The following is a 56,805-nucleotide window of genomic DNA, read 5'->3' as shown; positions in this document are numbered from 1 at the left end:
GGCTGCTGGGTTAAGATAGACCGGGCACTGGTGGACAAGGCAGTGGCGAAGAAACTGTTTTCCCGCGCTTTGAAGGCGGAAGTGACGGCACCGGCAGATCTCGGTGCCGTCGTCGACCGGCTTCTCTTGGCGCAACTGGCCGGGATGATGCACATGGCTCGCAAGGCGGGCCGGTTCGTCAGCGGTTCATCGAAGGTTGATGGCGCCGTTCGCAACGGCTCGGCAATTGCCGTGTTTCATGCGATCGCCGCCGCCGCCGATGGCGTCCGCAAGATCGACCAGGCACGAAAAGCCTGGCATCTCGGTATGGAAACCGAAAAGGAAATACCTTCCTTCCGTGTCTTTACGGAAGCGGAGATGGAAGAACTGATGGGCCAGAATGCTTTTATCCATGCCGCAGCGCTTGCAGGGCAGGCGGGTGAGGGTGTAGTGAAGCGCGCAAACCTGCTCGAACGGTACCGCAACGGCGGTCAGTCCCGGGCAACGGGCGGCGCTGGCCGGCGAAAACAATGACGCGGTCACCGGCCTTTGCCGGACGCCTCATTAAGGTACATGCATTGAACGACAGGGTCTGACGGACGTTTCCGTGCCCTGTCCGAAGGAACAGGAACGGAATGACCGACAATCAAGACGACAAGACGCTGAATGTTTCAGGTAAGAAGACTCTCACCCTGAAGCCATCAGGCGTAAACCAGGGCACCGTGCGCCAGGACATGGGCCGCGGTCGCACCAAGGCGGTCGTGGTTGAGACCCGTAAGCGCCGCCCGCTACGTCCTGAAGACGAAAAGCCAATCACGCCGGTAACGACCGCCGCGCCCTCGGTGACGCGCGTCGCCGAACCGACGCCGCAGCCGCCGCGCCCGCCGCAGCCGGCTCCGCGCATTCATCAGCCTGGTGGCCAGCAACAGCGGCCGGGACAGCCCAACCAGGGTAGTCAGCAGCGCCCGCAGCAGGAGCGTTCGTCGCGACCGGTGGTCTTGAACCATCTGTCGGCCGGCGAGATGGATGCTCGCCGCCGTGCGCTCGCCGAAGCCCAGGTTCGCGACGCTGCCGATGCCGTGCGCCGTGCCGAAGAAGAAGCACGCCGCGCTCAGGAAGAAGAGGCACGCCGCATCGCCGAACAGGCTGAAGCTGCACGCCGCGCCGCAGAAGAGGCCGCACGCGCCGCAGAAGCCAAGGTCGAGACACCCGCACCGGTGGAAGCGCCGAAGCCGGCAGTCCAGACGCCTGCAGCTCCCGTCGTTGCACGTCGTCCGGATGCGGCTCCTCAGCCGGCACGCCCTGGCGCTCCTGCTGGCGAGGCGCCGGCCAACCGCCGTCGCGTCAATGAAGAAGAGAGCGATCGCGGCCCGCCCCGAGGCGCTCCGGCACGCGGCAAAATCGTACGCCCGGAACCGGCAAAGCCTGTTACCACGCGTCCGAAGACCGAGGACGAGCGCCGCCGCGGCAAGCTGACGGTTACCACGGCCAATGTCGATGAAGACGGCAATGCCCGCGGCCGTTCACTTTCGGCCATGCGCCGCCGCCAGGAAAAATTCCGGCGCAGCCAGATGCAGGAAACGCGCGAGAAGATCTCGCGTGAAGTCGTGCTGCCCGAGACCATCACCATTCAGGAACTGTCGCAGCGCATGTCCGAACGCGCCGTCGACGTCATCAAGTACCTGATGAAGGAAGGTCAGATGATGAAGCCGGGCGACGTCATCGACGCCGATCTGGCCGAACTCATCGCCGGCGAATTCGGCCACACGGTCAAGCGCGTTTCGGAATCCGACGTCGAACAGGGCATCTTCAACGTTGCCGACGAGGAAGGCGAACTGGTTTCCCGTCCGCCAGTCGTTACCATCATGGGCCACGTCGACCACGGCAAGACCTCGCTGCTTGACGCCATCCGTCATGCGAACGTGGTCGCCGGCGAAGCCGGTGGCATCACCCAGCATATCGGTGCCTATCAGGTCGAGCAGAACGGTCAGAAGATCACCTTCATCGACACCCCCGGCCACGCCGCCTTCACGGCGATGCGTGCTCGCGGCGCCCAGGCAACCGATATCGCGATCCTGGTCGTCGCAGCCGACGACAGCGTGATGCCGCAGACGATCGAATCGATCAACCACGCCAAGGCGGCGGGTGTTCCGATCATCGTGGCGATCAACAAGATCGACAAGCACGAAGCCAACCCGCAGAAGGTCCGCACGGAACTGCTGCAGCACGAAGTCTTCGTCGAATCGATGGGCGGTGAAGTGCTCGACGTGGAAGTCTCCGCGAAGAACCGAACCAACCTCGACAAGCTGCTCGAAGCCATCCTGCTGCAGGCGGAAATCCTTGACCTCAAGGCCAATCCGAACCGCACGGCCGAAGGCACCGTCATCGAAGCCCAGCTCGACCGCGGCCGCGGCTCCGTCGCCACCGTGCTCGTGCAGAAGGGTACGTTGCGTCCCGGCCAGATCGTCGTTGCCGGCGATCAGTGGGGCCGCGTTCGTGCGCTCGTCAACGACAAGGGTGAGCATGTGAAGGAAGCTGGCCCGGCCATGCCGGTCGAACTGCTCGGCCTTTCCGGCGCACCGCAAGCCGGCGACAAGTTCGCCGTCGTCGAAAGCGAAAGCCGCGCCCGCGAGATTTCGGAATATCGCCAGCGCCTCACCCGCGACAAGGCAGCTGCCCGCCTGTCCGGCCAGCGCGGTTCGCTCGAGCAGATGATGACCCAGCTTCAGACGGTGGGCGTGAAGGAATTCCCGCTGGTCATCAAGGGCGACGTGCAGGGCTCGATCGAAGCCATTGCCGGCGCTCTCGACAAGCTCGGCACCGACGAAGTTCGCGCCCGCATCGTCCATTCAGGCGCAGGCGGCATCACCGAGTCGGACGTCTCGCTGGCGGAAGCCTCCAATGCAGCGATCATCGGCTTCAACGTCCGCGCCAACGCGCAGGCACGTCAGTTCGCCGAGCGTCAGGGCATCGAAATCCGCTACTACAACATCATCTACGACCTGGTGGATGACGTGAAGGCGGCGATGTCGGGCCTGCTCTCTCCGGAGCGTCGCGAAACCTTCCTTGGCAATGCCGAAATCCTCGAGGTGTTCAACATCACGAAGGTCGGCAAGGTCGCAGGTTGCCGCGTCACCGAAGGCAAGGTCGAGCGCGGCGTCGGCGTCCGCCTCGTGCGCGACAACGTCGTCATTCACGAAGGCAAGCTCAAGACCCTCAAGCGCTTCAAGGACGAAGTGTCTGAGGTCAATGTCGGCCAGGAATGCGGCATGGCCTTCGAGAACTACGAAGACATCCGCGCCGGAGACACGATCGAGTGCTTCCGCGTCGAGCATATCACCCGTACGCTGTAAGCAATCCTCGATTTGCGAGATATCAAAACCGCCGGCCAAAACCGGCGGTTTTTTCTTGCCCGTTACGAACAACAGGGAGCCAGTCCGAATCCTTCGTCACCTATATCCCGGCACCTGCCTTTGCCAACCGGGGCGCTCAGGATGCCGCATTCTCAAGGATTCTCGGCTTCTGGCGGGCCGCAAAACCTGTCCAGCCTTGACCTTTGCGCCGGATCGAGTCATTTGACCCCCTTTATCGCGTCCAATGGGACGCTGCTAACGGAACAACCATGACCAAACCAACTTCCTCCGCGCCTTCGCAGCGCATGCTTCGCGTCGGCGAGCAGGTGCGCTCAGCGATCACGCAGGTTCTGCAGCGCGGCGAAGTGCGCGACGACCTGATCGAGCGCACCGTGATCTCCATTTCCGAAGTGCGCATGTCGCCCGATCTGAAGATCGCGACGGCCTTCGTGACGCCGCTCGGCGTTTCCGACCACGGCGCCGTCATCGAAGCGCTGAACCGCCATGCGAAATACATCCGCGGCCGCCTCGGCCCGCAGCTTCGCCAGATGAAGTACATGCCGGAAGTTCGCTTCCGCGACGATACGAGCTTCGACAATTACAAGAAGATCGACGCGCTTCTGCGCTCGCCCGAGGTCAGCCGCGATCTCGACGACGACAACGACCAAGATCAATAAAGAGACAGAGAATGTCCAAGCCACGCAAGCCCAAGGGCCGTCCGATTTCGGGCTGGCTCATCCTCGACAAGCCGATTGATTTTGGCTCGACCGAAGCCGTTTCCAAGATCAAGTGGCTGTTCAAGGCCCAGAAGGCCGGCCATGCCGGCACGCTCGATCCGCTCGCCTCCGGCATGTTGCCGATCGCGCTCGGCGACGCCACGAAGACGGTTCCCTACGTCATGGATGGCCGCAAGATCTATGAATTCACCGTGACCTGGGGCGAGGAACGCGCTTCCGACGACCTGGAGGGCGCTGTAACCGCCACCTCCGACAAGCGTCCGAGCGAAGAGGATATTCGCGCGCTGCTGCCGAAGTATACCGGCGTCATCAACCAGATTCCGCCGCAGTTCTCCGCCATCAAAATATCAGGCGAGCGCGCCTATGACCTCGCCCGTGAAGGCGAGACGGTCGAGATCCCCTCGCGCGAAGTCGAGATTTTCCGCCTGACGCTGCTCGCCTGCCCGGATGCCAACACGGCGCATTTCGAAGTCGAATGCGGCAAGGGCACCTATGTGCGCGCGCTCGCCCGCGATTTCGGCCGCGACCTCGGCTGCTACGGCCATATTTCCGGCCTGCGCCGCAGCTTCGTCGCGCCCTTTGCCGAGGAGGCGATGGTGCCGCTTGCCGATCTTGTGGCGCTGGAGGAGATCGAAGATGCGGACGAGCGGCTCGCAGCCCTCGATGCGCTGCTGATCGATACGGCGGAAGCGCTGTCTTCGCTGCCGCATCTCGTCATCAGCGACGACCAGGCGCACCGCCTGAAGATGGGCAACCCGATCCTGGTGCGCGGCCGCGATGCACCGGTTGCCGAGACCGAGGCCTATGCCACGTCCCGCGGCAAGCTGATCGCCATCGGCGAGATCGGCCAGGGCGAATTCCGCCCCAAGCGCGTGTTCGGCTGACCTCGATCAACCGGAAATAGCGGCTATTGCGGGCAATGGCGATGCGATATGTTCCCCGACGGGCCATCATGGCCCGTCCAAAGGGGGCAAACATGCGCAGAGTTGCATTCGGAATACTTGCATTCCTTTCCCTGTTCCTGACAGTTACGAACGCCGAATCCGCCGAGCGGTGGGCCGGGCTACCGCCATTTCCGCCAATGCCGCAGCCAAAGGCGAGCGGCATGGCCGATGTCGACGACATCAAGATGTATTATGCCGAATATGGCGCGGGCGACCCGATCCTCTTCATCCATGGCGGCCTTGGGAATGCCGACGTCTGGGGCGCTCAGGTCGCCGATTTCGCGAGAGATCATCTCGTCATCGTCGCCGACAGCCGCGGGCATGGCCGCTCGACGCGCAGCGAAAAACCCTTCGGCTACGATCTGATGACTTCGGACTATGTCGCGCTGCTCGACTATCTGAAGGTCGGCAAGGTGACGTTGGTCGGATGGTCTGACGGCGGCATCATCGGCATCGACATGGCGATGAAACATCCCGAAAAGTTGACGGGCGTGATCGCGCAAGCCGCCAATGTTACGACCGACGGCGTGAAGCCCGACGTCATGAGCAACAAGACTTTCAACGATTACATCAACGTCGCCGGCGAATATTACAAAAAACTATCGCCGACCCCGAACGAATATGAGGCTTTCGTCAACCAGATCTCGCAGATGTGGGCGACGCAGCCGGCATGGACCGCAGCCGACCTTGGAAAGATCACGGTGCCGGTGACGCTTGCCATAGGCGACCATGACGAAGCGGTGAAGCTTGACCATACCAAGATGATGGCGAAGGAGATCCCGGGCGCGAAGCTTGTCATTCTGAAGGATGCTAGCCATTTCGCCATGCTGCAGGATCCGGAAGGCTACGATGCCATGATCCGGGACGCCATGGCGGGGCGCTGAAAGGCGCTCAGGGAGAACCCTCTTTCAATTGGCGCTCAATTGGTTTATAGGCAGCGCCAGCATCAGGCATGCCTGATTGCATTCGCGGCCAATGCTGGACGACATCCCGGCGTTTGGCGACTTCAATCTCCTCTCATAGAAAGGACCATCCGATGTCGATCACTGCTGAGCGCAAGGCTGCGCTGATCAAGGAATACGCTACCGTCGAAGGCGACACCGGTTCTCCGGAAGTCCAGGTTGCGATCCTGACCGAGCGCATCAACAACCTCACGGAACACTTCAAGGACCACAAGAAGGACAACCACTCCCGTCGTGGCCTCCTGACGATGGTTTCCAGCCGGCGCTCGCTTCTTGACTACCTCAAGAAGAAGGACGAAGGCCGTTATACCAAGCTGATCACCAGCCTCGGTATCCGCCGCTAAGGGAATTTCCGGCGGGCGTTCACCTGAACGTCCGCCGGATGCTTATGAAGGGTATGAACCCTTGAGACCAGTTTCCCTCGCGCCTTATGCCGGTGCGACGCGAAACTGTCGGCAGGCCGGATGGGCCGGTGCTGCCAACAACAACCGTTGACCTGTCATGGGGCAGGATTGCCGGATGCTTTCAGCCGAAGCCTAGCGCTTCGGCCTGATTTCGAAAGCCTCTCGTTGTCTTGCCCGTGATGCGTCACACTTCGTGCGGTCGAAGATGTGCCCTGCCGAATTCGTCGGCGACGGCACCTTTTCCCGCATCATGCAAGGACAAGATATGTTCGATATCCATACCGTCGAAATCGAGTGGGCAGGCCGCCCGCTGAAGCTCGAAACCGGCAAGATCGCCCGTCAGGCTGACGGCGCCGTTGTCGCCACCTACGGCGAGACCGTGGTGCTTGCGACCGTCGTTTCCGCCAAGGCGCCGAAGCCGGGCCAGGACTTCTTCCCGCTCACCGTCAACTACCAGGAAAAGACCTACGCAGCCGGCAAGATCCCCGGCGGCTACTTCAAGCGCGAGGGTCGCCCGAGCGAAAACGAAACGCTCGTTTCGCGCCTGATCGACCGCCCGATCCGCCCGCTCTTCCCGGAAGGCTACAAGAACGACACCCAGGTCGTCGTCACGGTCATCCAGCATGACCTCGAAAACAATCCGGACATCCTGTCCATGGTTGCAACCTCGGCTGCCCTGACGCTCTCGGGCGTTCCCTTCATGGGCCCGGTCGGCGGCGCTCGCGTCGGCTACATCAACGGCGAATACGTGCTCAACCCGCATCTCGACGAGATGGACGAATCGAGCCTCGACCTCGTCGTCGCCGGGACGCAGGACGCCGTTCTGATGGTTGAATCCGAAGCCAAGGAACTGCCTGAGGACGTCATGCTCGGCGCCGTCATGTTCGGTCATCGCGGCTTCCAGCCTGTCATCGACGCGATCATCAAGCTCGCCGAAGTCGCCGCCAAGGAACCGCGCGACTTCCAGCCGGAAGATTATTCCGAGCTCGAGAAGGAAATGCTCGGCCTCGCCGAAGCCGAACTGCGCGACGCCTACAAGATCACGCAGAAGGCCGATCGCTACGCTGCCGTCGACGCCGTCAAGGCGAAGGTGAAGGCACACTTCCTGCCGGAAGAAGGCGAAGCCAAGTACACGGCCGAAGAAGTCGGCGCCATCTTCAAACACCTGCAGGCGAAGATCGTTCGCTGGAACATCCTCGACACGTCGAGCCGCATCGACGGTCGCGACCTGTCGACCGTTCGCCCGATCGTTTCGGAAGTCGGCCTGTTGCCGCGCACGCACGGTTCTGCGCTGTTTACCCGCGGTGAAACGCAGGCAATCGTCGTCGCTACGCTCGGCACCGGCGAAGACGAACAGTATGTCGACAGCCTGACCGGCATGTACAAGGAGCGCTTCCTGCTCCATTACAACTTCCCTCCCTACTCGGTTGGCGAAACCGGCCGCATGGGTTCCCCAGGTCGTCGCGAAATCGGTCACGGCAAGCTCGCATGGCGCGCTATCCGCCCGATGCTGCCGTCGGCGGAACAGTTCCCCTACACGCTGCGCGTCGTTTCCGAGATCACCGAGTCCAACGGCTCGTCCTCGATGGCAACGGTTTGCGGCACCTCGCTCGCCCTCATGGACGCCGGCGTGCCGCTGGCGAAGCCGGTTGCCGGCATTGCCATGGGTCTGATCCTGGAAGGCGATCGCTTCGCCGTTCTCTCCGACATTCTCGGTGACGAAGATCACCTCGGCGACATGGACTTCAAGGTCGCCGGCACCGCCGACGGCATCACCTCGCTGCAGATGGACATCAAGATCGCCGGCATTACCGAAGAGATCATGAAGGTCGCTCTCGGCCAGGCACAGGGCGGTCGTGCCCATATCCTCGGCGAAATGTCCAAGGCCATCACCGAGAGCCGTGGCCAGCTCGGCGAATTCGCACCGCGCATCGAAGTCATGAACATCCCGGTCGACAAGATCCGTGAAGTCATCGGCTCCGGCGGCAAGGTCATCCGCGAAATCGTCGAAAAGACCGGCGCGAAGATCAACATCGAGGACGACGGCACCGTCAAGATCGCTTCCTCTTCCGGCAAGGAAATCGAGGCGGCCCGCAAGTGGATCCACTCGATCGTCGCAGAGCCGGAAGTCGGCCAGATCTACGAAGGTACTGTTGTCAAGACCGCCGACTTCGGCGCCTTCGTCAATTTCTTCGGCGCCCGTGACGGCCTCGTCCACATCTCGCAGCTCGCTTCCGAGCGCGTTGCCAAGACGCAGGATGTCGTCAAGGAAGGCGACAAGGTCTGGGTCAAGCTGCTCGGCTTCGATGAGCGCGGCAAGGTTCGCCTGTCCATGAAGGTCGTCGATCAGGCCACCGGCCAGGAAATCGCCGCCGACAAGAAGAAGGACGACGCAGCCGAATAAGCTGCGCTTTCATCCAAGTTCCGGGGCGCGGGATCTTTTCCGCGCCCTTTTTATATTGAATGCCCGTTGGTTTGGCTGGATCGTGGAAGCTGCGTGCCTAGCCCCTCACCCTAGCCTCTCCCCGCACATGCGGGGCGAGGCTAGGGTGAGGGGCAAGCACGAGATACGATAAGGCCACAGATATCTGACGGTTCAAGTCCACCTTTCAAGACGAGACCATGCCCATGAGCCGCGATGCCCTGAAGACCCTGTTCCACCCCTTTGCCTCCGGCACCATCGACGCACCCGGCGAAGGCGAGCGGATCCTGTTTCTCGGCGCGGAGGCAGGCTTTGCGCTGCCGGAGGGCTTTGCCGCTGAGCTGTCCGCCGTCCAGGGCTTCCGCCCCTTCTTTCGCCAGTTGCAGGGGCAGCGGATCAACGTGACGCCGGAAATCGAAGGCGAAGGCTATGACGGCGCGCTGGTGCTCTGCGGCAAGCACAAGGGCGAGAATGAGGATCACATCGCCGAAGCGCTGACGCGCGTAAAGGAAGGCGGCCTCATCGTCGTTGCAGGCGGCAAGGAAGATGGCATCCAACCACTGCGCAAGCGCATCGAGGCCTTCGGTCTCGAAATCGAGCATATGCCGAAGTATCACGGCGTTGCCTTCTGGTTTGCCCGCCCTGCCGATATCAAGCTTTTGACGGCGCAGCTCGCGAAGCCGGCAACGCGCGTCGACGACAGCTTCACCACGGCGCCCGGCATGTTCTCCCATGACCGTATCGATGCCGGCTCCGAACTGCTCGCCTCGCGCCTGCCAACCGATTTTGCCGGCGATGCCGCCGATTTCGGCGCCGGCTGGGGTTACCTCTCCGTCGAACTGGCAATGAAGTCGCCGAGGATCGAGCGCATCGACCTCTACGAGGCCCATTACGGCGCTCTGGAGGCCGCACGCGCCAATCTGCTGTCACACTGCCCGAAAGTCGCCCAGCGCTTCTTCTGGCACGATCTGGCGAGCGAGCCAGTCAAGGACAAGTACGATCTGATCATCATGAACCCGCCCTTCCATGAGGGCCACGCCGCCGAGCCTTCGCTCGGCCAGGCGATGATCAAGACAGCCGCCTCGGCGTTGCGTGGCGGCGGCCGGCTCATGTTGGTCGCCAATCGCGGCCTGCCCTACGAGCCGGTGCTGGCCGAGAATTTCAAGGAATTCGGCGAGACCTGCCGCAACGCCCGCTACAAGGTGCTCTGGGCAAAGAAATAAGAAATGATGGCGGTCAGATGGCCGCCATTTTTTTGAGCGGGATCAGGAAGTTCGTTTCGCAGCTCTTGCGGCCCACTCGCGGCCCAGCACGGCGTAGACGCATTCATCGCCCCAGACACCATTGAAGCGATCGTTTTCGATCAAAAGGGCCTCGCGGCGCAGGCCAAGCCGTTCGACGACACCGACTGAGCCGGTATTTTTCACATCCAGCCGTGCAAAGATCCGATGAAAGCCGAATTTTTCGAAGCCAAGGGTAATCATGGCTTCCGCCGCCTCGGTAGCATAGCCCTTCTTGGCATAGGCCGGGTTGGAGGTATAGCCGAGCTCCGCTTGAAGTGCGGCCTTGTTTGCAAATGTCAGGCTGACGTCACCTACCAAAGCGCCATCCTCCCGCCGAATGACGGCGCACAGCAGCGTATCCCCATCTTCGGAGAAAGAGGAATTCAAACGGGCATCGAAACGCTCTCGCAATGCTTCCGGCGAAGGCGGATCGCGGTACAAGAAACGGTAGATTTCCCGCAGGGAACGGTAGGCGCTATAGGCTTCGAAATCCTGGGGCACGAAGCGGCGGAGGACGAGGCGATCAGTCGATGCCAAAAGTTCTGCGTCGTTTGACGTCATCGGGAATCCTCTGGAAGGATATCCGGAAATTCGATCCTCCCGGCCAAAACCGGGAGGACACGACTGAGATCGGAGCTTATTCCGCGTCGGCGCTCGACAGCGTTTCCAGCGTCGGCATAGAGGTGATGTTGTAGCCGGCATCGACAAAATGGATTTCGCCGGTCACGCCGGCCGAGAGATCCGACAGGAGATAGAGCGAGGACGAGCCGACCTGATCGATGGTGACGGACTTGCGCAGCGGCGCATTGCGCTGGTTCCACGACAGGATGGCTCGGGCGTCGGAAATGCCGGCGCCGGCGAGCGTCCTGATCGGGCCGGCGGAGACGGCGTTGACGCGAATGCCGCGCGGGCCGTAGTCGGCGGCAAGATAGCGCACGGAAGCCTCAAGGGCCGCCTTGGCGACGCCCATGACGTTGTAGTTCGGGATCACGCGCGTCGAACCGTTATAGGTCAGCGTCAGCATGCTGCCGCCTTCCGTCATCAGTTCGGCGGCACGCTTGGCGACCTCGGTGAAGGAGAAGCAGGAAATCACCATCGTGCGGGTGAAATTCTCCCGCGTGGTGTTGGCGTAGAGCCCCTTCAGCTCGTTCTTGTCGGAAAAGCCGATGGCATGGACGATGAAGTCCAGCTTGCCCCAGCGCTCCTTGATGGCGTCGAAGACGGCATCGACCGAAGCGAGATCCTCGACATCGCAAGGCAACAGGAAATCCGAGCCGACTTCGGCTGCCAGCGGCTTGACGCGCTTGCCGAGAGCTTCGCCCTGAAAGGTGAAAGCCAGTTCCGCGCCTTCGGCTGCCAGCGCCTTTGAAATACCCCAGGCAATCGAATGATTGTTTGCGACGCCCATGATGAGGCCGCGCTTACCCTGCATAATTCCCGTCATTGCCTTATCCGTTGTAGCGCTGGAATACGAGCGTGGCGTTGGTGCCGCCGAAGCCGAAGGAGTTCGAAAGAGCGATATCGAACTTGGCGTTGTCGATGCGCTTGCGCACGACCGGCACGCCTTCGAATTCCGGATCGAGTTCGGTGATATGGGCGCTTTCGCCAATAAAGCGCTCCTGCATCATCAGGATCGAATAGATCGATTCCTGAACGCCCGCTGCGCCGAGCGAATGGCCCGTCAGCGACTTGGTCGACTGGATCGGCGGGATCTTGTCACCGAAGACTTCGCGGATCGCGCCGATTTCCTTGCTGTCGCCCACCGGCGTCGAGGTGCCGTGGGTGTTGATGTAGTCGATATCGCCCTTCACCGTGGCAAGCGCCTGGCGCATGCAGCGTACAGCACCCTCGCCCGAGGGCGCGACCATATCGTAACCATCAGAGGTGGCGCCGTAGCCGATGATTTCGGCATAGATCTTGGCGCCGCGGGCCTTGGCATGCTCAAGCTCTTCCAGAACCAGCACGCCGGCGCCGCCAGCGATGACGAAACCGTCACGCTTGGCGTCGTAGGCGCGCGAGGCGGTTTCCGGATGGTTCTCGTTGAAATCGGAGGACATCGCGCCCATGGCGTCAAAGAGGTTCGACATGGTCCAATCGAGATCCTCGTGACCGCCGGCGAACATGACGTCCTGCTTGCCCCATTGGATCATTTCGGCGGCATTGCCGATGCAGTGCGCCGAAGTCGAGCAGGCCGACGAGATGGAATAGTTGACGCCGTGAATCTTGAACCAGGTCGCAAGCGTTGCCGAGGCGGTCGACGACATCGACTTCGGCACCGCGAAGGGGCCGATGCGCTTCGGGCTGTTGTTCTTACGGGTGATGTCGGCCGCCTCGATCAGCGTGCGGGTCGAGGGGCCGCCAGAGCCCATGATGATGCCGGTGCGCTCGTTGGTGATATCGCCTTCCTCGAGGCCGCTATCGGCGATCGCCTGCTTCATGGCGACGTGGTTCCACGCACCACCCTGCGATAGGAAGCGCATGGCGCGGCGATCCACCAGGTCGGTCGTATCGATCTTCGGCGCGCCCCAGACCTGGCACTTGAAGCCATGCTCGGCGAAATCAGGAGAGAAGGAAATACCGGATTTGGCGTCGCGCAGCGAGGCGGTCACTTCTTGAGCATTGTTTCCAATCGAAGAGACAATACCCAGACCCGTAACAACTACCCGTCTCATGTCGATGACCTTTTCTAAAACATCTGTCTTTATGGAGGCGGCGATGCCGCGGTTCAGGCAACCTTGTCCTTGGACAGGCCCACGCGCAGGTCCGTCGCCTGATAGATGGTCTCGCCATCGGCCTTCAGCCAGCCGTCGGCGGTGCCAAGGACGAGGCGGCCGCGCATGACGCGCTTGAAGTCGATGCCGTATTCGAGAAGCTTCGTGTCCGGACGAACCATGCCCTTGAACTTCACTTCGCCTGTCGAAAGCGCCATGCCGCGGCCGGGCTCGCCGAGCCAGCCGAGGAAGAAGCCGGTCAGCTGCCACATGCCGTCGAGGCCGAGGCAGCCCGGCATGATCGGGTTGCCGGCAAAATGGCAGGGAAAGTACCAATCATCGGGGCGCACGTCGTATTCGGCGCGGATATAGCCCTTATCGAAGGCCCCGCCCGTTTCGGAAATATCTGTAATGCGATGGACCATCAGCATCGGCGGCAAGGGAAGCTGTGCATTGCCCGGGCCGAACAGCTCGCCGCGGCCACAGGACAGGATTTCCTCATAATTGAAGCTGGATTGTCTCGTCGTCATAAAAATTCCGTTTCCCCCGCATGAATGCCGATGGATGTGAAGCTTTAGTGCAAGATGGACAGAAAATGAAGCGAAAGCATTGGACTCTCATTCATCCGTTCGATCGGAGGCACTAGCCGTTATGTGGTGGTCGCATACAGGAACGCCAGAGCCGCTACCAGAGCCAAATGCGGCAAAAGCCCGTTTTTTGCGGCTTTTGAGCACCTTCCCACCCCACGGAAACTATTGAAAGCAATCAAGGCAAAAGTTATATGGCTTAGTAAAGAATTATAGAGATCAGGAATCTGGAGTCCCTGGATGGCAGAACATGCCGAAATCGCGATCGAAACCAGGCTGCGTAATGTGGGCCTAAGGCCGACTAGGCAGCGGATCGCACTGGGAGACCTCCTTTTCGCCAAGGGCGACCGCCATCTGACCGTGGAAGAGCTTCACGAGGAAGCCGTTGCCGCCGGCGTTCCGGTTTCGCTTGCCACCGTCTACAACACGCTGCATCAATTTACCGAGGCAGGCCTGATCCGCGTGCTCGCCGTCGAAAGCACCAAGACCTATTTCGACACCAATGTCTCCGATCACCATCACTTTTTCGTGGAAGGCCACAACGAGGTGCTGGATATTCCGATCAGCAACCTGACGATCGACAATCTGCCCGAGCCGCCGCAGGGCATGGAAATCGCTCATGTTGACGTGGTGATCCGCCTGCGGCGCAAGCAGCAGCGCTGAAATAAGCGCCGCGTCAGCCCACCTGCGACAAGATTCTCCGTCACATCACATCGTCGGGATGTCGGCCTGGCTTATGGTGATAGGTCGGAAAGGTCCAGCCGAACCAGAGCGCGCCGCCGCGCACTGCAAAAGCCGCGATCACACCCAGCCCTGCTGAGGCATAAAGCGGCAGCATCGTTGCATTGGCGGCGGTGAAGACGCTGGCGCCGACGAGTGAAGCGGTCACATAGATTTCCGGACGCAGCAACACCGAAGGTTCGTTTGCCAAGAGATCACGTAAAATGCCGCCGAAGGTCGCCGTCAGCGCGCCGGTGACGATAGCGACGGTGGGCGAGCCCGTCGCCGCCATGCCCTTGGCTGCCCCCATCACGCAATAGGCCGACAGCCCCACCGCATCGAGCCAGATGAGCAGCCGATAGCGCGATTCGAAGAGATGCGCGGTGAAGAAGACCAGGACGCCGACCACGGCGCAGATGATGATATAGGTCGGGTTCAGCACCCAGAAGACCGGCACTCTGCCAAGGACGATATCGCGCAGCGTGCCGCCCCCGATGCCGGTGACGGCCGCCAGGAACAGGAAGCCGATCAGATCGAGCTGCTTGCGCGAGGCTGCGAGCGCGCCGGTTGCGGCAAAAAGGGCGACGCCGGCATAATCAAGAAATGAGAGAAGCGACATCGAAAACTCCAGCGGAACGCCCGCGATTTTTCCGAAATGAATCACGACGGCAAGGGCCGCGCAAGCAGGCGCGTGCAAAGATGTCGCAGCGGCTGCGGCTGTTATCGCGGCCGTAACGGCGCTTCGAAAAGGAATCCCCCGTGAAATCCCTGCTGATCTTAATCCTCAACCTCTTCGCTCTCGTGGTCATGCCCGCCGCGGCAGAGGCGCAGCAATCGATCCTGCAGGACCCCGTGGCCTTCGAGGAGGACCATTTCACCAAGAGCTGCGACAGCCAGGTGAGCTTCGGCGACAAATTCGCCACCCAGCAGGACATCAACAACGACAAGCTGATGGATATCGTCATCAATGAAGGTGAGATCACCTGCAAAGGCGAAAAGGGACCCTACTGCACGGACGAAGGCTGCCCCTACAATTTCTATGTCCAGGTGGCCGAAGGCGGTTACCTGATGATCGCCACGGCGAAGATCTACGGCTACGATTTCATCCAGCGCTTCGGCAACATGGTGTTGGTCATGAAGATGCATCCGCGCTTCTGCGACCGCAAGGATGGCGAAGCGGTCTGCGAAATCACCGTCAGGGTGCGCGGCACCAAATTCGTCACCATATCCCAGAAATAGGTTTTAAGGCGCGCGCATCGTTAGGCCTGGACACGCCGTTACGGTCCTGGATACAGGGCGGAGGTGCGGCCAGCAGCGTAATAGCCGACCAGACCGACCCATTCACGCAATCCGGTCGCCAGCAGTTGCGCATTGCGCGAGGGCTGTGTGAAATCGAAGCCGAGACTTTCCTTGCCGGTGCTGCGATAGTCGACCGGCCAGGGCACGACATTCATGCCCTGTTTGCGGAAAATGCCCATCGAGCGCGGCATGTGGAAGCCCGAAGTGATCAGCAGGCACTCCGAAAGCCCGTTCTGCGCCAGCAGCTCCTTCGTATTGACGGCATTCTCGAAGGTGGTGCGCGAGGTCTTGTCCTCGACCATGCGGCTTGTCGGAATGCCAAGCGCGGTGAAGAAACGCTCGGAAATCACGGCATCGCCCTCATAGGTGCCGCCGATCGAGCCGTCGCCGCCCGAGATCACGATGCGCGCCTGCGGGTATTTCTGCGCGAGACGCAGCGCTTCGATCAGGCGATCGCCGGCCGAATCGAGTTCGTAGCCGCCTCGGACCGTCGTCACCTCGTTCTGAGTGGCGCCGCCGAGAACGATCATGCATTTGAGATCGGCGGGATCGGCAGCCGGATGCGGAAAGCGCTCTTCGAGCGTTTGAACGACATAGGCGCCGGCCGTCGTATAAAGCGAGACGAACAGGATCAGCGCCGACAAGAGCGCCGAGGTGATGACGGTTGCTCGCCAGCGCAGCAGAGCGGCGATGAATGCCAACAGGACAAACAAGAAGGCCAGCGACAGCGGCTGACCGAAGATCCAGACAAGTTTCGAAAAAACGAACACGGCACATCCTTACGCTTGTCGGCAAAACGATTCGCTTTACTCCCTAGCAGATTTTTGTGCACTGCAATGTGGCTATTTCGCCCGCCGTGCCAGCGGCGGCGACGCCGCGAAGCGCTGATTGAAGCGGCGCTGCAGCGGACGGGGAATGAAAAGCGTCGACAGCGCCAGGACAAGCGCGACCATGGACACCAGCCAGAGCGCGTGCGCGCCAAAGGCGCCGGCCAGAAGCGCGCCGATGATGGCGCCTGATATCATGCCGCTCCAGGGCACGATCTGCACCGTCCAGAGAAAATCCCGATCCCCCAGCAGGAAACGACCAAGACCACGCCCGAAGCGCGACAGCGCCCCGGTAACATAGGTGAGGCCGATCGGCAGGCCTTCGATATGCTCGACGGTGGCATTGACCATACCCATGGCAAGAACCACCAGATAGAACTGCACGAGAACCAGCGACGGCTCCGCAAAGCCCGCGGCAGCGGCCAGAAGGATGCTGACGCAGGCAAGCACCACGAAAGCTCGCCGATCCGCGGCATGGGCAATGACGATGCCGAGCGCATTGCCGATGATGAATGTCAGGATGGCCGAGAACAGCACCGCCGCATGACCGAACTCGCCCATTCCGAGGGCAATCGCCGCCCGCGTCGTATTGCCGGTCATGAAGGACACGAAATTGCCTGTCAGCATTAGCCCGACGGCATCGGTCATGCCCGCCAGAAAGGCGATCGAGGCAACGAGCAGAAACCCCGTCACGGTACGGCGGGTCTTGATAAGACGACGGCGGCGCTGTCTGGTCATGGGCGATTCGGGGCGAGTTGCGGAGGATGTGATGTTAGCATGAAGTTGGGGGATGTGGAGGATTATAGCGCCCGTTTGCAACGGAGGGCGTCTCTCCAAGGCGCGGTTACAATCACTTTCTGGCAAAGGCGCGACCCGATCCGGATTTGAGATATTTTTCAAATGCGAACGCCTGCGCTTCATCGGAAAAGCCGATGTAAGTTTTGACCGACCACGGCGCATACTTCGATGTATGAGGCACTTCTCTGGCATTGTGCTTCGCCATCTATCTAAGGGAACTGCGGAAGAATATCGCCCGGATGTGGTCCGAGGGCGTGTCAGCCAGCGGGATAGGATATGAACTCGGCGTTTCCCGGCAGGTTGTTCAGTATCATGTCGGCTACTTGGTCCATGACGTAAGGGTGGCCAATCCGTTGACTTGTACGCGTCGAGCCAGATCGACCAAGAGACTGATTATAAAGGATAATGTTCGCAATCAGCAGGTGCAAAAAATCTATATATAGGACACCCTCAGGGCCACCGGCGGTTTACCTGCTCAGTTTGTTCAGTTCTCAGACACTCCTCATCTTCCGACCTACTTCAGTTTGACGATAGACCGGAACAGTGTCGAGAGTGGCTTGAACAGCCCTTGATCTGACGAGGACGGACGCCGGAAGGCGAACCGTCATATATGACAGCCTTCACTTCACCTTAGCAGTGCGGACAGGACACCTCTACCATTAGGTGTCTTTTGGCAGAGCGCCGCCCCTGTTCGTCTTACTCAAAAACTCCCACTAATTGAAAGGAGAGCGCCCTATGGCCTCATCTAATACCACTCCCATGCGCGTTGTCGTCCACACTGACGGGGCTTGCTCCGGCAATCCTGGCCCCGGTGGATGGGGCGCGATTGTCTGCTTCTGGAGCGGCGATGCGCTGACCGAACGTATCGAATTTTCGGACGCTGACCTCGCCACCACCAACAACAGGATGGAGTTGTCGGCAGTGCTTGCCGTCCTCCAATACATCCGTGGCCGCCCCGATGTCGACCGATCCACCCCCATCACCATCATCAGTGACAGCCGGTACGTCGTTGACGGTTTCACGCAATGGCTCCCAAACTGGGTGCGCAACGGCTGGCGAGCGTCGGACAAGAAGCCCGTCAAAAATCAGGACCTTTGGAAAGCCTTTGAATTCGCCACAGCGGGCCTGTCGCTCGCTTTCGAGTGGGTGAAGGGACATGCCCCGCGGGCAACCCGGATAACGAAGCTGCTGACGCCCTTGCGAGGGCCGCTATAGACCGCCTTCGCGCCGCCGCCTGATAGCACATGAACCGCGCCCGTCTCGGGGTAACACCTAACAGGGCCTCGCTTCGGCTTGGCCTTCTATTCTTTTGACACGGAGACATCGTAGGCAATGTTGTGCCTCCCCAGCTCAACAAAACGCTGGAGGATCTTCAGCGAGAGAGCATAGGTAAATGTCGCGATCTCGAATGGCATTGTGTTCGAGTGCTTGACGCCGTTGAAGCCGAACAGGTTTCGGCTATCAAAGGAATACGGAAGCGACACGTTGCCGTGAAATACCGCGTTACGGTATTTATAGAGTTCACGAAATTTACCCACAACGTGATCTTGGTTTTCATCTAGCAAAGCCCGCAACCGCAACTCCAAAGCCCCGCTGTTCGCTTTGTCTGAGGATGTCGAAAGCATCGCCTCAATTGCAGCCAAGGACCACATAAACACTACTAAGGGGTTTTGCGACGATCTGAAGCTCTGAGAGAGGTAGCTGAGACCCTTCATGAATTGGGACGTCGGTTCGCCCGCGATCTCTTTCGGCTTGGCCCACAGGAAGTCAAATACCGTTCTCGGTGATAGTCTCCGCAGTGCGACGTCGGACGCAAAAGTTGTACGGGGGCCAAGGCTCATTTTGAAGCCTTCGGAAGTCGCCTTGTCGCCCCCGTTGTGAGAGACAACACGGTGGATCGAGACCCCAAGGGGGTCCGCCAAATGCGCGGCCACCAATATCGAGTACGCCTTTAGCTCAAAATCCCGAACCAATTCGCCATGGAACATCACACCTTTCGAGCGGCGGATGATGTGTTCGATATCGATTTCTTTGAGGCGATCAGCCGCCGTGATTTTAGCAGCGATAAGCTCGCGAGCGCGCTCGGAATATGTGGCAACGAGCTTGCGATCCAAAGTGATTTGAAAGACGAGAACCTTGGAGATTTCGGTTATTGTGTCGATGTTTGGTGCGAGCTTGGTGAGACCTTCGCCGTTGCGTTCTTCAATCTTAATAACTGAATGGGGCGCGTGATCCATGGCGACCTGCCCACTCATGCTGATAATTGGACCCCAGTTGGATAGGGCCTCTTCGTTACCGAAAATCTTTCTCGACAACGCTATTAATTCGTACTTTTCGTTCAGCAACGGCTTCATCGTTTCAAGGCGGCTTAGTGATCAATAAAACTTGGTCGGAAATGTTGGTAGGAATTGGTCGGAGAGATTTGCGAAACGCATCCCTAAGCGATTGATATATCTATCAAATCTGTACGTCAGGGAAAATTGGTGGAGCTAAGCGGGATCGAACCGCTGACCTCTTGCATGCCATGCAAGCGCTCTCCCAGCTGAGCTATAGCCCCATCAAGATGGTGCCGTTTGACCGGCCCTGGGTCCCTTCCGAGCGCTTCGCCCGTCGGGGTGGCGGCTTATTACTTGTGGTTTTCACAGATAGCAAGCCGAAAAATTCGGCCCGGGAAATTTTTTCCTTCACCGGGCCGATCGTCTTTCAGATCAGACGTCGTCTTCGTCGCCGGTGACGCCGATGATGTCGCTCATGTCGTCATCATCTTCATCTTCGTCGGCTTCGAGGAAGGTATCGTCGTCATCGTCGCCGATTTCGACATCGTCATCGCCGATATCCGGAATGTCATCACCGCTTGCAGCCTCGTCGGCATCTTCGAGCGATACCAGCTCGACTTCCGTGTTTTCGGTATCGACTTCGGCCACTTCATCCTCTTCCGGAACTTCCTTGGAAGCGGAGGTTTCTTCGAAGAAGGACAAGGGCCAGGACTTGCCGGTATAGGGCGAGACCACCGGATCCCGGTTCAGGTCATAGAACTTCTTGCCGGTATCGGGATCGGTACGTTTTGTTCCAAGTTCCGCTTTCGCCACTGTCAAAGCCTCATGAATGGCCGAATGAAAATTCGGCAATGCCGGGGAAGCCGGCGTTTTAAGGGAAATATCAGCCGGTCCCCTTAATCGTTGCGGCCGTTTCTGTCAAAGCTAAAGTTCACGCCGCTTTGCATAGGGTTTTAGTATAGTGGTCGACAGGCCTTTGCCAAAGGGCTTTACGAAGCGGGAGGCCGTCGAGGAGATGCTCACCGGGAAAATGCAATGGCCCAGGCACCCTGAGCCATAGAGCGTGGAAAGATGCGCTGCCGGAATTCATCGCAACCCAGATGAAAGGCATCGCCGGCATCGAAATCGACATCGAGAGGATTGACGGCAAATGGAAGGTGAGCCAGAACCGGCCGCTGGCTGACCGACAGGGCGTCGCCGAGGGCGTTTCGGCGATCGATCGCACGGCGTTGGCGGAAATGGCCGGACTGGTGCGTCGCTACAGCAAACAACGAGAGACCGGTTAGGGACGGAAAAGACATGATCATCGCCATCGACGGACCAGCGGCCGCCGGCAAGGGAACTCTGGCACGCCGGATCGCCGAAGCCTATGGCTATCATCATCTCGACACTGGCCTCACCTATCGTGCCACGGCCAAGGCGCTGCTCGATGCCGGGCTGCCGCTCAACGACGAAGCGATTGCCGAAGGCATGGCGCGCAAGGTCGATCTCGCCGGGCTCGACCGGGCCCTTCTGTCCCGACATGAGATCGGCGAGGCCGCCTCGAAGATCGCAGTCATGCCGACCGTGCGCACCGCATTGCGCGAGATGCAGCAAAAATTTGCGCAGAAGGAGCCCGGCGCCGTGCTCGACGGCCGCGATATCGGCACTGTCGTCTGCCCGGGCGCACCGGTAAAGCTCTATGTGACGGCCTCGGCCGAAGTGCGAGCGAAGCGGCGCTACGAGGAGATTGTCGAAGCCGGCGGCAGCGCCGATTACGACGCCATTTTCGAGGACGTGAAACGGCGCGACGAGCGCGATATGGGACGCACCGACAGCCCTTTGAAACCAGCTGAAGACGCGCACTTGCTAGATACCTCAGAAATGAGTATAGAAGCGGCGTTTCAGACGGCGAAATCGATCATCGACGCCGCTCTGAGCCGAAATGCCTGAAAATTTGAGCGGCCTTCGCGCGCCTCGCGCCGGAAACCGCCGATTTCAAGATAGCCTGACATTCCGTCCAAGCGCCGGATAGCTTCCCGAAGGGAGGCGGACTGGGGTCAGGCCTGTTCAACGCGAACCACCGGCGCATCAGTGTCCAGATTGCATGATCGGGACACGCCAGGAGATTTTATGTCTGTAACTTCCCCCTCTCGCGAAGATTTCGCGGCCCTTCTCGAAGAATCCTTTGCCAAGAACGATCTGGCTGAAGGCTATGTCACCAAGGGCATCATCACCGCCATCGAAAAGGATGTCGCCGTTGTAGACGTCGGCCTCAAGGTCGAAGGCCGCATCGCGCTGAAGGAATTCGGTGCACGCGCCAAGGACGGCACGCTCAAGGTTGGCGATGAAGTCGAAGTCTACGTCGAGCGTATCGAAAACGCGCTTGGCGAAGCCGTTCTGTCGCGCGAAAAGGCTCGCCGCGAAGAAAGCTGGATCAAGCTCGAAGTCAAGTTCGAAGCTGGCGAGCGCGTCGAAGGCGTCATCTTCAACCAGGTCAAGGGCGGCTTCACCGTCGATCTGGATGGCGCTATCGCCTTCCTGCCGCGTTCGCAGGTCGACATCCGTCCGATCCGCGACGTTACCCCGCTGATGCACAACCCGCAGCCCTTCGAAATCCTCAAGATGGACAAGCGTCGCGGCAACATCGTCGTTTCGCGTCGTACGGTTTTGGAAGAGTCCCGTGCCGAGCAGCGTTCTGAAATCGTTCAGAACCTCGAAGAAGGCCAGGTTGTTGACGGCGTCGTCAAGAACATCACCGATTACGGTGCGTTCGTCGACCTCGGCGGCATCGACGGCCTGCTGCACGTTACCGACATGGCATGGCGCCGTGTGAACCATCCGTCGGAAATCCTGTCCATCGGCCAGCAGGTCAAGGTACAGATCATCCGCATCAACCAGGAAACCCACCGCATCTCGCTCGGCATGAAGCAGCTCGAGAGCGATCCGTGGGATGGCATCCAGGCCAAGTATCCGGAAGGCAAGAAAATCTCCGGTACCGTCACGAACATCACCGACTACGGTGCGTTCGTCGAGCTGGAGCCGGGCATCGAAGGCCTCATCCACATCTCGGAAATGTCCTGGACCAAGAAAAACGTTCACCCCGGCAAGATCCTGTCCACGAGCCAGGAAGTCGAAGTCGTCGTTCTCGAAGTCGATCCGACCAAGCGTCGTATCTCTCTCGGCCTGAAGCAGACGCTGGAAAACCCGTGGGCAGCATTCGCCCGCAACCATCCGGCTGGCACCGAAGTCGAAGGCGAAGTCAAGAACAAGACCGAATTCGGCCTGTTCATCGGCCTCGACGGCGATGTGGACGGCATGGTTCACCTCTCCGACCTCGACTGGAACCGTCCGGGCGAGCAGGTCATCGAAGAGTACAACAAGGGTGACGTCGTCAAGGCTGTCGTTCTCGACGTCGACGTCGAGAAGGAACGCATCTCGCTCGGCATCAAGCAGCTCGGCAAGGACGCAGTCGGCGAAGCAGCAGCTTCCGGCGACCTGCGCAAGAATGCAGTCGTTTCCTGCGAAGTCATCGCAGTCAACGACGGCGGCATCGAAGTGAAGCTCGTCAACCACGAAGACATCACCTCGTTCATCCGCCGCGCCGATCTGTCGCGTGACCGTGACGAGCAGCGCCCGGAGCGTTTCTCGGTTGGTCAGATTGTCGACGCTCGCGTCACCAACTTCTCCAAGAAGGACCGCAAGATCATGCTGTCCATCAAGGCTCTGGAAATCGCGGAAGAGAAGGAAGCCGTTGCTCAGTTCGGTTCGTCCGACTCGGGCGCTTCGCTCGGCGACATCCTGGGTGCGGCTCTGAAGAACCGCAACGCCGAATAATCTTCGGTAGAAGCCTGGAAACAAAAGACCCGCCGGAGCGATCCGGCGGGTTTTTCTTTGTCCACCATGCGGTGCCCGTGCCGCCTGTCTGTTGCGAGCCGGCTATTCCCAGGCGACCATGCGCCGGTAGAAATCGAAGGCGTGGTCGTGCAGAGGGTCGCGCAGAGGCTGCGGCAAGGCAACGAGCTCCGGCCTGACGCTATCATCCCTCGCGGAGGCCGGGCCAGCTTCCGCTTCGTCAGATGCCTCGCCCTCTGACTTTGTCGATGCTTCCTCCGCATCGGCATGCTCTTCATCCTGAGCTTGCCGGCTCTCCTCGTCCTGAGCTTGTCCGCCCTCCTCATCGCCGACGGGATCGACGCGATTGAGCAATTTCGATTCGCTGTTCTTGGCGGGGGCGTCTGCCGGCAGATAATTCGCCACGACGAAGGGAACGCCGAGCGGCAGGGGTGCCGGCATTGCCGTCTGCTCCGCAGCCTCATACACCGCCATCGGCGTTACAGCCGACGTCTGCAACGTCGGCTTGCCGGAAGCGATGGCAAGAACGTCGGATGCCTCGGGTCCTTCCGCCAGTGACACCGGCATGGCCGCCGCCGCGATCGGACTCTTGAGGCCTTCATTGTCGGCCGGCGGCTGCGCGGATGAGGCTTGCGCGGCAGCATTGCCGGTCAGCGCCTGGGCGATGATCTTCTCGACGGAAGAGGAGGGATTGTTGATGATCTGAAGAAGATCGGAACTGGTCGCCATCGCGGGCGCGCTAATGACGACCTGCAAGCCCTGTTTGATGTCGGCTTCTATCTGCTGAATATCGCGCGGCACCGGCGGCGGCGCTAGCGGCGATCGGATCAGCGCGACTTCGGTCGGTAGTTCGGCTTCTGTGGCGATCGCCATCAGTAGCGCGCTCGCGGTCAAATCATCGACAAGAGAAGCGAGCACGGAAGGCTGGGCGGTGACGGCCGCAGGGGCAGCGGCACCGCTACTGGCAGGCGCGGCTTGCGGGGCGGCGACAGTAGCGTTTTGCGCAACCGTCTGTGTTTGAGCCGTCTGGGCAGCAGCCGGCGCGGATTGAGATTGTACGGGAATGCCCGATTGTGGCGTCGGCTGCGCCGCAGGTGCCGGCTGTGCAGCAGGCTGAGCCGGCAGTGGTGTGGCCGGCGCAGGCGTAGGGGTCCGCATAGCGGAGGCCGGTTCTTCTGCGGCAGTTGCAAGTACCGTCGCCTGGGCGGCCAGATCGGCCACCTTCTGCAGCGGAGCCGATGTCGGTCCCTGCGCAGCCGGCGTTTCCACTTTGCCGGCATTCTGCCCATAGGAATTGACGACCGCCTTCAGGACGGCGTCCGGCTCGGTGACCGACGCCTGCTCCAGGCTGAGAGCCAGCTGCACCGCCTGCGGGCTTTCCGGATCCTGCAACGCCGCTGCCAGAAGCGGCAAGGATACCGGCGTCCTCATCTGAGCATCCATTCGCTGCTGCGCGGCGGCGAGTTGCGGCGGCGTCAGACTGCGGATTGCGGCGGCAACACGTTGCGCATAGGCGGTATTGCTCTCGCCCGGCTCACGGGAAACATTCACCACCTTGCTGGCGGCATCGATGGCGGAAAGCAGGCTGTCGAGCATGCGTTCGCGGGCCGCGACCAGCAGCATGTTCAGCTTTCCCTCGACGCTGGCATTGACGGTACTCGACAGAACGGCGAGCGGCGTTGCCGTCGTCTGAAGCCCGGAGGTCTCGGCCGTCGCGACAATCGGCTTCTCAACGGACACACCCACAGCGGACACGGCACCAACGGGAAGCAACATGACATGCTCCTTTGTCTGGCAAGACGACGATGGAAGCGGGAAGCAGGTTCAATTGAGGTCCGCTCATGCGGCCTGTGGATTTCCTAGCGCCGGATGACCGAACTGACGAGGCGCGAACGCGCAGAACTGGAGATCATCCGCAAAATAGCAGTCGAATCCTTAACAGATCCCTAAATAAAAGGGCCAATGCCACTTCCGCGACACTGGCCCCTGGATTTCGCGCTGCAAGCGAAGCAATCAGCTATGCGCGAAGATATCCGCCTCTTCCCAGCCAAGGAGGTCGAGCTTGGCGCGCGTCGGCAGGAAGGCGAAACAGTCATCCGCATAGTCCATGCGGCCATCGCGCAGCAGGCGTTGCGTCAGCTTCTCGCGCAGCGCATGCAGATAAAGCACGTCGGAGGCGGCATATTCGAGCTGCGCCGGAGACAGCGTTTCCGCCGCCCAGTCGGACGATTGCTGCGCCTTGGAGATATCTACCTCGAGCATTTCCTTGAGATTGTCCTTCAGGCCGTGACGGTCGGTATAGGTACGGCAGAGGCGCGACGCGATCTTGGTACAGAAGACGGGTGTCGTGGTGACGCCGAAGGTGTGAAACAGCACCGCGATGTCGAAGCGACCATAGTGAAAGATCTTCTGATGCGTCGGGTCGGCCAGCATGGCGACGAGATTGGGGGCCTGCTTCTGGCCAGCCGCAATGCGGATGATGTCAGCCGTGCCGTCGCCGGGCGAAAGCTGCACGAGGCAAAGTCGGTCACGGCGTGGAACGAGCCCGAGAGTTTCGGTGTCGATGGCAATGGCGCCGGTGTAGCGGGCGGCATCCTCAGTGGAAATATCGCCTTCGTGATAACGGATGGTGGCAGCCATGAGATTCTCCCGGCTCTGTCGTTCTGAATTCGCTTTTCGTCCGTTCTATAGAACGGAGAGGATGAGAACCATACCGGCACCGCTCAAAATGTCGGCGGCGTATTGATCCAGAGCAATATGGTCTCACCATCATGACGGTTGCGCCAGGAATGATAGCGGCGGCTTTCGAAATAAAGGGAATCGCCGGGCAGAAGATCGAAGAACTGGTCGCTGTCGAGCACCAGCTCCAGGTGACCGACGAGAACATGGATGAACTCTTCTCCCTCGTGGCGATAGGCACCCTCGCTCGTCGCACCGGGTGCGAGTACGAAGCGATGGCAGTCCATCATCGTCCGTCCTTCGGCGAGAAGCTGGACAGTGACGCCCGGCGTCGTTGCCGGCCAGGCACGCCATTCGCCGGATCGGACGAGCGCGGAAGCATCCTCCCGCTCCTCGCCGGACAGGCGCGATACCGTCGTGCCATAATAATCAGCCAGATCATGCAGGGTCTTGAAGCTGACGCCTTGCGAGGTGCGTTCCAGGGTCGACAGCGTCGAGGAGGTCATGCCCATGTCGGCGGCGACCTGGTCCAGCGTTTTGCCGGCGGCATGGCGCAGCGACCGGAGCCTGCGGCCGATATCGGAGGAGGCCGGTTGCTCGCCATTTTCCAATCCGGCAGTCCCCTCCTCCGTCTCGAGCGCTTCGCGAATCGCTGCAGGATTGAGGCCACGTTCGGCGCGGAACCATGCAATACGCTTCAGTCGCGCCACATCCTCGGCGCTGAACTGGCGGTGTCCGGTCTCGGAGCGGGAGGGAACCACAAGGCCCTGGCTTTCCCATAGCCGCAGCGTGGAGGCCGACACGCCAGCAAGACGCGCCGCTTCCGCCACCTTATAGCGCACCGGATATCGCTCCTGCTCGACACTGCTCATTCGCCAAGATCCCTCATTGTCGTTTTTCGATCCGTTTAGCACGGATGAAGCGACTTAGCGCGCCTTAAAGGAAAGCGGCAACCTCCTGCCAGTCTTCGGCTCATTCTTGTCTCCCTCACAAAATCCCGCTTGAAATCCTACAGGAAAAATGTAGGAGTTTTGTAAATAACTTGCAGAACTTCTGCAAGATAATTCGAAAACACCTTGTGGGAGCCACTGCAATGACCCTGACCGAGCGGAAGAACGCCGCCATTTCTCGCGGCGTCGGCATGACGACGCAGATCTATGCCGACCGCGCCGAAAATGCGGAGATCTGGGACAAGGAAGGCAATCGCTATATCGATTTTGCTTCCGGCATTGCGGTGGTGAATACAGGCCATCGCCATGCCCGCGTGATTGCCGCCGTCAAGGAACAGCTCGACCGCTTTACGCATACCTGCCATCAGGTCGTACCCTATGAGAGCTATGTGCATCTGGCCGAGCGGCTGAACGCGATCGTTCCCGGCGATTTCGCCAAGAAGACGATCTTCGTGACGACTGGTGCCGAAGCGGTCGAAAATGCCGTCAAGATCGCCCGCGCCGCCACCGGCCGCTCCGCCATTATCGCCTTTGGCGGCGGCTTCCACGGCCGTACCTTCATGGGCATGGCGCTGACCGGCAAGGTCGCCCCCTATAAGATCGGCTTCGGCCCGATGCCGGGCGATGTTTTCCATGCACCCTTCCCGGTGCCGCTGCACGGCATCAGTGTCGAGCAGTCGCTGGCGACACTGAAGAAGCTGTTTGCCGCCGATGTCGATCCACAGCGTGTGGCCGCGATCATCCTCGAGCCCGTGCAGGGCGAAGGCGGCTTCTATCCCGCGCAGGCGGCCTTCATGAAGGCACTGCGCGAGATTTGCGACCAGCACGGCATTCTACTGATCGCCGACGAGGTGCAAACCGGCTTTGCGCGCACCGGCAGGATGTTTGCGATGGACCACCATGAGGTGGCCGCCGATCTCGTCACCATGGCAAAGAGTCTTGCCGGCGGCTTCCCGCTCGCCGCCGTCACCGGCCGAGCCGAAATCATGGATGCACCCGCTCCAGGCGGCCTCGGCGGCACCTATGGCGGCAATCCGCTCGGCATCGCCGCAGCCCATGCCGTGCTCGACGTCATCGCCGACGAGGGTCTGTGCGACCGCGCCAACCAGCTCGGCTCGCGCCTGAAACAGCGACTGGAATCGCTGCGCGACAAGGTGCCCGAAATCGCCGATATCCGCGGCCCCGGCTTCATGAATGCGGTTGAATTCAACGACGCGACGACGAAGCTGCCGAGCGCGGATTTCGCCAACAAGGTGCGGCTGATCGCGCTCGACAAGGGGCTGATTCTTTTGACCTGCGGCGTCTATGGCAACGTCATCCGCTTCCTGTCGCCGATCACTATTCAGGATGGCGTGTTCAGCGAAGCGCTCGATATCCTCGAGGCATCGCTATTGGAGGCAAGCGCCTCCCATTAACAGGCGCGCCAACGTATTTTCCTTTATTTGCCGGCGCGAACTGCCGGGCAAACCCTGTCGGAGTGCAGACCATGTCCTTTACGACCGCAATAACCAAGCACGTTCCCTTCTCCTCGCGCCTCCTGCGCGCTTCCGGCTATATCAATGGCGCATGGACGACCGGCGGGGCGACGAAGACATTCGATGTCATCAACCCCGCGACCGGCGAAGTGCTGGCCTCGCTGCCCGATATGGGTACTACCGAGACAACGGCTGCCATCGATGCTGCCTATGCCGCGCAGGTCGCCTGGGCTGCCCGTCCGGCCAAGGAACGAGCCGTGATCCTGCGCAAATGGTTCGATCTGATGGTTGCCAATGCCGACGAGCTGGCGGCGATCCTGACCGCCGAGATGGGCAAGCCGCTTCCTGAAGCCAGAGGCGAGATTCTCTACGCCGCTTCCTATGTCGAATGGTATGCGGAAGAGGCCAAGCGCATCTACGGCGAAACCATCCCCGCCCCCTCCAACGACAAGCGCATGGTCGTGATCAAGCAGCCGGTCGGCGTCGTCGGCACGATCACGCCCTGGAATTTCCCGGCGGCCATGATCGCCCGCAAGGTCGCGCCGGCGCTGGCTGTCGGCTGCACCGTGGTCTCGAAGCCTGCCGAACAGACGCCGCTGACGGCAATCGCGCTTGCCGTGCTTGCCGAGGAGGCAGGCATTCCCCCAGGGGTGCTCAACATCATCGTCGGCATCGATGGCCCAGCGATCGGCCGCGAGCTTTGCGGTAATGCGAAGGTGCGCAAGATCAGCTTCACGGGCTCGACGGAAGTCGGCCGCATCCTCATGCGCCAGTGCGCCGACCAGATCAAGAAGGTCAGCCTCGAGCTCGGCGGCAATGCGCCCTTCATCGTTTTCGACGACGCCGATCTCGATGCCGCCGTCGAAGGCGCCATGGCTTCGAAATATCGCAATGCCGGGCAGACCTGCGTCTGCGCCAACCGCATCTATGTGCAATCCAATGTCTATGACGCCTTTGCCGCCAAGCTCGCCGCCAAGGTGGCCGAGCTTTCTGTCGGTGACGGCTTCAAGCCAGGTGTAACTGTTGGGCCGCTGATCGACGAACAGGGTGTCGCCAAGGCTGAAGACCATGTTCGGGATGCCGTTTCGAAGGGCGCGCGCGTCGTGACGGGCGGCAAGCGCATCGAAGGCGCCGGCACCTTCTTTGCGCCAACGATCCTGACAGGCGTCGACCGTAGCATGAAGGTCGCACGCGAAGAAACGTTCGGTCCTGTTGCGCCGCTCTTCCGCTTCGACACCGTCGAGGATGTCATCGCCCAGGCAAACGATACGGAATTCGGCCTTGCCGCCTATTTCTTCGCCGGTGACTTGAAAAAGGTTTGGCGCGTGGCGGAAGCGCTGGAATACGGCATGGTCGGTATCAATACCGGCCTGATGTCAGCAGAAACGGCACCCTTCGGCGGTATCAAGCAATCCGGCCTCGGCCGTGAAGGCTCGCGCCATGGCGCCGATGACTATCTCGAAATGAAATATCTCTGCATCGGCAATTTGTAGCCGGCTATCAGGTTGAGGTGATATGAATGCGGCCCTGCCACAGGCGGGCCGCGCTCAGCCGGTCGGTGTAAAAGGCGCCGGTATCGAGATTGAGCCTGAGACCATTGACTTCGGCCCGTTGGACTGGCGTGTGGCCGTGGATGATCAACTTCGGCAGCGGCTGCGCGCTGTCGTAGAAACGCGAGCGGATGAAGACCAGGTCGTCGTCTTGCTGGTCGGCAATCGACCGGTCGGGATCGATGCCGGCATGAACGAACAGCGCCTTGGGCGTGTCCAGCAGGATCGGCAGGCTACGGAGGAAATTGACGTGATCGTCGGGCAGCCAGGTTCGAATGAACGTATCGAGCATCTTCCGCTTGGGATATAATTGCTGCAAACGAGGGATATCCACGCCATAGGAGGCGAGCGTCGCATCCCCGCCGAGCGCCACCCAATCCTCAAGCGATATCTCTCCGTCGACATAGGAAAGCATCTCCATCTCATGATTGCCAGTCAGGCAGATGCGGTCGAAACCGTTCGGCGGCGGCGCCATCAGCCGGCTGACGACCTGCGCCGAGGCAGGACCGCGATCGATGAAATCCCCCAGCATGATGATGAGCTTTCGGCCGGGAAGTCTCGCCGCGTCGGCAAAGATCTTGCGCTCCAGCGCGCTCAGGAGATCGTAACGCCCGTGGACATCGCCGATGACGTAGGTGGGCATGTCGAGGTGTTCGAGCCATTCCCGGCGTCGACGATGGCCGAAGCCATTGGTCATTTTTTCGCGTATCCTGGACGCCGCCATGAAACTGCCTTTCGAGCGCACACCCCGGAACGCCTCAACTGTGTCTGCAAAAAGAACTCAAAAGCGACGATTCTTTGCCAGAAAGGCGGAAATTATCGCTGGTGACGGTTCTGGCAGCAGGACCGAACCTGCAGCACCAACCCGCCTTGCGGCAAAGCGTCCCGAACGGCACCTTTATGCATGGAGAAAGTTGACAGTGCGTATCCGCAATCTTATCGCGCTACCCACGCTGGCGCGAGACCTTCCGCCGTCAACCCGGGAAACCCAGATGTTGGGGGCCTCGGCACGAGGGCTGCCGCCTCAAATTGGAACGTCCCATTCATGGCGACTGTAAACTTATCGTGAAGCCCTGATGGATACGACGACAGCGCTCCAACTCTGCCGCTTTCTGCATGATGCATCCCTGATGCTTCTATGGGGCGCATGCGCCTATCTCTCTCTCCTCGTACCAAGAGCACTTGCCGACACCGTTTGGCGCATGATTGCAAAACCGTTTGTGCTGATTGTCATGGTTGCGGCTTTAACGGCACTGGCCGCATTGCCGGTGACGACGGCGAATATCGGCAATGGCTGGAGCGATGCGCTCGATGCCGGCATGATCCATGAAGTGACTTTCGAAACCACGGTCGGGCTCGCCTGGCAGGCGCAGATGCTGGCGGCCATCGTGATGATTTGCGCCTTGCTGCCGCCACAGAACTGGCGCCGCCACAGGCTGGCCCTGGGCGCCGGCATTGGCCTTGCCTCTCTGTCATTGACTGGGCATGCCTCGATGCTGGAGGGATGGTTGCAGCAGGTGCAGCGGGCCAATGATATCCTGCACGTGCTTGCCGGCGGCGGCTGGCTGGGGGCGCTGGTGCCGCTGATCCCAATCCTCAAGCTTCTCGGCCGGCCGGAATGCAGGGCGGAAGCGCAAACGGCGTTGCGCAGGTTTTCCAATGCCGGTCACGTTGCAGTCGCACTGGTCATTCTCTCCGGCATCGTCAGCACGCTGCTGATCCTGAAACGCCTGCCGACGGACTGGTCTTCGCCGTATCAGAAGTTGCTTGCCATCAAGATCGCCCTGGTTGCCATCATGACGGTGCTGGCCATTATCAACCGCTACGTCTTCGTTCCCTGGATCGGCCGCAAGCCGGCCCGCGCACTGTTGGCCCTCCGGCTCGGAAGTATCTCCGAGATCGTGATCGGCATTATCGTCATCGCACTGGTTGCCGTCTTTGGCATGATGGAGCCAGTCTAGCCGCCGAGCGATTTCACGACCGACCGAACGGGCGCCGGATCTTGTGTCGTCGGCTTGTATTCCAGGCCCACCCTGCCGCGATAGCCTTGGGCGTACAGCCAATCCAGCCGTTCCGCCAGATCGATATGGCCGGTGCCGGGATCGTTGCGGCCGGGATGATCGGCAACATGGAGATGGACGATGCGGTCGATGCGATCGCCGACCACCTGCTGCGTGTCCTCGCCCATGACGGCTGAATGATAGAGATCGTAGACGATACCCACTTCCGGGCGGCCGACCTCGTCGACAATATCGAGGCCCTCAGCCGTCGAAGACAGGTAATAGCCGGCATGGTCTATCTTCGTGTTCAACGGCTCAAGGCCGAGCCGGACGCCGGACCCTTCGAGAATGTCAGCACCGACACGAAGGGTAGCGACGATGGCCGCGCGCTGCTCGGCGCGGGAAAATTCTGCCAGTTCATCGCCGGCCTGCGCGATCAGAACTGGCGCGCCGAGGCGCTGGGCGACAGCAACGGACTCCCGCAGCCCCTTGAGCCAGGCCTCTTTGTTTGCCGGATTCGTCAACGCGATCATAGGCTCCGCAACCATGCCAGACACCCCGATGCCGGTTTCGGCGACGGCAATTGCAATTGCGTCCAGATCCTTGTTCGTCCAGTGCCAGAACTCGACCGCATCGAGTCCCGCCGCCTGTGCAAGCCGGATACGATCGGCAAAAGCATCGCCATCGCGCGCAAACAACCACTCGATACAGGCCGAAAACTGTCGCATGAGATCCTCCTCCCTCGATTTGGTCAGGAGCAATTGCGCGAGATGATGCGCAATGGCAAGCCTCTCTAGCGATGATATTGCTGTGGCAGCCGCGGCATCGAAGGTTTGATGGCCTCTACCTTCACTGCTGAAAGCACGCGCATATCACGGCGGAAATCGGAAGGCGACATCCCGGCAATATGGCGGAAGGACTTGTTGAAAGCGCTGATCGAACCGAAGCCGCTATCCATGGCGACCTGCAGAACATTAGCACCGTCGCGCATCAGCATCGCCTGCGCCCGCGAAAGGCGCAGCAGGTTCACATATTTGGCCAGCGTCATACCGGTGGATTTCTTGAAAAGATTCATCGCGTATTTTGGATGCAGGTGGGCCGCCTTGGCGATGTCAACCGTATCGATGTCATGCAGGAAATTATCGGCGATGAAATCACACATGCGCGCCAGGCTGCGCGAAGATTGCGGATGAGCCTGGTCATTGGCCGCATTTCCAGTCTTTTCCGGAACCATGCGATAGGGCTCGAAAGCGATGCGCTCCAAACGCAGCAGGAGTTCCGCGACGGCATGTTCCGCCTTGGCGCCGTCGCCGGACATGACATAGCGGTGCCATCGGGCGAAGTTCTCGTCATCGGCGGCGTCGGTCGCCGAGCTTATCAATGCCTGCCCACGAATGAGACGGCCGGAGATATCAAGCGGCAGCCGCAAGCGGAAAAAATGCACGAGCGGCAGATGCGCGCCTGCATAGATCGAATCGTCGGACAGTTCGTCCAGCTGATGCGGCTGGCCGCCCCAGAAAAGACAGATCTCACCGGCTCGCAAAGTAAGCTCGTGATCGCCTATGCGGTAGTGCACGGTCCCGCGGACAATGTAATTGACTTCCACCTGTGCGTGCCAATGCGGCTTTGCCATCGGCAACGGCTGGTTATGAAACATCTGCAGGACGTTTGGGAGCCCTTCGACACTGCTCGCACCCGGCTGATAAACTGCCCGCTGACCCACCTTACTTTTCGCCAAGTCGATGTTCCCTTTTTAGGAGACAGAAGCGTACCGGCGGATAGTTTAAGCGTGTTCTACTGAGGACGGCAATTGAAAAGGGAGGATTTTCAATGCGTTTAAAACTTGCTGGAGCGACGGCACTTGCTGCCCTGCTTGCTTCCGGTTCTGCCTTTGCTGAGCAAACCACCATCACCGTATGGAGCTGGAACATCGCCGCGTCGGCGCTGAAATCGACGGTCGAGGGATTCAATAAGAAAAATCCTGACATCAAGGTCGAGGTTCAAGACATCGGCAACCCAGGGGTCTTCGACAAGATGCTGGCTGCCTGCGCTGCCGGCGGCGATGGGCTGCCCGACGTCATGTCGATCGAAAACCACAAGGCTTCGATCTTCTGGAACCGCTTTCCGGATTGCCTGACCGATCTCACGAAGCTCGGCTACAAGGATGAGCTGAAGAAGCAGTTCCCGGAATTCAAGCGCGCCGAGCTTGAGGTCGGCGATGCCGCCTATGCGATGCCGTGGGATTCCGGTCCGGTCACCATGTTCTATCGCCGCGACATGTATGAAAAAGCAGGCGTCGATCCGGCAACCATCAAGACTTGGGACGATTTCATTGCCGTCGGCAAGAAGATCTCCGCCGCCAATCCGGGCGTGATCATGACGCAGGCCGATCTCAACGGCGACACCGAATGGTTCCGCATGCTCGCCAATGAACAGGGCTGTGGGTATTTTTCAGGTGACAGCCAGAGCATCACCGTCAACCAGCCCGGCTGCGTCAAGGCACTGGAGAAGGTAAAGGAAATCAAGGACGCGGGCCTGATGAGCGCCGCGAACTGGAACGAGAAAATCCAGGCGAACACGGCAAGCAAGGTGGCGTCGCAGCTCTATGGCGGCTGGTATGAAGGCACTGTCCGCTCCACCTCACCGGATCTTGCCGGCAAATGGGGCGTCTACCCGATGCCGAGCATGACAGCCGACGGCCCGCACGCAGCCAATCTTGGCGGCTCGTCGCTCGCAATCGCCAGCGGATCCAAGCACAAGGAAGCCGCCTGGAAGTTTCTCGAATACACACTTGGCACCAATGAGGGCCAGGTGACCATGCTGAAATCCTTCGGCCTCGTGCCGTCGCTGCTGACGGCGGTCCAAGATCCTTTCGTCAATCAGCCGCAGCCCTATTGGGGCGGGCAAAAGGTCTGGGCCGATATTCTCGCCACCTTGCCGAAAATCAACCCGAGCCCAGGCACCCAGTATTTCAGTGATGCCGATGAGGTCATAAAGGCTGTCCAGACGAAATATCTCGCTGGCGGCTATCCGAATGGCAAGGCCGCGCTCGACGATGCAGCCCAGCAGATCGCTTCGGCGACAGGTCTGCCGCTCGCGAAATGAGTGACACTACCGGGCGTGCCTCCCAAGCCGCGCCCGGCATCCCCGCCGCCCTAGAATCAAAGAAGTAGCGCGTGACGTCGTCCGAAAACCGCCTGCACTTTTCGGCGTCACGCTCTAGGGGCGGCGGGGATGTGATGTCACGCATCATTTTCCTGCGCTAAAGGAGAAGGCTTTCATGCGGTTGCGAAACCGGAGCGCCTATGCGTTCCTTGCACCCTATCTTCTGGTATTCGCCGCTTTCTGGGTCTGGCCGATCATCGATTCGTTCCTGATATCGTTCCAGAATACCCGGGTTAATCCCTGGACCTTCAATCTGTCGCTCAATTGGGGGCGACTGTTCGGCGATCCGGCATTCTACAATGCGCTTGAAAATACGCTGATCATCCTGATCGTTCAGGTGCCAGTCATGATCACGCTCGCCACCGTCATGGCGGTGCTGCTGAATTCGCCGTTATTGAAGGCGCGTGGGATTTTTCGCTTTGCTTTCTTCGCGCCCGTCGTTGTCGGAGAAGTGGCTTATGCCGCCGTCTTCCGCCTGATGTTCAATGTCGACTTCGGCATCATCAACAAGCTGCTCGGCGGCGTGGGCATAGCGCCGGTGTCATGGTTTGCCGACTCGCATGCCGCAATGGTACTCATCGTTATCGCCGTCACCTGGCGCTGGGCGGGTTACAACGCCATCATCATCCTTTCCGGGCTGCAATCGATCCCGGAGGATGTCTACGAGGCCGCGACCCTCGACCGCGTCAGCCGCTTCAAGCAGTTCATCCACATCACCCTGCCACTCCTGAAGCCGATCATCCTCTTCTGCGTCGTCCTGTCCGTCATCGGCACCATGCAGCTCTTCACCGAACCATATCTGATCACCAATAGGGGGGGCCCCGGCGGCGGGACGGAAACGCTCGGCCTGCTGCTCTATCGCCAGGCTTTCCAGTCCACCAACTTCGGCTACGCCTCAGCGATCGCCTATACGATGGCGGTGCTTGCGGTGGCCATCTCTCTTCTCAATCTCTGGGTGGGGCGCGAACCGAAATGAAATCAAAGTCCAAATCCACTCTGATCCGCTCGATCGCCTTGCACGGCCTGCTGGCGCCGCTCGCCATCATCTGGCTGTTTCCGATCTGGATGATGTTCGTCTTCTCGACCATGCCCGATTACGGCATTTTCAGCCCCGGCATCGTCCTGACACCGTCGACTGGTTTCATGGACAACTTCCGAAACCTGCAGGCCGACACCAACTTCGTCGGCGCGATGACGATCTCTATCGTCGTTGCCGTCGTCTATACCTGCCTGTCTGTGCTGCTGACGTCGATGGCCGGATGGGCGCTGGCGCGCTACCAGTTCGCCGGTCGTTCGGGCGTCATCGGCATCATCCTCGGCACGATCACGCTGCCCTACTCCGTCGTCATCATCCCGCAATTTATCATGGTGGCGCGAGATTTCGGGCTGGCGAACACGTGGGTAGCGCTGATCGTGCCGCCGCTCTTCAACTCGCTCGGCGTCCTCTTCATGCGTCAGGCCTTCTCGATGATGCCGGGCGAACTCTTTGACGCCGCCCGCGTCGAGGGCGTCAAGGAATGGCAGATCTTCCTGCGCATCGCCCTGCCGCTGGCGCGGCCGACGATGGCAGCGCTCGCCATTATCCTGTTCCTGGCTTCCTGGAACAATTATCTCTGGCCGTTGCTCATCAACTCCCGGCCGGGAATGATGACCGCGCCCGTGGCGCTCGGAACGCTGATCGGCCTCACCAGGGTCTCCTGGGGCGGCATCATGGCCGGGGCCGTGATGCTGACGGCGCCGATCCTCATCATCTTCGTTCTCCTGCAACGCCACTTCATCGCCGGCATTGCCGCCGGCGCAATCAAATAATTCCGGGAGACCCGTATGGCTGAACTGTCTCTTACCAATATCGTCAAACGCTACGGTTCGCTGGAAATCATCCACGGCGCCAATCTCGAGGTGAAGGACGGCGAATTCGTCGTCTTCGTCGGGCCGTCCGGATGCGGCAAGTCCACGCTGCTGCGCATGATCGCCGGGCTGGAGGATATCTCCGGCGGTGAACTCAAGATCGGCGGCCGCGTTGTCAACGATGTGGAGCCGGCCGATCGCGGCATCGCCATGGTCTTCCAGTCTTATGCCCTGTATCCGCACCTGACCGTCGAACAGAACCTCAATTTCGGGCTGCGGATGAACGGCAATCCGAAGGCCGACACCGACCGTCGCGTCAAGCAGGCGGCCGAGATACTGCAGATCACGGAGCTCATGCAGCGCCGGCCGAAACAGCTCTCCGGCGGCCAGCGCCAGCGCGTCGCGATCGGCCGCGCCATCGTGCGTGAACCGCAGATCTTCCTGTTCGATGAGCCGCTCTCGAACCTCGACGCCGAACTGCGCGTGCAGATGCGCGTGGAAATCTCACGCCTTCACAAGAAGCTCGGCACCACGATGATCTACGTCACGCACGACCAGACGGAAGCGATGACGCTCGCCGACAAGATCGTCGTGCTGCGCGGCGGCAACATCGAGCAGGTCGGCGCGCCGCTTGATCTCTATGACGATCCGGCAAACCAGTTCGTAGCCGGATTCGTCGGCTCGCCGAAAATGAACTTCCTGCAGGCCGAGGTCGCGGATAGTCAGCAGGGCCGCATCGCCGTCGTGCTCAAGGGCCAGCGCGATATCCGTCTGGCCTTGCCGATCACATCCGCCAAGGTGGAGATCGGCCAGCCGGTGACGCTCGGCGTCCGCCCGGAACACTTTCTCGAGGCTGGGCGCGGCGATGTGGACATGACGGTTGACGTCGACGTCGCGGAGCATCTCGGCAATACCAGCTATATCTACGCCAATGTCGAAGGCGGCGAGCAAATCGTCATCGAGCGCGAGGAGTCCCGCAACACGGGCAATCGCGACAAACTCACCGTGGCGCTATCGGCCGCCAAGACATTCCTGTTCGACAGCGCCGGCAACCGATTGCGATAGGCGCTAGAGCCGGATGAATTTAGGTCGGGTCGATCTAAAATCTGAATCCGCTCTAGAATCAAAGAAGTAGAGCGTGATGTCGTCCGAAAATCGCATACACTTTTCGGCATCACGCTCCAGCCATCCTCCCAAGACAGCATGCAGATTTAGGAAAGGATCGTTCCATGACCACTGAGACACCAATCCGCTGGGGCATCATCGGCCCCGGCAGGATCGCACAGACTTTTGCCGATGGTATCGCCCATTCCCGCAGCGGCAAGCTGGTGGCCATCGCCAGCCGCAATCCGGACAAGCCGGGCCTGGGCGACGGTTTCCCGGGCGCGCGCATCGTCAACGGCTACGAAGCGCTGCTCGCTGACAAGGAGATCGACGCCGTCTACATCGCCACGCCGCATACCGGCCATGCCGAATGGGCGATCAAGGCTATCCGTGCCGGCAAGCATGTGCTTGTCGAAAAGCCGATCGCGCTTTCCGCCTTTGATGCGGAAGCCATCTACTACGAGGCCAAGAAAGCCGGTGTCTTCGCCGGCGAAGCCTTCATGTATCGCGTCCACCCGCAGACGGCGAAGCTGATCGAGCTCGTCAAGAGCGGTGTGATCGGCGATCTACGCATCATCCGCACCTCCTTCGGCTTCAATATGGGCAAGGTCAATCCGGAACACCGGCTGTTTGCCAATGACATGGCTGGCGGTGGTATTCTCGACGTCGGCGGCTATCCGGTGTCGATGGCCCGCCTGATCGCCGGCGCGGTCGACGGCAAGCCGTTCCTCGATCCCGAAAAGGTATCGGGCGTCGGCCATCTCGGCCAGACCGGCGTCGACGAATGGGCTTCCGCCGTCCTGAAGTTCCCCAATAACGTCATCGCCGAAGTGTCCTGCTCGATCATGGCGAACCAGGACAACACGCTGCGCATTATCGGCTCGGATGGCCGTATCGAAGTCAAGGACTTCTGGTTCGCCTCCGGCCATAAGGGCGGGGTCGGCAAGATCGAGGTCATCAAGGGCGGCGAAACTCAGACGATCGAGGTCAAGGAGGAGCGCTGGCTCTATTCCTTCGAAGTCGATGCGGCCGGCGATGCCATCCGCGCCGGACAAAAGGAATTCGCGTATCCCGGCATCAGCTGGGCCGATTCGATCGGCAACCTCAAGGTGCTCGACCAATGGCGCGCTTCGATCGGCCTCGAATATGGTGTCGAGAAGGCAGCAAAGCGGACGAAGAACATCGCGGGCGCGACCGTCACGAAGGGCAACAGCATCCCGAAGCGCAGTATTCCGGGCATCTCGAAACCTGCATCGCTCGTCACGCTCGGCTTCGAGTTTTTCCCGAATTTCGCAGCCGCTTCGCTGACGCTCGACGCCTTTTATGAAGCCGGCGGCAACGCCTTCGACACGGCCTATGTCTATGGCGGCGGCAAGACGGAGAGCATCTTCGGCGACTGGCACACCAGCCGCAACGTGCCGCGCGAGGAGATCGTGCTGATCGGCAAGGGTGCGCATTCGCCGCTTTGCTATCCGGACGTGATCGCCAAGCAGCTCGACCAATCCCTTAACCGCCTGAAGACCGACTATGTCGACATCTACTTCATGCACCGCGACAACACCGACGTTCCGGTCGGCGAGTTCGTGGATGCCATGGATGCAGAGGTGAAGGCCGGCCGCATCCGCGGCATCTTCGGCGGCTCGAACTGGACGCGCGCTCGCTTCGACGAAGCGATTGCCTATGCTCAGAAGAACGGCAAGACGGCACCGGCTGCCCTTTCCAACAACTTCTCGCTGGCGGAAATGCTCGATCCGATCTGGGCTGGATGCGTTGCCGCCTCCGACGACGAGTGGAAGGCCTGGCTGAATGCCAAGCAGATCCCGAACTTCGCCTGGTCGAGCCAGGGCCGCGGCTTCTTCACCGACCGCGCCGGCTGCGACAAGCGAGACGATGAGGAATTGGTTCGCGTCTGGTATTCCGACCGCAATTTCGGCCGCCGCGACAGGGCGATCGAACTGGCGCAGAAGCTTGGCCGCAGCCCGATCCACATCGCGCTCGCCTATGTCGTCGCCCAACCCTTCCCGGTGATACCGCTGATCGGCCCACGCACGGTCGCCGAATTGGAGGACAGCCTTTCGGCGCTCGACATCAAGCTGACGCCGGAACAGGTGAAGTGGCTCGAAGGCTGAGATAGGCCCGTTGGCTGGCGGGGTTCACGGTCGGCTGCTGAGTCTAAATTCGAGAAATGAAAGCAGCCCATCCGGGAAACCGGATGGGCTGCTTTCACATGGGAAGAGATCGTTGTTACCCCTTCTCCCCTCGGGGGAGAAGGTGCCGGCAGGCGGATGAGGGGGATTCGCCAAGAGCATGAAAACCAATTAAATCAGCGCAGTTAACCCCCTCATCCGACCCTTCGGGCCACCTTCTCCCCAAGGGGAGAAGGAGTTTACAGTGCCAAGCATGAGAGATCAGGCAGCGAAATCGAATGTCTTCGTATCCGCTCCTTCGAGGCGCAGCAGATAGGACTTGCGCTCGAGACCGCCGGCGAATCCCCTGAGATCGCCTGCCGACCCCACCACGCGATGGCAGGGCGCGATGATGGAGATCGGGTTGCGGCCATTGGCTGCCCCGACCGCACGGATCGCCTTTGCCGAGCCGATCTCAGTCGCAATCTGGCGGTAGCTCCGTGTTTCGCCAAAGGGGATGGCGAGCAAAGCCTGCCAAACTTTCTGCTGAAACTCCGTTCCGGCAAAATCGAGCGGTAGATCGAAAGCCTGTCGTTCGCCGGCAAAATATTCGCGCAGCTGACGTTCAGTCTCCAGCAACACAGGATGGCTGTCGTCTTCTGCGACGACCAGCAGCGGCACGCGGCCCGGCCGATCATTGTCCCAGAGGATCGCGGCAAGTCCATCATCGCTGCCGACGAGTTTCAAGGCGCCGACGGGCGAATTCACAATCCGATAGACATACTGCTTTTCCGCATTTTTCCGAGCTTTGGTCATGCCGATATCCTTTCTTTGAATTGCGCTTGCGGCATCGGGCGAGATTGCCTCCGATGGAGCGCTCATGTCCGCATTGGACCTCAAATGAGACGCTCCAGCCACCCGAAAATAGATAGGGGGCAGCGAAATCCCGGCATTTCCCGATCCCTGCTGGCAGTTCAGATGGCGCAGGCGGCGTGGTCACGCTTGGGAAACGGGCTGAATTTGTGTAAAACCAAGGGGAGACAGATCATCAGTATGCGGAGCTCGATATGACAGTTCGCCCGCCACGCAACTTCAATCCATCTCAAACCAAAGAAACCGGCCTCGGCATTCTTGAGTATGAGATGCTATCGGAACGCGCCAGCACGCTCGGCCATCATGGCATGAAGGTGGAAGCGGCGCTTGCAGCCTTGCAGGAGGGCGAAGCCAAGGGCAAGGCGGGCGTGGAGCACGAGCGGCTGGTGGATACCGCGGCGCAAGCCGTCTGGGGAATGTTCATCCATCGCGAGATCTGCGGCCTGCGCAACGGCCGCGATGTCATCCAGCGCTATGGCATTCCGAATAAAGTGCTTGCGCGCCTCGGGGCCAGCCCGAGACATCCCTGAATATCAGGATTTCAAGATCGCCTGGAAACGCGGATCGAAGGCGTGGCCGATCGGCTCGGCAGCGGCACCGCGCGCCACGGCCCATGGATCGGTCATGCCGAGCTGCAGGCGCGGCAATAATCGATCCGGGCGATCGGCATTGGAGGGCAGGAGCGGCTGCATGGCAGCAATCAAGCGGGTTGCGAGCGCAATGGGCGCACCGCCGCAGAGGATCACCGTCTGCGGATCGAAGATGGTTTCGATGAGCTGCACGCTCCAGCGCAGGTCAACTGCCGCCCTTTCGATCCAGGCGAGAATATCCGGATCGTCTGCCGCAGCGCGCTTGTCTATCAACGAATAGAGGTCCGGCGCCATCGGATCGACACCGAGGTGATCATACAGAGAAGCCAGCGAGGCGCGATGCTCCAGCTGGGTCTGTTTTCCGCCGGCCGTCAGCAGCGCCATGCCGATTTCGCCGGCATTGCCATGGGCGCCGCTATAGAGCTCGCCGCCGAGGATCAGCCCGGCACCGATACCGTAGCCGACATAGAGGCAGACGGCGTGATCGAGCCCATGCGCGGCGCCGACCATGCGCTCGGCGGTCGCGCAGGCCGCGGCGTCATTCTGCAGGGTGACGTTGAGGCCAGTTCCGGCAGACAGTGTTTCCAGCAGCGGAAAGCGCTGCCAGGCACCCATCATCCAGGGATTGTCGGCATCGTCCTGCTCGATACCGAACGGGCCCGGCATCGCCGCACCGAGGCCGACGAGCCGCTTCTCCGCCTGCGCGACACTTTGCTTCAGTTCGCTACGCACATCCTCCACCAACTGCAGGACGACGGGCGTGCCCGTTGCCGGGCCACCGGCCGGTAGGTTCGCTTCCTTGCGGATCAGCACATTGCCGACGAGATCGACGGCGATGGCACGGGTGATGTGCCGGTCGATCTGCAGGCCGATGGCGAAAGCACCTTCCGGCACGAGGCCATAGGGAGTCGAGGGCTGGCCGCGGCCGCGTCGCACCGTTTCTCTTGAAGTCACCAACCCGTCGTGCTCCAGCTCCTCGATGATGTTGGAGACTGTCTGCTTTGTCAGGCGCGTGGCGCGTGCAAGGTCCGCGCGGGAGAGCGCGCCGTTCAGCCGGAGGGCGTCGATGATCACCCGCCGGTTATGGGCGCTGGTGCCCTCGTGGTTCGTTCCGCTCGTAGCCCTGATCGGGCGAATATCGTTCATCTGCTTTTGCCTCTTGACAGCAATAGAATATTGAAGAACAAATTAGTCAAGACAATTGACTTAAAAGAAACCACAGAGTTTCATCAGGGAACAAAACGGAGCCTTATGGCTCCAGAGACGCGCCGATCGATGCTCGGCGGCCAGCCCGGCCAATTGCCTGCTCGACAACCGATGGCGACGCTTCAGCCGCCATTTGAAAAATCGCGTGACTGTCAAAAAGAACTGGAGGATGGAATGTTGAAATCATTGAACAAGACATTGCTCGGCGCAGCGCTGATCGGCGTATCCTTCGCCTCGCACGCTTTTGCCGAAACCACGATCAATGCCCTCTTCATGGCGCAGGCGGCTTATAGCGAAGCCGATGTGCGCGCCATGACGGATGCCTTTTCCAAGGCCAATCCTGATATCAAGGTCAATCTCGAATTCGTCCCTTATGAAGGCCTGCACGATAAGACCGTGCTGGCTCAAGGGTCCGGCGGCGGCTACGACGTCGTGCTCTTCGACGTGATCTGGCCGGCCGAATACGCGACGAACAAGGTTCTGGTCGACGTTTCCTCGCGCATCTCCGACGACACGAAGAAGAGCGTGCTGCCGGGCGCATGGACGACGGTCCAGTATGACGGCAAGTCCTATGGCATGCCCTGGATCCTCGATACCAAGTACCTGTTCTACAACAAGGACATCCTGGAAAAGGCCGGCATCAAGACGCCGCCGAAGACCTGGGACGAACTGAACGAACAGGCGAAGATCATCAAGGACAAGGGTCTTCTCGCCACCCCGATCGCCTGGAGCTGGTCGCAGGCCGAAGCCGCGATCTGCGACTACGCGACGCTCGTCAGCGCCTATAAGGGCGACTTCATCAAGGACGGCAAGCCGGACTTCCAGACCGGCGGCGGCCTCGATGCGCTGAAATACATGGTCACCAGCTACAAGTCCGGCCTCACCAACCCGAACTCGAAGGAATTCCTCGAAGAGGATGTCCGCAAGGTCTTCGAAAACGGCGACGCCGCCTTCGCGCTGAACTGGACCTACATGTACAACATGGCCAACGACCCGAAGGACAGCAAGGTCGCGGGCAAGGTCGGCGTGGTGCCGGCACCGGGCGTTGCCGGCAAGAGCGAGGCTTCGGCCGTCAATGGCTCGATGGGCCTCGGCATCACGTCCGCCAGCAAGCATCCGGACGAAGCCTGGAAGTACATCACCTTCATGACCTCGCAAGCAACGCAGAACCAGTATGCCAAGCTCAGCTTGCCGATCTGGGCATCGTCCTACAGTGATCCGGCCGTAACAAAGGGCCAGGAAGAGCTGATCGCTGCCGCAAAGGTCGGCCTCGCCGCCATGTATCCGCGTCCGACGACACCGAAGTACCAGGAATTGTCGACCGCACTGCAGCAGGCGATCCAGGAATCGTTGCTCGGCCAGTCTTCTCCGGAAGATGCGCTGAAGTCGGCAGCCTCCAACAGCGGTCTCTGATAGTCTTATCGGGCGGCCAAGCGCCGCCCGCCTCTACCCTCCATGAAGAATGAAAGAAGAGGCCCGCCATGTCCGGCACCTCGATGACAACTCGCGCCTGGCTTTTGATGCTGCCCCTGCTAGTGGTGATGATCGCCGTCATCGGCTGGCCTCTCGTCGATACGGTCGGCCTTTCTTTCACCGATGCGAAGCTTGTCGGCACCGGCGGCAATTTTGTCGGTATCGACAACTATGCAAAGATGCTGGCGAATTCCAATTTCCAGCGCACCCTGATTACCACGGCGTGGTTCGCAATCGTCTCCGTCGCCGCCGAAATGGTACTCGGCGTGCTGGCCGCGCTGCTGCTGAACCAGGACTTCAGGGGCCGGGGCGTGCTGCGCGCGCTGATGATCCTGCCCTGGGCGCTGCCAACCGTCGTCAACGCGACGCTCTGGCGGCTGATCTACAATCCCGAATATGGCGCGCTGAACGCGGCACTCACCCAACTCGGCCTCATCGACGCCTATCGCTCCTGGCTCGGCGAGCCGGGCACGGCGCTGACGGCACTCATCGTTGCCGACTGCTGGAAGAATTTCCCGCTGGTGGCGCTGATTGCGCTCGCCGCCCTGCAGGCCGTGCCGCGCGATATCACCGCCGCATCGCTGGTCGACGGCGCCGGGCCTTTTAAGCGCTTCCGCTTCGTGATCCTTCCATATCTTGTCGGGCCATTGATGGTCGCGTTGGTGTTGCGCACCATCGAGGCTTTCAAGGTGTTCGACATCATCTGGGTGATGACCCGCGGCGGTCCGGCAAACAGCACGCGCACGCTGTCGATCCTCGTCTACCAGGAAGCCTTCTCCTTCCAGCGAGCGGGGTCAGGCGCATCGCTCGCCCTCATCGTCACGCTGCTGGTTACGGTGCTGGCCGCCGCCTATGCCGCCCTTGTTCGCAAAACCGCAGGGAGTGCCACCTGATGGAACGCAAGAGCCCGCTCTTTACCTGCTTCATCTATATCTGCGCCATCCTGCTCGCCATCGTCATCCTGGCGCCGATCGCCTGGCTCTTCATCATGAGCATTTCGCCGGCTGCCGATCTTGCCGCCAAGCCGCTGCGCTGGTGGCCGCAGACGGCGGATTTCTCGCGCTACAGAGTGCTGCTGTCAACGTTGGAAAACAGCGAGGGCGCGGCTTTCACCTCGTCGCTGCGCAACAGCATCGAAGTCGCCGGCATGGCGACCATCGCCGCTATTGCGCTCGCCATCCCCGCCGGCTGGGCCGTGTCGCGCACGCCGTCCGTCGGATGGTCGCTCTCCATGGTCATCGCCACCTATATGCTGCCGCCGGTGGCGCTCGCCGTGCCACTCTATATGGGGCTTGCCTATCTCGGCCTGCTCAACAACGTCTTCGGCCTGGCACTCGTCTATCTGACGATTCTTGCGCCGTTCACGACCTGGCTGATGAAGTCCGGCTTCGATTCCATTCCGAAGGAAATAGAGGCTGCGGCGATGATCGACGGCGCCGGGCTGTTCCAGACGCTGAAGATCATCACGCTGCCGCTTGCCATGCCCGTGATGGCGACCTCGGCGCTCTTCGCCTTCCTGCTTGCCTGGGATGAATTCTTCTACGCGCTGCTCTTCACGTCAGACCAGCGCGCCAAGACGCTCACCGTCGCCATAGCGGATCTGGCCGGCGGCCGTGTCTCGGATTACGGACTGATCGCGACTGCCGGTGTGCTGGCCGCCCTGCCCCCGGTGTTGATCGGCCTTGTCATGCAACGTGCCCTGATCTCGGGCCTTACCAATGGCGGCGTCAAGGGATGACCATGACCAAAGAGAACACACGCCCCGAAGGCCTTGCCGCCATCGACCGCGAAATGGCTCGCCAGCACGCCGACGCGCTTGCTTCCTTCGAGGCCGCCACCGATATGGCCGCCAAGGCCGCAGCCTCGCTGAAGCACACCGGCAAGCTCTTGCTGCTCGGCATGGGCGGCTCGCACGCCGTCAACCGCGCCGTCGAGCCACTCTATCGCGCCGCCGGCATCGATGCGATCGCACTGCCGCTCTCCGAACAGCTCGGCCAGCCATTGTCGTCGGATGGACGCACGATCTTCATGACCTCGCAATCCGGGGAAAGTGCCGAGGTCGTGCGCTGGTTCAAGGAGACCGGCGGTACTGCCGACACGTTCGGCCTGACGCTGGAGGGCAGCTCCTTCCTCGCGAAGACAGTTCCCTCCCTTGTGGGCGTTGGCGGCACCGAGCTTGCCTTTGCGGCAACCCGCAGCCTCACCGTCACCTTCGCGCTGCATCTGGCGATCTTCGCAGCCCTCGGTCAGGATCCGGCACCTGCGCTCGCCGTGCTTCGCGCCCCGGAGACGCTCGATATTAAGCCAGCTCTCGCGGCTCTCGCCAATGTCGCGACGGTGGTTACCTCGGGCCGCCGCCTGCAGGGCGTTGCGGAGGGACTGGCGCTCGGTCTCACCGAGCTTTCCCGCCGTCCCTGCTTCTCGCTTGAAGGAGGCCAGCTGCGTCACGGGCCGATGGAAATGCTTGGGCCTTCGATCGGCGTCGTCCTCTTCCGCGGCAATGATGCGACGGCTGGTCTGGTGACCGCCATGGCCGTTTCTGCCGTCGAAACGGGTGCGCCCGTAATCGTCTTCGACGGTTCACAAGAAGAGCCGGTGCCTGGCTGCGTCACCCTACGCTTCAAGCCGGAAACCGGCCTTGCCGCCATCTTCCAGATGCTGCCCGTCGCCCAGTCACTGATGATCGCCTTTGCCAACGAGCGGGTGGAGAATGCCGGCACGCCGGTGCGCTCCACCAAGATCACCCGGAGCGAATGAATGAAGCCGCTTGCAGTCATCGGCAATGTCAATATCGATCTGATTCTTGGACCGGCGGCGCCATGGCCGAAGGCCGGCACCGAGATCATCGTCGATCATGACGAGCTGCGGGTCGGCGGCCAGGCGGGCAATAGCGCGCTTGCCTGGGAAGGCCTCGGCGTCGATTACGAGATTGCCGCCAATGTCGGCAGCGACCAGTTCGGACGCTGGCTCAGCGAAGCCTTCGGGGCGCGCAGCAGCAAATGGCCGGTGCGTCCGGAGGGCACGACACTCTCGGTCGGCATCACCCATCCCGATGGCGAGCGCACCTTCTTCACGACGCGTGGGCACCTGCCGCGGTTCAATATCGATGACGTGTTTGCGGTTCTCGACGGCAACAGGCTTGCCGGCGGCTATGCGCTGCTGTGCGGCGCCTTCCTCACAGAAGATCTCACGCGGGACTACGATGCCCTGTTCGACTGGGCCGACAAGCATGGGATCACCGCCGCGCTCGACACCGGCTGGCCGCTCGACGGCTGGACGGATACGAATTGCAGCGCGACCCGTGACTGGCTTGCGCGCTGCGGCGTGGCGCTGATGAACGAGGTCGAGACCACCACGCTCGCCGGCATGGACGATCCAACCGAGGCTGCACGCGCGCTCCACGCGCTGATGCCCGAAGGCGCCATCTTCGTCGTCAAGCGCGGCCGAGACGGCGCGCTTGCTGTCGATGCGGGCGGCAATCTCGTTTCGGCCGCGGCGCCCCGCGTCACTGTCGTCGATACGATCGGCGCCGGTGATGTCTTCAATGCCGGCTTTCTGGCCGCCCTTGCCCGCGGCGAGCCGCCTGCGGCCTGCCTTTCGGCGGGGACCGCGGTCGCATCCCGCGCCATTTCCACACTGCCGCGCAGCTACGGCCCGGCCCAAGCATCCGAGGAGGCCGTTTAATGAGCGCGCTCGAAATCCAGAACATCCGCAAGAGCTACGGCGAAGTGGAGACGCTGAAGGGCATCGATATTTCGCTCGAAAGCGGCGAATTCCTGGTGCTGCTCGGCTCTTCGGGCTGCGGCAAGTCCACGCTTCTGAACATCATCGCCGGGCTTGCCGAGGCGACGAGCGGGGATATCCGCATCGGCGATCGCTCCGTGCTCGGCGTGCATCCGAAGGACCGCGACATCGCCATGGTATTCCAGTCCTATGCGCTCTATCCAAACCTCTCGGTCCACCGCAACATCGGCTTCGGCCTGGAAATGCGCAAGGTGCCTGCCGCCGAGCGCGATAAGGCGGTGCGCGAGGCGGCGAAGCTCTTGCAAATCGAAGCGCTGCTGGAGCGCAAGCCGAGCCAGCTTTCCGGCGGCCAGCGCCAGCGCGTGGCGATCGGCCGGGCGCTGGTGCGCAAGCCGGAGGTCTTCCTCTTCGATGAGCCGCTCTCCAATCTCGACGCCAAGCTGCGCATGGAGATGCGCACCGAGTTGAAGCGCCTGCACCAGATGCTGAAGACCACGGTCGTCTATGTGACGCACGACCAGATCGAGGCAATGACGCTCGCAACGCGCATCGCCGTGATGCGCGACGGCCGGATCGAGCAGCTCGGCACGCCGGACGAAATCTACAATCATCCGGCAACACTTTACGTCGCGACCTTCGTCGGTGCGCCGCCGATGAACCTTTTGAATGCGACCGCCGACCAGGGTTCGCTGCGCATCGACGGCACCTCAATCACCCTGCCGATGCCGTCGACGAAAGCGGCGATCAACCAAGGCCAGGAGCTGGTCATCGGCATCCGGCCGGAAACACTGCATCTCGATGAGGGCGGCAAGCTCGAAGCCATATGCGAAGTCGCGGAATTGACCGGCCCCGAACTGATCGTGACAGCGCAGGCAGGCTCGCAGCGGCTGATGGCCTGCCTGCCGCCGCGCACAGTGATTGCCGAAGGACAGAAATTCAAACTCGGCTTTGACGCCGGCGCGCTGCATCTCTTCGATCGCACGACTGGCCAGCGCTGCGAATAGATCTTCGCACCCTGGAGACATGATCGCTGAGGGTGCGCAGGCGGCCGCTGTGGTCCCCGCTGCAATAATTTTATTTCCGTAATGTTGCTGCAAAGCGGAGCGCCGAACCTGACGATGAAAACGATCGTCAGGAAAGAGCCATGTTTCAACTTCAACGCCGCGTGCGGTGGCCTTTCGTCGGGCTTCAATTGAGCAATATAGCTCTGAATTCCAGCCATGCCTTTGCAGCCGTCCTCTATCCCTGGATCATGTACGATCTCACCCGTAGCGTCGTTTGCATGGCGCTGATCGCTTTCGTGAACGGCATGGTTCTTCTGATCGGCATGGTCTTTGGCGGCTATGTGGCGGAGATGCTGGGCACGCGTCACACCGCGCTCATCTCCGCGAAGATCGGCATGCTGGCGTCGCTGATGATCGCGATCCTCTATATGGCGGACCTCTTGCATCCGGGCACCTTCCTCCTTCTCAGCTTCGCAGGGTCGATCCTCGACGGTCCGGCGACTGTCGCCACCGAGGCGAAGACGCCGGAAATCGCGCGGCTTTCGAGGCTGTCATCAGCCGCAGCGGTTTCCATCGACGATACGATCGATGGCCTCTTGCTGTTGACGGCTTCTGCCGCCAGCGCTTTCATCATTGCCGTCATCGGCCCGAAGGATGCGGCATGGTGGATCGTAATCGGCAATTTCATCGCCATGATGCTGCTGTCCTTCAGCCTGCCACGGTTCCGTCTGGGGCCGGCGCCGAAGCTTGGCGATATCCTCCACGCTGGCAGGCGGTTCCGCACTGCAGCCGTGTCTTTGCCATTCGCCCTTTGCGCAAGCGCGGCGCTCGGCTTCTTCATGGTGCTGCAGATTTTCATCGTGCCGGCCGCCTTGCGCCTGCAGGGTGAATCCGTGGCGTGGCTCGGGCTCTTCGTTGCAGCATCGGCGACGGGCACGATCATGATGAACCTGCATCTCGCATCGCGCCATGCCTTACCGGCGCCTACGGCTATCGTTTCCAAGGCTCTGCTCGGCCTAGCGCTTTCGATGGGCATTCTATGGATCGAGATTTCGCCGATGACGATGATGGTGGCTGGTCTCGTCGCCGGACTGGCGAACGGCTGGCTTTCACCCGCCTTCGTCGCGATCCTGCAATTGAAACCGCCACGCGACTGCCGACCCCATGTGATGGGTCTTTCCTATTCGATCGCTCTGCTATTCCTGCCGGTCGAATACATGCTGACGGGCGCTGCGATGGGTCTGACCTCGTTTCGCACGGCCTGCATCTTTCTGGCATTCTTGCTGTCGCTGGGCGCGGCCGTCGGCGCGGCGTGGCTGGAATCCGTTCGTGATGAGGAGCCGCAAGCAGTCGACTAAAACGAAGGATGGGCAGGTAGACTGCGCGCAAGGACGCTGATCGGTTAAGAAATGAACTTCACGATCGAGATTGGTAGAGGCGCCATCATCAAGGCAACGGATGAAGGTCCTGCATACCCATCGCGACGCTGCGACTGCTAGACCTTAACAAATAGTTAAGGAAATCTGATCAACTATCTCAAAATACTAGATAATTTCTAAAGATTTTTAATCCTGCAATGTACTCGCAATTCTCACCGGCAAAATGACCTCCATCTCCTGAAGACAACCCGCTCCCCAAGTCGGTCGGTCCCGGAGAGCAGCAGGAACCGATGTTCGGTTCTCCAACGCAACTGAGACAAACTGAGACCTTTGCGAGCGTCGAGAGTGGCGCATGGGTTTCGTATGGAGTTAGCAATGTCGCTCAGCGTAAAATCGATTTTGTTCGCGGCTCTGGCCATGGCGGCCGCAAACAATGCATCAGCCGCCGATCTCACCACCTATCAGGCCCCGGATGCCTCCGCCTATGACAGGCCGGCGGCATTTCAGTGGAGCGGCGCCTATTTCGGTGCCCATGGCGGTATCGCCTCGCCTAAGTTCAATCCTTTCGCCAGCGGTAAGGGGCTGACCGGCGGCGTGCAAGCCGGCTACAATTTCCAGGTGGGGCCAGGCATCTTCGGCGCAGAACTGGAAGGCTCCTATCTCGGAAACAATGAACTGCACGTACCGAACGGCAAGGTGGAAGAACGCTTCCGCGGCGCCGCCAAGGCCAAGGCCGGCCTGACCTTCGACCGCACGCTGGTCTATGGCACCGCGGGTCTGACGATGACGAAATTCGAAGGCGGCAAGGGCGTTTCCACCTCGAGCGGCTGGAAGCAGGGCTATCTTGTCGGCGGCGGCGTCGAACAGGGCTTCGGCGGCGGCCTGTCGGCCAAGATCGAATATAACTACGTCATGACCAACGACGTCTCCACGACGACATCGAGCGGCAAGTCGAAGACCGATCTGCGCGATCACGTCATCAAGGCCGGCCTGAACTATCGCTTCTGATGCCCGGTTCGCCGAAGTCGGCACGGTTTTTTCAGGCCAGGGCGGGCCTGACGGAGGGCGGCGGAGGTGGCTGATCGAACCCCAAATCAGCGCTTTCGCCGCTTTCGATCATGAAAGTCCGCCGCGTCATGCGTAGGCAATCGAACCATTCGCTGCCATCGCGTTTCGCACGATCGGCGGTCTTGCGGTTGCCCGAAAGTTGCCGGACAATCCTGGTGGAGAAGTGCAGCGGAGTGATGACTGATCTGCCAAGGGATCCGACCGCATGAGACACCAAGCCCCGTGGTTCCATGTCAAAGCCTATGGTTACGGAGCCGGCCGGCCTTGCTGCTGGCAGGGCTGGATGGCGCTTGTTATCTATGCGCTGGTGCTGATGGCCTTTATCTTCGTCGGCGAGCCTAATGCGGATAGTCATCCAATCGGCTACGCCACAGCGATCATCGTCCCGACGGCATTGCTGATGTTCGTTGCCTGGTTGAAAAGCGATGCCCCATGGCGTTGGCGATGGGGCAAAATTGACGAACCAGGTCGGGATTGAGTTGGCCCCTTGCGAGCAAGGGAATCATCCGGCTTCCGCTGGGCCGCTAGAGGGATTTATTCGCATTCAAGCGAAGGTTGGCGAAAACTCGTTACATACCAATCGGGACCGGAGCCTCGGGTATAGAAGGTGTAGAAACATTCCGTATGCTCGACGTAGCCGGGCGTTTCGGTGACTTCATAACGTTTGCCGCGACGTGTATCCCGGATTTCGCCGCTGGATTGGCCTGACACCACCTGCGTCTTCTGCTTGCGCCATTGATAGGCACGCGCGCCCGGGCCTAGGTCATAGACATTATCCGGCGGACCATAGTCCAGCATCACGCTGCTGATCGGCGCGCCAATATAGCTCTTCATGATCTGCGAGGCACAGGCCGACAGGATCAGCAGGACTGTAAGCGCAGCAATTCCGCGAGGGAGCCGCTTCATACGAATGGCAGTCATCAGAACGTCCTTTGCAACTGAAGGGAGATCGCAGGCAGGGGTACGTCTCATGGATTACGGCAGCATTGCGCTTTGCGGCATCAGCCGCTTTTTGTCGGGCGCCCAAGAATCTGGCGGATGCCTTCCTTGCGGAAAGGCTGCGCCAGCTGGCCGAGAAAATTTTTCGCGACCTCGCCGCGGATGCCAATATCCGTCGAAGATGGTCGATCGGGATTGAAATAGGTGCCAAACAGCAGATCGAAGAACACGACATTCTCACCGTAGTTCGTGTTGCCCTCGCGCATGTCCTTGGAATGATGCCAGCGATGCAGTCGCGGCGTGCTGAAGATATAATCGAAAATACCGGTTCGCATATCGACGTTGCAGTGGGTGAGAATGCCCATGAACGCCGTGATCGCACCAAGCCACCAGAAAACCTGGAGCGGTGCGCCCAGCAGATAGATCGGCAGCTGGCTGAGGGCTACCTTGAACAGCGAATCGGCAATGTGGAAGCGGCCTGTGTTGACGACCCATAGCCTGATAACGCTGTGATGCAGCGCGTGAAAGCGCCATAAGAACAATCTTTCATGGGCGATCCGATGCGCCCAGTAGAGGCCGAATTCCGCGACGACGACAGCGATCGCCGCTTGAAACGGCATGGGTGGTGCCGTCGGCCACAGATCGAAGCGGGCATCGGCGAACGGCTGCAGCACAGTGGCCGTCAGCATCGGGAAAACGGCGCCGACTAGTGCAAACAGTTGCACCGCCCCCTTGGTCAGCAGCGTATGGGCGATGTTATTAGCCGTCTCGCCATCAGGAAGCAGCCAATGCCGCTCATAGGGAATACAGCGTTCGAGCAGCAGGAGCAGCAGCACCTCGCCGGCATAGACAAGCGCAAAGCCAAACATTGGCCGTTCGCTCTCGAAAGCGAAATGAGTGAGAAGCAGACCAGCGAAGAACACCAAAGGCCAGGACGACAGCGAGAGGACCGTTTTCATTGCGAATCCAGCCAGTCCAGCAGCTCCCGGCAAGATCGGGGCTGGCCGTCGTTAAAACGCCCGTTAGTACATGGATTGATAGAGGATCGTCGTGTACGGCTATATTTTTCATCCGGCCAGTCGCGCCATCGGTCATGCCGCCAGGCGCGCCGCAACTCCTCGCAACTCCTCGGACGCCCGTCGCTCACGCGGCCATCGGTACATGGGTCATATCTATATTGAACGAGGAGAGGGTGCCGATTTCTGCGCTCCGAACCGAGTTCGGCGGCCGATAGACAGGAGCTGCCGACCGCCAGTATGCAGGCCAAAAGAAGAAAAAACCGCATAACCACCCGCCTTTGATTGCTTTGATGCACGGATGGTCTGCGAAGCAGATTACGGGAGCATTGCGTTATTTCGGGAAAATGCCGCGGCTAGCTTTTCGACAGACGATTGCCAGGGCAGCTGCGGGCTTGGCTAGTATCGCCATGGCTAGGAGCTGAGGGGGATAGATTATTGGTTGCGGGGGCTCGCAACACCCGATTCCTACGATTGTTTGAGCGTCAAATACCAAAATTGGCGGCGTGACAGTCGTTGGTAAATTGAATTTGTTCAATAAATGACGCTAGAGAGGGCCCATTCTAACCGCTTCTCAAACGACCATTCAGGACAGATTCCGTGACGAATTCCGAAATCGAGAACCTTAAAGGCGCTCTACGTGCTCGACTGCGCCGCGACTTCGTAGAGGTGTCGAGCGCCCGCGATACCAGCAGGAAGGCGCATCTTGAAGTGTTCGAGAGCAAGCGCGGCGGCCGAGCCATAGGGGTTGAGTTCGACCACGTGGATCGGGTCAATCTGTGGGTCGTTCGTCTGGGATGCCGCGTGATCTTCCTTCAACGATCGAACAGGTGGAGGAGGAGCCCAATGGCAGCCGTAGCTGGACTGATGCAAACGGTGATGGTGCCAACAGTAATCTATCTGGATACAAGCAGTTCGCGACCAAACCCCTCGTCAGGCTCGCGGTGAAGACGCTGGTCGACGCCGCTCTGGTTGTTGATCATCTCACGAGGTAGCGCAGGTAGCATGTACGGTATGGATGCGCCGTCTGTTGCACGAGGATGATGCGCATTCACGTTCTAAAAGACTGATATCGGGGAGCATCGAACCCCGAGTTCTGGGCCGTAAAGTTCGCGCGCAACATCGCCCGGGACCTGGAAGTTCGCAATGCCTTGAACTCATCCGGATGGCGGGTGGGCACCGTATGGGAATGCGGCCTTCGCTCCCCGTGGGTCCAGACGACACTCGACGAGGTCGCGCATTGGATCCGCAACGGTGCCGGAAATTTCGAGAGCGACCTGGTGCGGCCTCGAAGCGAGACGGAGAGGCAACAGTCGGCGAAATTGTTACCTATCCTGGGTGAAGAACGCATCTACACCCAGGATAAGTAACGAATTTTATGTTACCTATCCTGGGTCAAAAATTGAATTACACCCAGGATAAGTAACAAGTGGCCGCATCGAAACAGCAGCACCTGCTGCGTAACTACATCGCCGAACACCCGATCGTACGGTTCCATGAGCTGCGGCGGGCAGGCATATTCGCGATGACCATCGCCCGCGCCGTGGAGGCAGGAGAGCTTGTGCGACTGTCACGCGGGCTCTACCAGCGTCCGGATGCAGATCTTGACACGCTGCAGGCTCTGGCAGAAGCAGCAAAACTGGTTCCACAAGGCGTCGTTGCTCTGACCTCCGCGCTCGCCTTTCACGGTCTTACGGATCAGATCCCGCGCGAAGTATGGATGGCGGTCAGCCAGAAGGACTGGGCAGTTGCGCCCGCCTATCCGCCTATTAGAATTACGGAATTCAAGGACGCCTACATGAAGCAGGGCGTAGAGCATCATCAGATTTCCGGAGTTGCAGTAAGGATTTTTTCGGCCTCGAAGTCGCTTGCCGATGTCTTCCGCAGCAGGCTCGTTGATCGATCCGTTGCCATAGAGGCGCTGCGCGCTGCGCTCCAGCAGCGAAAGGTGAGTCCTGCGGCCATAACCGAGACTGCGATGGCGAACGGCGCCTGGAAAAAGATGAAACCCTATCTGGAGGCTCTGACCTCGAATGGCTAGAGAAATCAGAAACAGGGCGGCGTCCATCAAGCAGCAGCTCAGCAATCTTGCTCGCCGTGAAGGGCGGGTTTTCGAAATTGTCATGGTCCGATATGCCCTCGAGCGACTGCTCTTTCGACTGTCCGTGTCCGACAAGGCCGATCGGTTCATACTCAAGGGCGGAATGCTCGTCACGCTTTGGTTGGACGGAGACAACCGCGAAACCCGCGACGTCGATTTCCTTGGATACGGTCAGGCAGACGGAGAGACGCTGAAATCGATCTTCGCAGAAGTTATGGCAGCCCAATACGATGACGGACTCGTCTTCGATGTCGACGGACTACAGGCCGAGGTCATCCGCGAGGAGATGGAATACAACGGGGTGCGACTTCGCACCGTAGCCTTCCTGGAGCGCACAAGGATACCAGTCACCATCGACGTCGGGTTCGGTGATGCATTGGCGGGAGCCGAGATGACCTCCTACCCTTCTCTTCTCGGCATGGAATCCCCACGCATTCGCAGCTATCCTCCAGCGGTCGTAATTGCCGAGAAATTTCAAGCGATCGTGGCGCTCGGCATAATCAACGGGCGGATGAAGGACTACTTCGACCTCTGGGCAATTCCCCAGGTCGTCAGCATTCCGGATGACGAGCTTGATGCCGCGATCAGTGCGACGTTCGCGCGCAGACGAACCGCGATCCCCTCTTCGCGACCACCAGGTCTGACCAGTGTCTTCTACGAGGATACTGGCAAGCAGAGCCAGTGGGGAAACTATGCCCGGTCGATCCAAGTTACAGGACTGGCGCTTGACGAGGTGACGGACGCGATCTGGAATTTGGTGGGGCCCTGCTGTTCTCGTTTGTTTGCCGCATCAGTCACCACCAAGGACCCCTGACACGCTAGAAGCGCACAAAAGCGCTATGACCGGAACCAGAAGTTCGATAAGCAGGGGGCAGGCTCGCTTTGACCCTGGGCCTTATCGCAAGCAGCGCGGGCACGCACGATATGGTCGGCATGGTCGACACCAGCGGCCAGCTGCCTTCATGCAGCCCGACAAGACACCGGCTATTTCCTGAACCGAGATGTTCTACCCCCAGCTTTTCGCAACAAAACAATTCTTTAGCATAAGCACGTCAAGACTTCAGACCTGAGCCCCAAGTTCTGCCAACACTCGAGACCGGAGAGAGGCTGTCTCGTAGCTTATCCATCCGACCGCCGGCATTATCAGCACTTGCACCCCACGCCCGCTTTGCACCTGTCGATTTTAGAACTTGTGTTTTATGTCAGGGATTGAGCGTTTGATCGCAGTGCTATGGCGTACTGTATCGTAGTTATGGGCTACTGCCGGACAGCGTGTCGTGCTGTAGATTGGTTGCGGGGGCAGGATTTGAACCTGCGGCCTTCAGGTTATGAGCCTGACGAGCTACCGGGCTGCTCCACCCCGCGTCACCAGCGCAAAC

53 protein-coding genes, 2 tRNA genes and 1 pseudogene (1 of these 56 only partly in view) are annotated in these 56,805 nt (G+C 60.4%); 33 read left to right on the top strand and 23 right to left on the bottom strand.

Going from position 1 to position 56,805, the window contains the following annotated elements; all coding sequences use genetic code 11:
• The 8 genes from FHT85_RS28415 to FHT85_RS28380 all read left to right on the top strand — a co-directional run.
• Window positions 1–513, top strand: partial view of an RNA-binding protein gene (locus FHT85_RS28415; RefSeq protein ID WP_112338889.1) — the 3' portion only. Its footprint begins 180 nt before the window's first position; only the last 513 of its 693 coding nucleotides appear in the window; the start codon falls outside the window, past its left edge; the stop codon is at window positions 511–513.
• Between the two features lie 101 nt (window positions 514–614).
• Window positions 615–3,332 carry a translation initiation factor IF-2 gene (gene infB, locus FHT85_RS28410; protein WP_112338888.1) on the top strand — a complete coding sequence of 906 codons (2,718 nt, stop codon included), beginning with the start codon at window positions 615–617 and terminating at the stop codon, window positions 3,330–3,332.
• A 269-nt stretch (window positions 3,333–3,601) separates the two neighbouring features.
• Entirely contained in the window at window positions 3,602–4,009 is a 408-nt protein-coding gene (gene rbfA, locus FHT85_RS28405) for a 30S ribosome-binding factor RbfA (protein WP_112338886.1), read from the top strand.
• Window positions 4,010–4,020: 11 nt separating this feature from the next.
• Window positions 4,021–4,953, top strand: coding sequence for a tRNA pseudouridine(55) synthase TruB (gene truB / locus FHT85_RS28400; protein WP_112412262.1), 933 nt, complete (start codon window positions 4,021–4,023; stop codon window positions 4,951–4,953).
• A gap of 92 nt (window positions 4,954–5,045) precedes the next feature.
• Entirely contained in the window at window positions 5,046–5,897 is an 852-nt protein-coding gene (locus tag FHT85_RS28395; RefSeq protein ID WP_112412284.1) for an alpha/beta fold hydrolase, read from the top strand.
• Between the two features lie 152 nt (window positions 5,898–6,049).
• Complete coding sequence (gene rpsO / locus FHT85_RS28390; RefSeq protein WP_015338271.1) at window positions 6,050–6,319, top strand: 30S ribosomal protein S15; 270 nt, start codon at window positions 6,050–6,052, stop codon at window positions 6,317–6,319.
• Between the two features lie 325 nt (window positions 6,320–6,644).
• Complete coding sequence (pnp, locus tag FHT85_RS28385; RefSeq protein WP_112398691.1) at window positions 6,645–8,783, top strand: polyribonucleotide nucleotidyltransferase; 2,139 nt, start codon at window positions 6,645–6,647, stop codon at window positions 8,781–8,783.
• Between the two features lie 224 nt (window positions 8,784–9,007).
• The gene (locus tag FHT85_RS28380) at window positions 9,008–10,024 is read left to right on the top strand and encodes a class I SAM-dependent methyltransferase (protein ID WP_112412261.1); all 1,017 of its coding nucleotides are present in this window, start codon (window positions 9,008–9,010) and stop codon (window positions 10,022–10,024) included.
• 42 nt (window positions 10,025–10,066) lie between these two features.
• On the opposite strand, the gene FHT85_RS28375 is transcribed toward FHT85_RS28380, so the two are convergent.
• From FHT85_RS28375 to fabA, 4 genes are all read right to left on the bottom strand, one after another.
• The gene (locus FHT85_RS28375) at window positions 10,067–10,645 is read right to left on the bottom strand and encodes a GNAT family N-acetyltransferase (protein WP_112412260.1); all 579 of its coding nucleotides are present in this window, start codon (window positions 10,643–10,645) and stop codon (window positions 10,067–10,069) included.
• Between the two features lie 76 nt (window positions 10,646–10,721).
• A complete protein-coding gene (gene fabI / locus FHT85_RS28370; protein WP_112412259.1) occupies window positions 10,722–11,528 on the bottom strand; it encodes an enoyl-ACP reductase FabI in 807 nt (268 codons plus the stop codon).
• A 4-nt stretch (window positions 11,529–11,532) separates the two neighbouring features.
• Window positions 11,533–12,756 carry a beta-ketoacyl-ACP synthase I gene (gene fabB, locus FHT85_RS28365; RefSeq protein ID WP_092720354.1) on the bottom strand — a complete coding sequence of 408 codons (1,224 nt, stop codon included), beginning with the start codon at window positions 12,754–12,756 and terminating at the stop codon, window positions 11,533–11,535.
• Between the two features lie 53 nt (window positions 12,757–12,809).
• Window positions 12,810–13,325, bottom strand: coding sequence for a 3-hydroxyacyl-[acyl-carrier-protein] dehydratase FabA (fabA, locus tag FHT85_RS28360; RefSeq protein ID WP_015338264.1), 516 nt, complete (start codon window positions 13,323–13,325; stop codon window positions 12,810–12,812).
• Between the two features lie 297 nt (window positions 13,326–13,622).
• On the opposite strand from fabA, the gene irrA reads away from it, so the two are divergent.
• Window positions 13,623–14,045, top strand: a complete 423-nt coding sequence (gene irrA, locus FHT85_RS28355) for an iron response transcriptional regulator IrrA (RefSeq protein WP_112338881.1) — start codon at window positions 13,623–13,625, stop codon at window positions 14,043–14,045.
• 40 nt (window positions 14,046–14,085) lie between these two features.
• Here irrA and FHT85_RS28350 read toward each other — a convergent pair whose 3' ends face one another.
• Window positions 14,086–14,721 carry a trimeric intracellular cation channel family protein gene (locus tag FHT85_RS28350; RefSeq protein WP_112338929.1) on the bottom strand — a complete coding sequence of 212 codons (636 nt, stop codon included), beginning with the start codon at window positions 14,719–14,721 and terminating at the stop codon, window positions 14,086–14,088.
• Window positions 14,722–14,861: 140 nt separating this feature from the next.
• Between FHT85_RS28350 and FHT85_RS28345 the strand changes: the two genes are divergently transcribed.
• The gene (locus tag FHT85_RS28345; RefSeq protein ID WP_112412258.1) at window positions 14,862–15,341 is read left to right on the top strand and encodes a hypothetical protein; all 480 of its coding nucleotides are present in this window, start codon (window positions 14,862–14,864) and stop codon (window positions 15,339–15,341) included.
• 38 nt (window positions 15,342–15,379) lie between these two features.
• On the opposite strand, the gene FHT85_RS28340 is transcribed toward FHT85_RS28345, so the two are convergent.
• From FHT85_RS28340 to FHT85_RS30730, 3 genes and pseudogenes are all read right to left on the bottom strand, one after another.
• Complete coding sequence (locus tag FHT85_RS28340) at window positions 15,380–16,171, bottom strand: YdcF family protein (RefSeq protein ID WP_112412257.1); 792 nt, start codon at window positions 16,169–16,171, stop codon at window positions 15,380–15,382.
• Between the two features lie 72 nt (window positions 16,172–16,243).
• Window positions 16,244–16,966: a YoaK family protein gene (locus FHT85_RS28335; RefSeq protein ID WP_112412256.1), complete on the bottom strand. Its 723-nt coding sequence runs from the start codon at window positions 16,964–16,966 to the stop codon at window positions 16,244–16,246.
• A 112-nt stretch (window positions 16,967–17,078) separates the two neighbouring features.
• Window positions 17,079–17,231: pseudogene (locus FHT85_RS30730) on the bottom strand (GIY-YIG nuclease family protein); the annotation flags it as partial.
• Window positions 17,232–17,761: 530 nt separating this feature from the next.
• On the opposite strand from FHT85_RS30730, the gene FHT85_RS28330 reads away from it, so the two are divergent.
• On the top strand, window positions 17,762–18,241 hold the full coding sequence (locus FHT85_RS28330) for a ribonuclease H (protein ID WP_312861371.1): 480 nt from the start codon (window positions 17,762–17,764) through the stop codon (window positions 18,239–18,241).
• Between the two features lie 86 nt (window positions 18,242–18,327).
• Here the strand turns inward: FHT85_RS28330 and FHT85_RS28325 are convergent, their stop codons facing one another.
• From FHT85_RS28325 to FHT85_RS31055, 4 genes are all read right to left on the bottom strand, one after another.
• The gene (locus FHT85_RS28325; RefSeq protein ID WP_162709765.1) at window positions 18,328–19,371 is read right to left on the bottom strand and encodes a hypothetical protein; all 1,044 of its coding nucleotides are present in this window, start codon (window positions 19,369–19,371) and stop codon (window positions 18,328–18,330) included.
• A 136-nt stretch (window positions 19,372–19,507) separates the two neighbouring features.
• Window positions 19,508–19,583: transfer RNA gene (locus tag FHT85_RS28320), tRNA-Ala, on the bottom strand.
• A 151-nt stretch (window positions 19,584–19,734) separates the two neighbouring features.
• Window positions 19,735–20,115, bottom strand: a complete 381-nt coding sequence (locus FHT85_RS28315; protein WP_015338257.1) for a TIGR02300 family protein — start codon at window positions 20,113–20,115, stop codon at window positions 19,735–19,737.
• A 206-nt stretch (window positions 20,116–20,321) separates the two neighbouring features.
• Window positions 20,322–20,603 (bottom strand): hypothetical protein, encoded by a 282-nt coding sequence (locus FHT85_RS31055; protein WP_183774651.1) that lies wholly within the window; start codon window positions 20,601–20,603, stop codon window positions 20,322–20,324.
• On the opposite strand from FHT85_RS31055, the gene cmk reads away from it, so the two are divergent.
• Both cmk and rpsA read left to right on the top strand, forming a co-directional pair.
• Entirely contained in the window at window positions 20,602–21,234 is a 633-nt protein-coding gene (gene cmk / locus FHT85_RS28305; RefSeq protein WP_112412254.1) for a (d)CMP kinase, read from the top strand. The two genes, FHT85_RS31055 and cmk, sit on opposite strands and share 2 nt — an antisense overlap.
• Window positions 21,235–21,414: 180 nt before the next feature.
• Entirely contained in the window at window positions 21,415–23,118 is a 1,704-nt protein-coding gene (rpsA, locus tag FHT85_RS28300) for a 30S ribosomal protein S1 (RefSeq protein WP_112338876.1), read from the top strand.
• 102 nt (window positions 23,119–23,220) lie between these two features.
• Here the strand turns inward: rpsA and FHT85_RS28295 are convergent, their stop codons facing one another.
• From FHT85_RS28295 to FHT85_RS28285, 3 genes are all read right to left on the bottom strand, one after another.
• The gene (locus FHT85_RS28295) at window positions 23,221–24,912 is read right to left on the bottom strand and encodes a hypothetical protein (RefSeq protein WP_112398638.1); all 1,692 of its coding nucleotides are present in this window, start codon (window positions 24,910–24,912) and stop codon (window positions 23,221–23,223) included.
• 237 nt (window positions 24,913–25,149) lie between these two features.
• Entirely contained in the window at window positions 25,150–25,776 is a 627-nt protein-coding gene (locus FHT85_RS28290; RefSeq protein ID WP_112398639.1) for a ribonuclease D, read from the bottom strand.
• An 83-nt stretch (window positions 25,777–25,859) separates the two neighbouring features.
• Entirely contained in the window at window positions 25,860–26,687 is an 828-nt protein-coding gene (locus tag FHT85_RS28285) for a MerR family transcriptional regulator (RefSeq protein WP_112412253.1), read from the bottom strand.
• 221 nt (window positions 26,688–26,908) lie between these two features.
• Between FHT85_RS28285 and FHT85_RS28280 the strand changes: the two genes are divergently transcribed.
• Window positions 26,909–28,180, top strand: a complete 1,272-nt coding sequence (locus FHT85_RS28280) for a 4-aminobutyrate--2-oxoglutarate transaminase (protein WP_112412252.1) — start codon at window positions 26,909–26,911, stop codon at window positions 28,178–28,180.
• A 71-nt stretch (window positions 28,181–28,251) separates the two neighbouring features.
• Window positions 28,252–29,733 (top strand): NAD-dependent succinate-semialdehyde dehydrogenase, encoded by a 1,482-nt coding sequence (locus FHT85_RS28275; RefSeq protein ID WP_112412251.1) that lies wholly within the window; start codon window positions 28,252–28,254, stop codon window positions 29,731–29,733.
• A gap of 7 nt (window positions 29,734–29,740) precedes the next feature.
• Here the strand turns inward: FHT85_RS28275 and FHT85_RS28270 are convergent, their stop codons facing one another.
• Complete coding sequence (locus FHT85_RS28270; protein WP_112412250.1) at window positions 29,741–30,514, bottom strand: metallophosphoesterase family protein; 774 nt, start codon at window positions 30,512–30,514, stop codon at window positions 29,741–29,743.
• Between the two features lie 352 nt (window positions 30,515–30,866).
• On the opposite strand from FHT85_RS28270, the gene copD reads away from it, so the two are divergent.
• The gene (gene copD / locus FHT85_RS28265; RefSeq protein ID WP_112412249.1) at window positions 30,867–31,751 is read left to right on the top strand and encodes a copper homeostasis membrane protein CopD; all 885 of its coding nucleotides are present in this window, start codon (window positions 30,867–30,869) and stop codon (window positions 31,749–31,751) included.
• On the opposite strand, the gene FHT85_RS28260 is transcribed toward copD, so the two are convergent.
• Together FHT85_RS28260 and FHT85_RS28255 are read right to left on the bottom strand one after the other, a co-directional pair.
• On the bottom strand, window positions 31,748–32,518 hold the full coding sequence (locus FHT85_RS28260) for a TIM barrel protein (protein ID WP_112412248.1): 771 nt from the start codon (window positions 32,516–32,518) through the stop codon (window positions 31,748–31,750). The two genes, copD and FHT85_RS28260, sit on opposite strands and share 4 nt — an antisense overlap.
• Before the next feature lie 65 nt (window positions 32,519–32,583).
• On the bottom strand, window positions 32,584–33,534 hold the full coding sequence (locus FHT85_RS28255) for a helix-turn-helix domain-containing protein (RefSeq protein ID WP_310235838.1): 951 nt from the start codon (window positions 33,532–33,534) through the stop codon (window positions 32,584–32,586).
• A gap of 86 nt (window positions 33,535–33,620) precedes the next feature.
• Here FHT85_RS28255 and FHT85_RS28250 point away from each other — a divergent pair, with 86 nt between their 5' ends.
• The 5 genes from FHT85_RS28250 (at window position 33,621) to FHT85_RS28230 (ending at window position 40,036) form a co-directional block, all read left to right on the top strand.
• Window positions 33,621–34,895 (top strand): ABC transporter substrate-binding protein, encoded by a 1,275-nt coding sequence (locus tag FHT85_RS28250; RefSeq protein ID WP_112412247.1) that lies wholly within the window; start codon window positions 33,621–33,623, stop codon window positions 34,893–34,895.
• A 175-nt stretch (window positions 34,896–35,070) separates the two neighbouring features.
• Window positions 35,071–35,931 (top strand): carbohydrate ABC transporter permease, encoded by an 861-nt coding sequence (locus FHT85_RS28245; RefSeq protein WP_112398648.1) that lies wholly within the window; start codon window positions 35,071–35,073, stop codon window positions 35,929–35,931.
• Window positions 35,928–36,764, top strand: a complete 837-nt coding sequence (locus tag FHT85_RS28240; protein ID WP_015338242.1) for a carbohydrate ABC transporter permease — start codon at window positions 35,928–35,930, stop codon at window positions 36,762–36,764. Before FHT85_RS28245 ends, FHT85_RS28240 begins: the two co-directional genes overlap by 4 nt.
• 15 nt (window positions 36,765–36,779) lie before the next feature.
• Window positions 36,780–37,868, top strand: coding sequence for an ABC transporter ATP-binding protein (locus tag FHT85_RS28235; protein ID WP_112398649.1), 1,089 nt, complete (start codon window positions 36,780–36,782; stop codon window positions 37,866–37,868).
• A gap of 164 nt (window positions 37,869–38,032) precedes the next feature.
• Window positions 38,033–40,036, top strand: coding sequence for an aldo/keto reductase (locus FHT85_RS28230; protein WP_112412246.1), 2,004 nt, complete (start codon window positions 38,033–38,035; stop codon window positions 40,034–40,036).
• Between the two features lie 279 nt (window positions 40,037–40,315).
• Here FHT85_RS28230 and FHT85_RS28225 read toward each other — a convergent pair whose 3' ends face one another.
• Complete coding sequence (locus FHT85_RS28225) at window positions 40,316–40,849, bottom strand: methylated-DNA--[protein]-cysteine S-methyltransferase (RefSeq protein WP_112412283.1); 534 nt, start codon at window positions 40,847–40,849, stop codon at window positions 40,316–40,318.
• Between the two features lie 251 nt (window positions 40,850–41,100).
• Here FHT85_RS28225 and FHT85_RS28220 point away from each other — a divergent pair, with 251 nt between their 5' ends.
• Window positions 41,101–41,436: a DUF6665 family protein gene (locus FHT85_RS28220; RefSeq protein WP_112338862.1), complete on the top strand. Its 336-nt coding sequence runs from the start codon at window positions 41,101–41,103 to the stop codon at window positions 41,434–41,436.
• A gap of 3 nt (window positions 41,437–41,439) precedes the next feature.
• Here the strand turns inward: FHT85_RS28220 and FHT85_RS28215 are convergent, their stop codons facing one another.
• Window positions 41,440–42,642: an ROK family transcriptional regulator gene (locus FHT85_RS28215; protein WP_112412245.1), complete on the bottom strand. Its 1,203-nt coding sequence runs from the start codon at window positions 42,640–42,642 to the stop codon at window positions 41,440–41,442.
• A gap of 234 nt (window positions 42,643–42,876) precedes the next feature.
• Between FHT85_RS28215 and FHT85_RS28210 the strand changes: the two genes are divergently transcribed.
• The 9 genes from FHT85_RS28210 (at window position 42,877) to FHT85_RS28170 (ending at window position 51,848) form a co-directional block, all read left to right on the top strand.
• A complete protein-coding gene (locus tag FHT85_RS28210) occupies window positions 42,877–44,115 on the top strand; it encodes an extracellular solute-binding protein (protein ID WP_112338860.1) in 1,239 nt (412 codons plus the stop codon).
• A 68-nt stretch (window positions 44,116–44,183) separates the two neighbouring features.
• A complete protein-coding gene (locus tag FHT85_RS28205; RefSeq protein ID WP_112412244.1) occupies window positions 44,184–45,068 on the top strand; it encodes a carbohydrate ABC transporter permease in 885 nt (294 codons plus the stop codon).
• Window positions 45,068–45,913, top strand: coding sequence for a carbohydrate ABC transporter permease (locus FHT85_RS28200; RefSeq protein WP_112338858.1), 846 nt, complete (start codon window positions 45,068–45,070; stop codon window positions 45,911–45,913). The genes FHT85_RS28205 and FHT85_RS28200 overlap by 1 nt, the downstream gene beginning before the upstream one ends.
• Entirely contained in the window at window positions 45,910–46,932 is a 1,023-nt protein-coding gene (locus FHT85_RS28195; RefSeq protein WP_112412243.1) for an SIS domain-containing protein, read from the top strand. The genes FHT85_RS28200 and FHT85_RS28195 overlap by 4 nt, the downstream gene beginning before the upstream one ends.
• On the top strand, window positions 46,933–47,859 hold the full coding sequence (locus tag FHT85_RS28190; protein ID WP_112412242.1) for a PfkB family carbohydrate kinase: 927 nt from the start codon (window positions 46,933–46,935) through the stop codon (window positions 47,857–47,859). It abuts the gene before it with no gap.
• Window positions 47,859–48,923: an ABC transporter ATP-binding protein gene (locus FHT85_RS28185; RefSeq protein ID WP_112398654.1), complete on the top strand. Its 1,065-nt coding sequence runs from the start codon at window positions 47,859–47,861 to the stop codon at window positions 48,921–48,923. Before FHT85_RS28190 ends, FHT85_RS28185 begins: the two co-directional genes overlap by 1 nt.
• A gap of 140 nt (window positions 48,924–49,063) precedes the next feature.
• A complete protein-coding gene (locus tag FHT85_RS28180) occupies window positions 49,064–50,281 on the top strand; it encodes an MFS transporter (protein ID WP_112412241.1) in 1,218 nt (405 codons plus the stop codon).
• 396 nt (window positions 50,282–50,677) lie between these two features.
• Window positions 50,678–51,310, top strand: coding sequence for an outer membrane protein (locus tag FHT85_RS28175; protein WP_112412240.1), 633 nt, complete (start codon window positions 50,678–50,680; stop codon window positions 51,308–51,310).
• Window positions 51,311–51,653: 343 nt separating this feature from the next.
• Entirely contained in the window at window positions 51,654–51,848 is a 195-nt protein-coding gene (locus FHT85_RS28170; protein WP_246780129.1) for a hypothetical protein, read from the top strand.
• A 56-nt stretch (window positions 51,849–51,904) separates the two neighbouring features.
• On the opposite strand, the gene FHT85_RS28165 is transcribed toward FHT85_RS28170, so the two are convergent.
• Entirely contained in the window at window positions 51,905–52,291 is a 387-nt protein-coding gene (locus FHT85_RS28165) for a hypothetical protein (RefSeq protein WP_112412238.1), read from the bottom strand.
• A gap of 80 nt (window positions 52,292–52,371) precedes the next feature.
• Window positions 52,372–53,268, bottom strand: a complete 897-nt coding sequence (locus FHT85_RS28160) for a sterol desaturase family protein (protein ID WP_112412237.1) — start codon at window positions 53,266–53,268, stop codon at window positions 52,372–52,374.
• Window positions 53,269–54,754: 1,486 nt separating this feature from the next.
• Here FHT85_RS28160 and FHT85_RS28155 point away from each other — a divergent pair.
• Window positions 54,755–55,366 carry an AbiEi antitoxin N-terminal domain-containing protein gene (locus tag FHT85_RS28155; protein ID WP_112412235.1) on the top strand — a complete coding sequence of 204 codons (612 nt, stop codon included), beginning with the start codon at window positions 54,755–54,757 and terminating at the stop codon, window positions 55,364–55,366.
• Window positions 55,359–56,240, top strand: coding sequence for a nucleotidyl transferase AbiEii/AbiGii toxin family protein (locus tag FHT85_RS28150; RefSeq protein WP_112412234.1), 882 nt, complete (start codon window positions 55,359–55,361; stop codon window positions 56,238–56,240). Before FHT85_RS28155 ends, FHT85_RS28150 begins: the two co-directional genes overlap by 8 nt.
• Before the next feature lie 474 nt (window positions 56,241–56,714).
• Here FHT85_RS28150 and FHT85_RS28145 read toward each other — a convergent pair.
• A tRNA-Met gene (locus FHT85_RS28145) sits at window positions 56,715–56,791 on the bottom strand.
• Window positions 56,792–56,805: the final 14 nt, after the last annotated feature.

Origin of the sequence: Rhizobium sp. BK312 (assembly GCF_014193605.1) — a bacterium.
Lineage (GTDB): Bacteria > Pseudomonadota > Alphaproteobacteria > Rhizobiales > Rhizobiaceae > Rhizobium.
The sequence above is the reverse complement of the archived record's forward strand: the minus strand, read 5'-3'. Positions and strand labels throughout refer to the sequence as shown.

Coding starts and splice junctions, on each gene's coding strand:
- infB (WP_112338888.1), top strand. CDS start 615: ATGACCGACAATCAAGACGACAAGACGCTGAATGTTTCAGGTAAGAAG.
- rbfA (WP_112338886.1), top strand. CDS start 3,602: ATGACCAAACCAACTTCCTCCGCGCCTTCGCAGCGCATGCTTCGCGTC.
- truB (WP_112412262.1), top strand. CDS start 4,021: ATGTCCAAGCCACGCAAGCCCAAGGGCCGTCCGATTTCGGGCTGGCTC.
- FHT85_RS28395 (WP_112412284.1), top strand. CDS start 5,046: ATGCGCAGAGTTGCATTCGGAATACTTGCATTCCTTTCCCTGTTCCTG.
- rpsO (WP_015338271.1), top strand. CDS start 6,050: ATGTCGATCACTGCTGAGCGCAAGGCTGCGCTGATCAAGGAATACGCT.
- pnp (WP_112398691.1), top strand. CDS start 6,645: ATGTTCGATATCCATACCGTCGAAATCGAGTGGGCAGGCCGCCCGCTG.
- FHT85_RS28380 (WP_112412261.1), top strand. CDS start 9,008: ATGAGCCGCGATGCCCTGAAGACCCTGTTCCACCCCTTTGCCTCCGGC.
- FHT85_RS28375 (WP_112412260.1), bottom strand. CDS start 10,645: ATGACGTCAAACGACGCAGAACTTTTGGCATCGACTGATCGCCTCGTC.
- fabI (WP_112412259.1), bottom strand. CDS start 11,528: ATGACGGGAATTATGCAGGGTAAGCGCGGCCTCATCATGGGCGTCGCA.
- fabB (WP_092720354.1), bottom strand. CDS start 12,756: ATGAGACGGGTAGTTGTTACGGGTCTGGGTATTGTCTCTTCGATTGGA.
- fabA (WP_015338264.1), bottom strand. CDS start 13,325: ATGACGACGAGACAATCCAGCTTCAATTATGAGGAAATCCTGTCCTGT.
- irrA (WP_112338881.1), top strand. CDS start 13,623: ATGGCAGAACATGCCGAAATCGCGATCGAAACCAGGCTGCGTAATGTG.
- FHT85_RS28350 (WP_112338929.1), bottom strand. CDS start 14,721: ATGTCGCTTCTCTCATTTCTTGATTATGCCGGCGTCGCCCTTTTTGCC.
- FHT85_RS28335 (WP_112412256.1), bottom strand. CDS start 16,966: ATGACCAGACAGCGCCGCCGTCGTCTTATCAAGACCCGCCGTACCGTG.
- FHT85_RS28330 (WP_312861371.1), top strand. CDS start 17,762: ATGGCCTCATCTAATACCACTCCCATGCGCGTTGTCGTCCACACTGAC.
- cmk (WP_112412254.1), top strand. CDS start 20,602: ATGATCATCGCCATCGACGGACCAGCGGCCGCCGGCAAGGGAACTCTG.
- FHT85_RS31055 (WP_183774651.1), bottom strand. CDS start 20,603: ATGTCTTTTCCGTCCCTAACCGGTCTCTCGTTGTTTGCTGTAGCGACG.
- rpsA (WP_112338876.1), top strand. CDS start 21,415: ATGTCTGTAACTTCCCCCTCTCGCGAAGATTTCGCGGCCCTTCTCGAA.
- FHT85_RS28295 (WP_112398638.1), bottom strand. CDS start 24,912: ATGTTGCTTCCCGTTGGTGCCGTGTCCGCTGTGGGTGTGTCCGTTGAG.
- FHT85_RS28290 (WP_112398639.1), bottom strand. CDS start 25,776: ATGGCTGCCACCATCCGTTATCACGAAGGCGATATTTCCACTGAGGAT.
- FHT85_RS28285 (WP_112412253.1), bottom strand. CDS start 26,687: ATGAGCAGTGTCGAGCAGGAGCGATATCCGGTGCGCTATAAGGTGGCG.
- FHT85_RS28280 (WP_112412252.1), top strand. CDS start 26,909: ATGACCCTGACCGAGCGGAAGAACGCCGCCATTTCTCGCGGCGTCGGC.
- FHT85_RS28275 (WP_112412251.1), top strand. CDS start 28,252: ATGTCCTTTACGACCGCAATAACCAAGCACGTTCCCTTCTCCTCGCGC.
- FHT85_RS28270 (WP_112412250.1), bottom strand. CDS start 30,514: ATGGCGGCGTCCAGGATACGCGAAAAAATGACCAATGGCTTCGGCCAT.
- copD (WP_112412249.1), top strand. CDS start 30,867: ATGGATACGACGACAGCGCTCCAACTCTGCCGCTTTCTGCATGATGCA.
- FHT85_RS28260 (WP_112412248.1), bottom strand. CDS start 32,518: ATGCGACAGTTTTCGGCCTGTATCGAGTGGTTGTTTGCGCGCGATGGC.
- FHT85_RS28250 (WP_112412247.1), top strand. CDS start 33,621: ATGCGTTTAAAACTTGCTGGAGCGACGGCACTTGCTGCCCTGCTTGCT.
- FHT85_RS28245 (WP_112398648.1), top strand. CDS start 35,071: ATGCGGTTGCGAAACCGGAGCGCCTATGCGTTCCTTGCACCCTATCTT.
- FHT85_RS28240 (WP_015338242.1), top strand. CDS start 35,928: ATGAAATCAAAGTCCAAATCCACTCTGATCCGCTCGATCGCCTTGCAC.
- FHT85_RS28235 (WP_112398649.1), top strand. CDS start 36,780: ATGGCTGAACTGTCTCTTACCAATATCGTCAAACGCTACGGTTCGCTG.
- FHT85_RS28230 (WP_112412246.1), top strand. CDS start 38,033: ATGACCACTGAGACACCAATCCGCTGGGGCATCATCGGCCCCGGCAGG.
- FHT85_RS28225 (WP_112412283.1), bottom strand. CDS start 40,849: ATGACCAAAGCTCGGAAAAATGCGGAAAAGCAGTATGTCTATCGGATT.
- FHT85_RS28220 (WP_112338862.1), top strand. CDS start 41,101: ATGACAGTTCGCCCGCCACGCAACTTCAATCCATCTCAAACCAAAGAA.
- FHT85_RS28215 (WP_112412245.1), bottom strand. CDS start 42,642: ATGAACGATATTCGCCCGATCAGGGCTACGAGCGGAACGAACCACGAG.
- FHT85_RS28210 (WP_112338860.1), top strand. CDS start 42,877: ATGTTGAAATCATTGAACAAGACATTGCTCGGCGCAGCGCTGATCGGC.
- FHT85_RS28205 (WP_112412244.1), top strand. CDS start 44,184: ATGTCCGGCACCTCGATGACAACTCGCGCCTGGCTTTTGATGCTGCCC.
- FHT85_RS28200 (WP_112338858.1), top strand. CDS start 45,068: ATGGAACGCAAGAGCCCGCTCTTTACCTGCTTCATCTATATCTGCGCC.
- FHT85_RS28195 (WP_112412243.1), top strand. CDS start 45,910: ATGACCATGACCAAAGAGAACACACGCCCCGAAGGCCTTGCCGCCATC.
- FHT85_RS28190 (WP_112412242.1), top strand. CDS start 46,933: ATGAAGCCGCTTGCAGTCATCGGCAATGTCAATATCGATCTGATTCTT.
- FHT85_RS28185 (WP_112398654.1), top strand. CDS start 47,859: ATGAGCGCGCTCGAAATCCAGAACATCCGCAAGAGCTACGGCGAAGTG.
- FHT85_RS28180 (WP_112412241.1), top strand. CDS start 49,064: ATGTTTCAACTTCAACGCCGCGTGCGGTGGCCTTTCGTCGGGCTTCAA.
- FHT85_RS28175 (WP_112412240.1), top strand. CDS start 50,678: ATGTCGCTCAGCGTAAAATCGATTTTGTTCGCGGCTCTGGCCATGGCG.
- FHT85_RS28170 (WP_246780129.1), top strand. CDS start 51,654: ATGGCGCTTGTTATCTATGCGCTGGTGCTGATGGCCTTTATCTTCGTC.
- FHT85_RS28165 (WP_112412238.1), bottom strand. CDS start 52,291: ATGACTGCCATTCGTATGAAGCGGCTCCCTCGCGGAATTGCTGCGCTT.
- FHT85_RS28160 (WP_112412237.1), bottom strand. CDS start 53,268: ATGAAAACGGTCCTCTCGCTGTCGTCCTGGCCTTTGGTGTTCTTCGCT.
- FHT85_RS28150 (WP_112412234.1), top strand. CDS start 55,359: ATGGCTAGAGAAATCAGAAACAGGGCGGCGTCCATCAAGCAGCAGCTC.